Source organism: Pseudomonas sp. R28(2017) (assembly GCF_002112505.1).
In the GTDB taxonomy this organism is placed as follows: Bacteria; Pseudomonadota; Gammaproteobacteria; order Pseudomonadales; family Pseudomonadaceae; genus Aquipseudomonas.
Genome location: NZ_NEHW01000011.1, coordinates 56,930 through 112,059, shown reverse-complemented (window position 1 = coordinate 112,059; position 55,130 = coordinate 56,930). Strand labels below are relative to the sequence as shown.

Here is a 55,130-nt window from a genome sequence, read left to right as displayed (position 1 = left end):
CACCCTCGGCCACAATCATCGCCTCCTCGGGCGGGTGCAGTTCGGCGGCAGTGCCACCAACGGCTACAAGAACAACATCCCGCCGTCGCTGCGCTTCTTCGCCGGCGGCGACCAGAGCGTGCGCGGCTACGACTACCAGACCCTGTCGCCGAAGAACAGTGACGGCGACCGCATCGGTGGCCGCTACCTGGTCGCCGGCAGTGTCGAGTACCAGTACTCGCTGGCCGAGAAATGGCGGGTGGCAACCTTCGTCGACCAGGGCAACGCGTTCAACACCCTGGAGCTGCCCAGCCTCAAGACCGGGGTCGGTATCGGGGTGCGCTGGGTATCGCCGGTAGGGCCGCTGCGCCTGGACCTGGCCAAGGCCCTCGATGACGATGGCGGTATCCGCCTGCACTTTTCCATGGGGCCCGAGCTGTGATGCGTGTGTTGAAATTCATTTTGCTGGGGGTGCTTGGCAGTGTGCTGCTGGTGGCCCTGGCGCTGGGCGTGTTGCTGGGTACCGAAGGCGGCAGCCGCTGGGCACTCGGCCGGGTGCCTGGGTTGGTCATCGATGATTTCCAGGGCCGCCTGGCGGGCACCTGGCAGGCCAGCCGGTTGAGCTGGGTGGACGGTGGCAACCGTGTGCAAGTCGAGGCGCCATTGCTGAGCTGGTCGCCGGCCTGCCTCCTGCGCGCCACGCTGTGCATCGACCAGTTGCATGCCCGGCAGGTCGACATGGCCTTTGCGCCAAGCGAGCAGCCGGCCGACAGCAGCCCGCTGCAACTGCCGGCGTTGCACTTGCCGGTGGCGATCGAAGTCGGCGAGGTCAAGGTGGGGCAATTGCGCCTGGATGGCAGCGATCTGCTTGGCGACCTGCACCTGGCGGCGCACTGGACGGCCGGCGGCCTGCGCATCGACAGCCTGCAGCTGCAGCGTGACGAGTTGCGCGTGGATGTACAGGGCGACCTGCAGCCGGAGGGTGATTGGCCGCTGCAGCTGCAAGGGCAGGTGCAGTTGCCTGCCGTGGAAGGCAAGGCCTGGCAACTGGCGCTCACCGCCAAGGGCGAATTGCAGAAGTCGCTCATCCTCGACGCCACCAGCAGCGGCTACCTCGACGCCCACCTGAGCGGGCAGGTGCAGGCCCTTGCCGAGCATTTGCCGGCAACAGTGCAGATCCGAGCCGATGCCTTCAAGCCAACGGCCTCGTTGCCCGACACGTTGCAGTTCAACCAGCTCGTGCTCAATGCCCAGGGTGACCTGCTCAACGGCTATCAACTGTCGGGCAGTGCCAGCCTGCCGGCGGAGCAGGCACCGATCGCACTGGCGCTGGCCGGCAAGGTGGACGCCAAGGGCGCCAAGCTGGATGCCCTGGACCTGACGGCCAGCGACACCCAGCGCGTCAAGCTGCAGGCCAGTGCGGACTGGCAGCAGGCGCTGAAGGCCGACGCCCAGCTGGACTGGCAGGACTTTCCGTGGCTGCGCCTGTACCCGCTGGAAACGCCGCCGCAGGTTACCCTCAAGCGCTTCAATGCCCAGGTTCAGTACCACGATGGCACTTACCAAGGCACTTTCAACGGTGACCTCGACGGCCCGGCCGGGGCGTTCACCCTGGCCAGCCCGTTCGAGGGTGACCTGGGTCAGGTGCGCTTGCCACAGCTGGCGCTGACCGCCGGGCAGGGCAAGGCGGCGGGCAGCGTCGCGCTGCGCTTCGCCGATACCCTGGCCTGGGACGTCGACCTGCAGTTGTCGGCCCTGGACCCGGCGTACTGGCTCGCCGAGCTGCCCGGTACCCTGGCCGGGCCACTGCGCAGCAAAGGTGAATTGAAAGGCGAGCAGCTCAGCCTGGATGCCCGGCTCGACCTCAAGGGGCGCCTGCGCGGGCAGCCGGCGGTGCTCAAGGTTGAGGCACAGGGGGCCGGGCAGAACTGGACGCTCGGCGCGCTGGCCGTGCAACTGGGCGATAACCGTATCAACGGCAGCGGCAGCCTGCAGCAACGCCTGGCCGGGCGTGTCGACCTCGACCTGCCACGGCTCGGTCAGCTGTGGCCGAGGCTGCAAGGGCAGGCCAAGGGGCGCCTGGACGTCAGCGGCACGCTGAGCGCGCCGCAGGGCAGCCTCACCTTGCAGGGGCTGCAACTGGCGCAGGAGGAAAACCGCATCCAGCGGCTTGATCTGGACGCGCGCCTGGACAGCGCCCAGCGTGGGCTGCTCGAGCTCAAGGCCAATGGCATCCGCCTGGGTGATACGGTACTGGGGACCTTGCAGGCCAATGGCAAGGGCGATATCCGTCAGCAGGCACTGACCCTGGCTCTGGACGGTCCACAACTCAAGCTCGACCTGGGTCTGGATGGTCAGCTGAACAAAGGTGACTGGCGTGGTCGTCTGGCCAGTGGCAGGATCCAGGCCGGGGGCCAGGACTGGCAATTGCAGGCCCCGGCCCGTTTGCAGCGACTGGCCAGTGGCCAAATGGATTTCGGTGCCCACTGCTGGCGCTCCGGCCAGGCCAGCCTGTGCGGCGAGGACCAGCGCCTGGCGCCGGAGCCGCGTCTGCGCTATCACCTCAAGCAGTTCCCGCTGGACAGCCTGGCCCAATGGCTGCCGAAGGACTTTGCCTGGCAGGGCATGCTCAATGCCGACGTTAACCTGGATATCCCGGCCAGCGGGCCGAAAGGCAGCGTTCGTGTCGATGCCAGTGGCGGTACCTTGCGCATTCGCGACAAGGGCCGCTGGATCGACTTCCCTTACCAGGCCCTGCGCCTGGACAGTACCCTGGCGCCACGCCGGGTCGATACGCGCCTGGATTTTCGCGGCGAACGCCTGGGTGAACTGAGCCTGAACACGCGCCTCGATCCACTGGGCAAGAACAAACCGCTGTCGGGCGACTTCCGCCTGGTCGGGCTGGACCTGTCGATCGCCCGTCCTTTCCTGCCGATGGTCGAGCGCCTGGCCGGTCAGTTGAGTGGCAGCGGGCGCTTGTCCGGCACCTTGCTGGCGCCACAGGTCAACGGCAGCCTGATGCTCAGCGGTGGCGAGGTCAGTGGTGCCGAGTTGCCAGTCAGCCTGCAGGACCTGTCGCTGCAGGCCTTGATCGCCGGTGAGCAGGTCCAGCTCAACGGTGGCTGGCGCAGCGGGCAAGCCGGGCGCGGCCAACTCAACGGTCACCTGACCTGGGGCCAGGCCCTGGGCATGGACCTGCGGCTACAGGGCCAGCAGCTGCCCGTGACCGTCGAGCCCTACGCCACACTGGAAGTTGCGCCAGACCTGAACCTGCGCCTGATCGACGACAAACTGGCGGTGACCGGCAAGGTGCTGGTGCCCAAAGGCAAGATCGTCGTGCGCGAGTTGCCACCCTCGACCGTCAAGGTCTCGGACGACACGGTCATCGTCGGCCACCAGACCGAAGCGGGCAAGCCGCCCATGGCGATGGCCATGGACATCGATGTGGTCGTGGGGCAGGACAAGCTGTCGTTCAGCGGCTTCGGCCTGACCGCCAACCTGCTTGGCCATGTGCACATCGGCGACAACATGGACACCCGTGGCGAATTGAGCCTGGCTGATGGTCGCTACCGTGCCTACGGTCAGCGCCTGACCATTCGCCGCGCTCGGCTATTGTTCGCCGGCCCGATCGACCAGCCCTATCTGGATATCGAGGCCATCCGCAAGGTCGACGATGTGATTGCCGGTATCCGCCTGAGTGGCAGTGCCGAGCAGCCGACCACCAACGTGTTCTCGGAGCCGGCCATGAGCCAGGAGCAGGCGTTGTCCTACCTGGTGCTCGGGCGCCCGTTGGGCACTTCCGGTGAGGATAACAACATGCTTGCCGAAGCGGCATTGGGCCTGGGCCTGGCGGGCAGCGCCGGGATCACCGGCAGCCTGGCATCGGGCCTGGGGATCGATGACTTCCAACTCGACACCGAAGGTTCCGGTAACAGCACCAGCGTGGTGGCCAGTGGCAACCTGACCGAGAAGCTCAGCTTGCGTTACGGGGTCGGTGTGTTCGAGCCGGCCAACACCATTGCACTGCGTTACAAACTGAGCAAAAAGGTGTATCTGGAGGCCGCCAGTGGCCTGGCGAGTTCCCTGGACATCTTCTACAAACGTGATTTCTGAGGCTGTCAGCGGACGGTGGCGGCCTCGATGAATTCATTGCTGTCGCTGGGTGGGGGCGCGGGATTGGAACGCACGGGAATGATCATGTTGGTGTACTGCTCGATCAGCCGGTTCAGTGCTTCAGGAGGCTCGCATGCCTGGAACTGCATGCGAATCTGCACTTCGTCAGGGTCCCGCGCTTCACCCTGGCGCCCCTGCGCGCCAATGCAGACCTTGAAGTTCGTAGCGGTGTTCTTCTGCGCATCTGTATTCAAGTCGTGCAACGCATCGGTGCCTTTGACGCGAACCGACAAGTCGACTTGCATGCGTTCAAGTGCCAGCCCCTTGGGGGATACCAGTGCAAAGAGGGGCACCCGCATGACGTGAACGTCGTCCATGGCGACTTCTACCATCTTTGCCTTCATGGGGGCACCCAGCGCCTGATTATCGCAATCGAAAAACTGGTCGAAGAGGTTTATGTACTGTTGTGCGATCAGGCTGTTCGTGGCGGCCGCTGCTTCTTGCAAGCCGCGAGTGATATCGCGCAGGTCAAGCGAGGTCATGGGGGAGGGTGATTTGTTCACTCAAGGGTTCCTCTGTTCCGTAAGGCCCCCCGTCGCTCGCGGCGGGGGTCGTGACGCAGCCCTCAAGGTGCGGGTGAGTTCGGTTGGTTCGAATTGGTGTTACTGCCGTCTTTCAGAACGTCAGCGTCGGAGATCTTGTCGGGGCTCCGCGGTTGTTCACCTTTCAGCATGACCGGTTTGGTATTCGCGCTCACCAGATGATCAATGACTTTCATCAATGCCTCAGGCGGCTCCTGGCGCGCAATCTTGGTGCTGAATTTGTAGCGGGCACGCGTGTCGGTCTTGCGTGTTTGTTCAGAATGGGTGCTGATACTGCCGCTGACACTGACGCTGAAAGGTCCCCAACCCACACTCCCTCCCAGGGTGCCTGACTTGGCGCTGTTACTCTTGTCTTCGGCAAACTGGCTGATGGTCAGTTCGAAATCTACATTACCCTCCATGATCGAGATGTTCGGATGGGTGATGGCGGCCAGCAGCGGCACCTTCATGGTCTTGCTGACAATACCTTGATATTCGCCTTGCTCATCGACGAGTGTTTCGTCGTAATCGAACTGAATGGCGACTGCCTTGCCATCCTGGATACACACTTGCATCAGGAAGTCGGCGTAAGATTTACTGGCGCCTATTTGTGCCTTGATCATGGCCTGCAAGGGGGCTGCAATCATTTTATCCATGGGCAGCGAATTGATGACGGAACCGATAAGGCTGTTATCTATCATGTCTGTATCCTAGCGTTGATAGTGGAGTGTCGATGCAGTTGTTGTTCGCGCTGTACTCAATGACTAGCGAGCGTCATGTTCCTGGCGACGAATGTTGCCAATCTGTCGCAGGCTCAGCCCATACTTGTTGGCGAGCAAACTACGAGACAAACCTTCTGCGCTTTCTTTCTGGATTTGCAGATTGCGTAATTGCCGCAGGAAATGATCCGCCTTGGGAATTTCCAGCGCCACGCCGGCAAAACGCTTGATCAGGGCGTCGAGGGCGTCTGCCGGGAGTACGTCGGCGAGCTTGGTGCGCTCACGGTATTTTGGGATGTACTTGGGCCTGCCGCCGTAGGCGCAGGTCAGCTGGTAGGCGTTTTCAAGGCCGATGCATTCGATCAGGGCTTGCAACGAATGGGGTAACTGGCCGATGTCGATGGATGTGAGGTCTGGCAGTTCCATGTGAGACTTCCTCGCGGTGGATGGGGCGCGATGCCTGTCGTTGGCATGGAGGGATTCTCGGTGAGCGTCGAATGCTGTCGCTAGGCGCCAAGTGGGCTGACAGTTGTAGTTTTGGTGAGCAGGGCTCGCAGGCAAGGGTGTCATGCAATGTAGGACGTTGCCTCAATACTGCCCTGCAGGCCCGATTTCACAGTGGGTCGCTTTTCCACCACGCCGTTGAGTGCCGTACCCCTTATTTGCATGGGTAACTCTTCAACAGGCTTGCACCACCGAGGTAGGCAAGCGCTTGGGTTGCCTGTTCCTGTGGCAAGGTGCGCCAGTCGATGATCAGGCAAAGGCTGTTCAAGGGCTGGTCATCGAGCATGCCGATGACGCTGTCGGGAAAGGTGCGCTTATAGCGGGCAAGGGTGCTGTCGACGGCCTCGACCTGATCCGCTTGCGCCAACGTCTGCCGAGCCAGTTCTGACAGTAGCGTATGGGGGGGCGTGAAGTAGGCGTGCCCGGGCGTGGCGCTCAGGTGCCCGGCAGCGCGGGTTCTTTGCCACAGTTGTTGCCACTGGCTGCTGCCTGCATGGTCGGCCAGCTGGCTACCTAGCTCGAGCAGCTGTTCGGGCGGCGCCTGGCGGGTGTCCAGGGCATGGGTGGCAAGTGACGGGGTGAGCAGCATGATGAACAGCGCTACATTGCGCATGGTGCCTCCAGCAAGGGTTGGGGAAACCCGATGCTTTCAGCTCTTAGGTGCCACGCTAAGCAGGAAATACAGCGCTGCATGTCATGAGCGATGTATGATTGTCGCCGCTCGTTGTGAGCAAATACCCCCGATGTTGAAGGATTTTTCGATGACACACGTGCAGCGCCTCAAATACTCGCTTCTGATCATCCTGGTGGTGCTGGGCCTCATGCTGGGCCTGTCGCATCTGCAGAAGCAAGGCACGATCAGCGAGCAGACCTTTCAGATGCTGGCCATCGCCATTGCCGTGGTCGTGGTCGTGATCAACGGGATTCTGCGGCGCAAGGTCAAACCCTGACGCCTGCCGGCCGGCCATGCCAAGCCGGCCTTCAGTCAGCGCGGCAAGGGCTGCTCGAGCACGGCGCGCGCTTGCGGCTTGAGGCTGTAGCACTTGTCGCTGCCAAGGCTGATCACGCCCTCCGCGCACAGCCGCTTGAGCACTTCGCGCACGCTCAGGAACGACAGCGGGATGTCCAGCTGCTCCAGTTGCGCATGCACACCGCGTACGCCAATGCTGCGCCCGCTGCGGTCGGCGTTGTACAGCGCATCGATCACCTTCAGGCGAATGAGGCTGGTGCGCAGGCCGTAACTGCGCAGCAGCTCGCGAATCTGCTCGTTGCCGGTACGCTCGTCCACGCAGGCGGCCGCTCCGTTGGCCGCCTTGCCTGGGGCGCACCCGGTCTGCAATGAGGGTTGCGGGTTGTACATGTGAATGCTCCTTTTCGTGGACTGTCCCGAAATATGGGTGCCTCACTGATTAGGACGAATGAGCGCGGCAAATCTGCAGCTTCTGCGTGAAAAAAGTTTTCTGCCGGTTTCTCTTAATGACGGTTCACGGCGCCAGTGCGTGTAAAATTTTCATCCAGCCATTCGTCTGATCGGGAATGACCCCCTGAATCCGAGGAGTGCCCGTGTTGCCAATATCGCGTCCCTTGACCTGTGCCAGCCTGGCGGCTGCCCTGGTCGCCTCCAGCGTCGCCGTGCAGGCGCGGGAAACCAGCACTGATGCCAGTGCGCAGATCCGCCGCACCAGTTATGGCGTGCCGCATATCGTTGCAAAGGACGAGCGCGGCCTGGGCTATGGCATTGGTTATGCCTATGCCCAGGACAACCTGTGCCTGCTGGCCAACGAAGTGTTGACGGTCAATGGCGAGCGCTCGCGCTATTTCGGCGCCCAGGGCAAGACGCTCGAGCAACGCGACAACCTGGCCAGCGACCTGTTCTTCACCTGGCTCAACACGCCGGCGGCAGTCGGTGGCTTCATGCAGGCCCAGCCAGCGCAGGTGCGTGCACTGCTGGAGGGTTATGCCAGCGGTTTCAACCGCGCCCTGGCCGAGCGGCGCAGCCAAGGCCTGCCAGCGGAATGTGGCGATGGCCAGTGGCTGCGACCGATCACCAGCCAGGACCTGGTCAAACTGACCCGCCGGCTGTTGGCTGAAGGCGGCGTGGGCCAGTTCGCCGAAGCGCTGGCGGGCGCGCAGCCCCCCAAGCTGGCGGCCCGGCAGGCAGCCCCGGCCTTTGACGTGGCATTGGCCCAGCAGCAACGCTTCGCCTCCGAGCGCGGCAGCAACGCCGTGGCCGTGGGGGCGCAGCGCTCGTCCAATGGCCGTGGCCTGCTGCTGGCCAACCCGCACTTCCCGTGGATGGGCGGGATGCGTTTCTACCAGATGCAGCTGACCATTCCAGGCAAGCTGGACGTGATGGGGGCCGCCTTGCCCGGCCTGCCGGTGGTGAACATCGGCTTCAACCGCCACCTGGCCTGGACCCACACGGTGGATACCTCCAAGCACTTCACCCTGTACCGCCTGCAACTGGACCCCAAGGACCCGACCCGCTACCTGCAGGATGGCAAGTCCGTGCCCATGGCACGGCAGACCGTGAGCGTCACGGTCAAGGCTGCGGATGGCACGCTCAGCCAGGTCGAGCGCCAGGTCTACAGCTCCAGCTTCGGGCCGGTGGTGCAGTGGCCAGGTCGACTGGACTGGGATACCCAGGCGGCCTACAGCCTGCGCGATGCCAACCTGGACAACACGCGCGTGCTGCAGCAGTGGTACCGCATCAACCGTGCCGACAGCCTGGATGCCCTGAAGGGCTCTATCGAGCAACTGCAAGGCATCCCATGGGTCAACACCCTGGCGGTCGATGCCCAAGGCAAGGCGCTGTACCTGAACCAGTCCGTGGTGCCTTATGTCGATCAGCAACTGCTGAGTGACTGCAGCAACCCGGCGGCGCAAGGCCCTCTGGTGGTGCTGGATGGTTCGCGCAGCAGCTGCCAGTGGAAGGTCGATGCGCAAGCCGCACAGCCGGGTATCTTCCCGGCGCGGATGCTGCCGAGCCTGGAACGCAACGACTTTGTGCAGAATTCCAACGACCCGGCCTGGATGGCCAACCCGGCCCAGCCACTGACAGGGTTCTCGCCGTTGATCAGCCGCAGCGACCAGCCGCTGGGCATGCGCGGGCGTTTTGCCCTGGAGCGCTTGCAAGGCAGCGCCAAGCTGGGTGTGGACGACCTGCAGCGCATGGTGCTGGATGACGATGTGTACCTGGCCAGCCTGGTGCTGCCCGACCTGCTGCAGTGGTGCAAAGGCGCCGAGGCGGACCTGCAGGCCGTGTGCGCCAGCCTCGCCGCCTGGAATGGCAAGGCCGACTTGAACAGCGGTATCGGCCTGGTGCATTTCCAGAACATGGTCGAGGCCATGGCCAAGCACCCACAAAGTTGGCGCGTGGCCTTCGACCCGGCCGACCCCCAGCACACCCCGCGGGGTTTGGCGGTAGAACAGGCGGCAGTGCGCAAACTGTTGCGCGAAGCAGCCCTGGCCTCGTTGCAGCAAGTGGCCAAGGCCGGGGTGGAGGAGGGCAGCCGTTGGGGGCAGATCCAGCAGGCCGCCGATGGCACGCCGGTGCCGGGCGGGCCGCAGCAGCTGGGGGTGTACAACGCGATGTTCAGCGTGCCGCACGGGCCGGGCAAGCGCCTGGTGGTCAGCGGTACCAGTTACCTGCAGTTGGTGAGTTTCACCGAGAACGGGCCGCAGGCGCGTGGGCTGCTGGCGTTCTCGCAGTCCAGCGAAGCCGGCTCGGCGCATTTCAGCGACCAGACCAAGGCGTTTTCGGCCAAGCAGCTGGCAGTGATGCCGTTTACCGAGGCGCAGATCAAGGCGGACCCGGAGTATCGACAGTATGTGATCAGTGAGCGGGACAAAGGGGCTGTGGCCAGCAGGCCTTGAAGCGATAGCCTGTTCCGGCCTCTTCGCGGGCACGCCCGCTCCCACAGAAATCGCACCGCTTGTAGCTAGGGTGCAGGCCCTGTGGGAGCGGGCGTGCCCGCGAAGAGCCTGGCTTGGACGTTCAGGAGAACTCGAACGGCTCCAGGGCAAAGCCTTGCCCATCGACCTGCAGGGTCCAGCCGCGCCGGTCCCAATCCCCCAGCACGATGCGCCGTGCCGGTTCGCCCTCCACCACCAGCTTGTGAATCGCCGGCCGGTGGGTATGGCCATGCACCAGCGTGCGCACGCCGTGCGCCGCCATCACCTTCGGTACTTCCTCTGGCGTGACGTCGACGATTTCGGTGGCCTTCATGCGGACCTGAGCACGGCTTTCGCTGCGCAGCTTGCGCGCCAGTTTCTGCCGGGTGGCCAGCGGCAGATGCCGGAGGACCCACAGGCTCACCGGGTTGCGCAAGTAGCGGCGCATCTTCATGTAGCCAACGTCGCGGGTGCACAGGGTGTCGCCATGCATCAGCAAGACCTGCTCACCGCCCAGTTCGATCACGCTCGGGTCGGCCAGCAGCGTGCAGCCGGCGGCCGCGCAGAAGTCCTGGCCGATCAGGAAGTCGCGGTTGCCATGCATCAGGTAGATCGCCGTGCCGCTGTCGCTGAGCTGGCGCAAGGCCTGGCAGATCGACCGCTGGAACGGGGTCATGGCATCGTCGCCGATCCACGCTTCGAAAAAGTCACCGAGGATGTACAACGCCTTGGCGTGACGGGCGCGGCCGTCGAGCAGATCAAGAAACGCCCGGGTGATGTCCGGGCGTTCTTCTTGCAGATGCAGATCGGAGATCAGCAGTATCACTCAATGATCTCGGCTTTCTCGATGATCACGTCGTCTTTCGGCACGTCCTGGTGGCCGGCCTTGGAACCGGTGGCAACCTTTTCGATGGCGTCGACGACCTCACGGCCTTCGATCACTTCGCCGAAAACGGCGTAGCCCCAGCCCTGGGTGTTCTTGCCGCTGTGGTTGAGGAAGTCATTGTTGGAGGCATTGATGAAGAACTGCGCGGAAGCGGAGTGCGGATCCATGGTACGGGCCATGGCGATGGTGTACTTGTCGTTCTTCAGGCCATTGTCGGCTTCGTTCTGGATGCTGGCACGCTTGTCACGCTTTTCGTTCATGCCAGGCTCGAAACCGCCGCCCTGGATCATGAAGCCCTTGATCACGCGGTGGAAGACGACGTTGCTGTAATGGCCGGCCTTGACGTACTCAATGAAGTTGGCCACGGTCAGCGGGGCTTTCTCAGCGTTCAGTTGCAGAACGATGTCGCCGTGGTTGGTGCTCAGTTTGACTTTGGACATGCTGAAATTCGCTCTTTCAAGGCATACAGGAAATAGGCTGCGCAGGGCGCGTGTAGTCACCTGACGCAGGATCGGGCTACCGCGACACATGGCGCACAGCGAACATTTTGCACGGTTCGCGATAAATCGCGCCAGTTTGTCGGTGCCCGGCTGTCAGCAGCTTGACTGCTTCGGCTATGATAGGCCCTTTGATTCAATCGGCCTACCCAGGCCGGACACGTGCATTCAAGGATCCTATGAGCAAGCCCACTGCCGACAACGCGCCCAACGCCGCTGCCAAAGGCGCCCCCGCTGTCCCTGCGAACTTCCTGCGGCCGATCATCCAGGCCGACCTGGACTCGGGCAAGCACAGCAGCATCGTCACCCGTTTCCCGCCGGAGCCCAACGGCTACCTGCACATCGGCCACGCCAAGTCGATCTGTGTCAACTTCGGCCTGGCCAAGGAGTTCGGCGGCGTCTGCCACCTGCGCTTCGACGACACCAACCCGGCCAAGGAAGACCAGGAATACATCGACGCAATCCAGAGCGACGTCAAATGGCTGGGTTTCGACTGGGCCGGTGAGGTGCGTTATGCCTCCAACTACTTCGACCAGCTGCACGACTGGGCCGTTGAACTGATCAAGCGTGGCAAGGCCTATGTCTGCGACCTGACCCCTGATCAGGCCAAGGAATACCGCGGCAGCCTGACCGAGCCTGGCAAGAACAGCCCGTTCCGCGAGCGCGGCGTCGAAGAAAACCTCGACCTGTTCGCGCGCATGAAGGCCGGCGAGTTCAAGGACGGCGAGCGCGTGCTGCGTGCCAAGATCGACATGGCCTCGCCGAACATGAACCTGCGCGACCCGATCCTGTACCGCATCCGCCATGCCCACCACCACCAGACCGGTGACAAGTGGTGCATCTACCCGAACTACGACTTCACCCACGGGCAGTCGGATGCCATCGAAGGCATCACCCACTCGATCTGCACCCTCGAGTTCGAAGGCCACCGCCCGCTGTACGACTGGTTCCTCGACAACCTGCCGGTACCGGCGCACCCGCGCCAGTACGAGTTCAGCCGCCTGAACCTGAACTACACCATCACCTCCAAGCGCAAGCTCAAGCAGCTGGTCGACGAACAGCACGTCAGCGCCTGGGATGACCCGCGCATGTCGACCCTGTCGGGCTTCCGCCGCCGCGGCTACACCCCGGCGTCGATTCGCAACTTCTGCGAAATGATCGGCACCAACCGTTCCGACGGCGTGGTCGACATGTCGATGCTCGAATTCAGCATCCGTGACGACCTCGACCGCACCGCACCACGCGCCATGTGCGTGCTGCGCCCGCTGAAAGTGGTCATCACCAACTACCCGGAAGGCCAGGTCGAGCAGCTCGAACTGCCGCGCCACCCGAAGGAAGACATGGGCGTGCGCGTGCTGCCGTTCGCCCGCGAGCTGTACATCGACCGCGACGACTTCATGGAAGAGCCGCCGAAGGGCTACAAGCGCCTGGAACCCGCCGGTGAAGTGCGCCTGCGCGGCAGCTACGTGATCCGCGCCGACGAGGCGGTCAAGGATGCCGACGGCAACATCGTCGAGCTGCGCTGCTCCTACGACCCGGACACCCTGGGCAAGAACCCGGAAGGCCGCAAGGTCAAGGGTGTGATCCACTGGGTGCCGGCCGAAGGCAGCGTCGAGTGCGAAGTGCGCCTGTACGACCGCCTGTTCCGCTCCGCCAACCCGGAGAAGACCGAAGATGGCGGCAGCTTCCTCGACAACATCAACCCGGATTCGCTGCAAGTGCTGACCGGCTGCCGCGCCGAGCCGTCGCTGGGCCAGGCACAGCCTGAGGACCGCTTCCAGTTCGAGCGCGAAGGCTACTTCTGCGCCGACCTCAAGGACAGCCAGCCGGGTCGCCCGGTGTTCAACCGCACCGTCACCCTGCGTGACTCCTGGGGCAGCTAAGGAATCGCCGTGCTTACCATCTACAACACGCTGAGCAAGACCAAGGAAGCCTTCAAGCCGCTGGATGGCAACAAGGTGCGCATGTACGTGTGCGGCATGACCGTGTACGACTACTGCCACCTTGGCCACGGCCGCAGCATGGTGGCGTTCGACCTGGTGACCCGCTGGCTGCGTAAAAGCGGCTACGACCTGACCTACGTGCGCAACATCACCGACATCGACGACAAGATCATCAACCGCGCCAACGAAAACGGCGAGGCGTTCGACGCCCTGACCGCGCGCATGATCGACGCGATGCACGAAGACGAGCGCCGCCTGAACATCCTCAAGCCGGACCTGGAGCCGCGTGCCACCGACCATATCGCCGGCATGCACGCGATGATCCAGACCCTGATCGACAAGGGCTACGCCTACGCACCAGGCAACGGTGACGTGTACTACCGGGTCGGCAAGTTCGTCGGCTACGGCAAGCTGTCGCGCAAGAAGATCGAAGACCTGCGCATCGGTGCGCGCATCGAGGTCGACGAAGCCAAGCAGGACCCCCTGGACTTCGTGCTGTGGAAAGGCGTCAAGCCGGGCGAGCCGTACTGGGATTCGCCGTGGGGCCCGGGCCGTCCGGGCTGGCACATCGAGTGCTCGGTGATGTCCACCTGCTGCCTGGGCGAGAGCTTCGACATCCACGGTGGCGGCAGCGACCTGGAGTTCCCGCACCACGAGAACGAGATCGCGCAGAGCGAGGCAGCCACCGGCAAGCAGTACGCCAACAGCTGGATGCACTGCGGCATGATCCGTATCAATGGCGAGAAGATGTCCAAGTCGTTGAACAACTTCTTCACCATCCGTGACGTGCTCGACAAGTACCACCCGGAGGTGGTGCGCTACCTGCTGGTGGCCAGCCACTACCGCAGCGCCATCAACTACTCCGAAGACAGCCTGCGCGATGCCAAGGGTGCCCTGGAGCGCTTCTACCACGCCCTGCGGGGCCTGCCGCGGGTGGCTGCCAAAGGTGGCGAAGCGTTCGTCGAGCGCTTCAGCGTGGCGATGAACGACGACTTCGGTACCCCGGAAGCCTGCGCCGTGCTGTTCGACCTGGTGCGCGAGATCAACCGCCTGCGTGACAGCGATGTCGAGGCGGCGGCGGGCCTGGCCGGTCGCCTGCGTGAGCTGGGTGATGTGCTGGGTGTGCTGCAGCTGGAGGCCGATGACTTCCTGCGTGCCGGGGCCGAAGGCAAGGTCGATGCGGCTGAAGTGGAAGCCTTGATCCAGGCGCGCCTGCAGGCGCGTGCGGACAAGAACTGGGCCGAGTCCGACCGCATCCGTGACCAGATCACGGCCATGGGCGTGGTGCTGGAAGACAGCAAGGGCGCGACTACCTGGCGTCTGGCTGACTGATCAAGCAATCGGGGCTGCCTTGCAGCCTTTCGCGGGCAAGCCCGCCCCCACAGCGCATGCATTCACTGTGGGAGCGGGCTTGCCCGCGAAGGGCCGCAAAGCGGCCCCAGTCGTTATCTGGGCAACCCGGCCAACGGGCAGTGCAACACCAGCTTCGCCCCGCCCAGCTCGCTTTCGCCAATCTCCAGCCCGAACCCGTGCAGGTCGACGATCGCCGCAACGATCGACAACCCCAGCCCGAACCCGGAGTGGCGGTGGCCTTCCTCGCTGCGATAGAAGCGCTTCAACACCGCAGCCCGTTCCTCTTCGGGAATGCCCGGCCCGCTGTCTTCTATGGCGATGTGCACGCCCAGCTCATCCTGTGTCGCCCTGATGGCAACGCGGCCGCCTTCGGGCGTGAACTTGATGCCATTGCCCACCAGGTTGGCCAGTGCTTCGAACAGCAGCTCGCGGTCACCGTGCAAGGCTGGCAACTGCGCCGGCTGCTCCAGGTTCAGGCGAATACCGCCATCCTCGGCCAATGGCAGATAGAAGTCGTGCAGTTCCACCAGCAGCTCGTGCGGGTCGAGCTGAACGAAACCAGCCCGACGCTGGCGATCTTCAAGCTCGCTGATGCGCAACAGGCCACGGAAGCGGGCCATCAGTGTGTCGGTCTCGCCAATGGCCTGGTCCAGTGCCTCGGCCTGGGGCGAATCGACGTCGCTTTGCTGGCGGATGCGGTACAGCTGCGCCCGCAGGCGGGTCAGCGGCGTGCGCAGGTCGTGGGCGATGTTGTCGCATACGCCCTTGACCTCGTGCATCAGCCGTTCTATGCGGTCGAGCATGGCATTGACGATATCGGCCAGCATGTCCAGCTCGTCACGGCGTGCCGACAGCGGCAAACGGTGAGTGAGGTCGCCGGCGACGATCAGCTCGGCCTGGGCCTGAATCGCACGAATGCGCTTTAGCGGGCGGCGGCGCAGCAGGTACCAACCGGCAAACCCCGGAATCAGGGTGAGCGAGATACCCCACAGCAACGCATGCAGGATGATGCGGGTGACCACGAACAGCGAGCCGTTGTCGCGGAACAGCACCAGCCAGCGGCCATCCTGCACCTTGATCGCCACGGCATCGCAGCTGTCGCGGGGCATGTGCGGGTCGTCGGCGTCCAGGCAGCGCTTGAGTTCGTGCACCTTGCCGTCCAGGCCAAGGTCCGGCGGGATCGCCCGGATGCGCCCGCCCACCGGGTTGAGCTGGGCGTCGAACAGGCCATAGGCATCGAAGCTGCGCTCTTCGAAGGCCTGGCTGGCGACCAGGGCGTCGTCCAGCTGCTTGCCGCTCATGTGCGCGAACAGGTGCTGGCGCTGCAGCATGGAGTGGCGGGTGAGCTTGTTCAGGTAACTGGAGACCTCGAAGTACAGCACCCCCATGAGGATGCTGCTCCAGGCCACGAACAGAAAGCTGTACAGCGCCAGCAGGCGGCTGGTGGACGAACTCCAGCCCTTAGACGGGTTCAGCAATGGCATAGCCCGAGCCCCGTACCGTACGGATCAGCGGCGACTGGCCGGGGGAGTCGATCTTCTTGCGCAGGCGGCCGATGTGCACGTCGATCAGGTTGGTGCCCGGGTCGAAGTGGTAACCCCAGACTTCCTCGAAGATCATCATCCGCGTGATCACCTGGCCGCTGTGGCGCATCAGGTATTCCAGCAGCTTGTACTCGGTGGGCAGCAGGTTGAGGGTATGTTCGCCGCGGCGGGCCTCGTGGCTGATCAGGTCGAGCTGCAGGTCGGCGACCTGCAGGCGGGTCTGGGTCATGGGCACGCTGTTGCGCCGCAGCAGTACTTCGACCCGTGCCGCCATCTCGTCGGAGGCGAACGGCTTGGTCAGGTAGTCGTCGCCACCGGCACGCAGGCCGCGCACGCGCTCGTCCACGTCGGACAGGGCGCTGATCATCAGGATCGGCGTGGCGATTTTGAGGTTGCGCAGGGTAGTGACGATCGTCAGGCCATCGACCTCGGGCAGCATGCGGTCTACGGTGATCAGGTCGTAACCGCCGGCGATGGCCTTGGCCAGGCCTTCGCGGCCGTTGTCGGCCCAATCCACTTCCAGGCCGTGGCTGGAGAGTTCGGCGACGATTTCCTGGCCGGTGACGGCGTCGTCTTCGATGGTCAGTACGCGTGGCATGCTCGTTCCTGGGCGTCTAATGGAGACTTGATTGTGCCAAAGAATAGCCAAACGGCGATTTAAGAAAAATTCATCTACGCCGGGTAAAACAAAACGGGGCATGCCAGTGTCTGGCATGCCCCGTCGATCAGCATGGCGCGGCGGCTCAGGCGACCTTGACGATCCAGCCGGCAGGCGCTTCGACGTCGCCGCTCTGGATACCGGTCAGCTCGTTGTAGAGCTTCTGGGTGACCGGGCCGACTTTTTCCAGGTCGTGGAACACGTGCAGCTTGCCGTTGTACTCGATGCCACCGATCGGGGTGATCACGGCGGCGGTGCCGCAGGCGCCGGCTTCGATGAAGCGGTCGAGCTTGTTGATCTCGACGTCGCCTTCGATCACGGTCAGGCCCAGGCGCGATTGCGCCAGTTCCATCAGCGACAGGCGGGTGATGCCTGGCAGTACCGAGGCCGATTTCGGGGTGACGAATTCGTTGTTGGCGGTGATGCCGAAGAAGTTGGCCGAACCGACTTCCTCGATCTTGGTGTGGGTCAGCGGATCGAGGTAGATGGCGTCGGCGAAGTTGGCCTTCTTGGCTTCAGCGCCCGGTTGCAGGCTGGCCGCGTAGTTGCCACCGACCTTGGCTGCGCCAGTGCCCTGAGGGGCGGCACGGTCGAAGCTGGAGATCTGGAAGTTGTGCGGCTTCATGCCGCCCTTGAAGTACGAGCCGACCGGGATGGCGAACACCGAGAAGATGAACTCGGGGGCGGTGCGCACGCCGATGTTGTCGCCGGTGCCGATCACGAATGGGCGCAGGTACAGGGCACCCTTGCCGTGCGGTGGGACGAACTTCTCGTTGGCCTTGACCACTTGCTTGCACGCTTCGATGAACACATCGGTCGGCACCTGCGGCATCAGCAGGCGCGCGCAGCTGCGCTGCATGCGGGCGGCGTTCTGGTCGGGGCGGAACAGGTTGATCGAGCCGTCCTTGCAACGGTAGGCCTTGAGGCCTTCGAAGCACTGCTGGCCATAGTGCAGGGCGGTGGAGCCTTCACTGATGTGCAGCACGTTGTCTTCGGTCAGGGTGCCTTTGTCCCACTCACCATTGCGCCATACGGACAGGTAGCGCTTGTCGGTCTTGATGTAGTCGAAACCCAGCTTGTCCCAGTTAATGCTTTCGTTACTCATGACACCCTCGATTGTCTTGCAAACGCCCGATCGCTCGGGTTGCTGTTATATGCGCACCTCGCCACGATAATACAAACCTCGTGGATCGGGAACGGCCAGTCACGAATTGGCCATTATCTGGGACTTCTCGGTTGCCCGGGCCGGCCTCTTCGCGGGCGCGCCCGCTCCCACAGGTACCGCGCAAGTGTTGAGAGCCGCGCCAATCCTGTGGGAGCGGGCGTGCCCGCGAAGAAGCCGGCCCAGGCAGCACAAGGCCCGTCCGGCCTTAGCGTTGCTGCAGGCGCCTGTTCCATTCTCCGGCATGACTGCGACTACAGGCCTCTTCACTGTCGAATCGCACATGCCAGGCGACGTGGTCCAGCTTCACACCGGCTTCATCGAGCGCCTGGGCCGTCAGCGCCAGCATGCGCGCCTTGCCCGTACCAGCCAGCGCCGCTGCTTTTTCGGCCTCGCGCTCGAACACCCAGGTAATGCGCAAACTGGCCGGAAAGTCCTCCGGGTCCAGCCGATGGGTCAACCAGCTGAACCCGACGATCTCCGCCTTGGCGGTTTCGCAGGCATCGGTCAGGCAAGCGACCAGTTCACGCTCCAGGCGGGCCAGTTCGCGTTTGCTCAGGGCTTTCATTGGGCGCTCTCGTCATCGATCTGCTGGCAGAAGCGCAACAGGTTGCCGAACGGGTCGCGAATCTGCATTTGCAAGCCCCAGTCGACCCGTTCGGCCTCGGGACGGGCATAGCCGTACTGCTTGTCCAGCAGTTCGCGCTGCAGTGCCAGCAGGTCTTCGGTACGGGCAAACACGGTCGAGCCTGGGCAGGCATCGCCGTGGTGCTCGCTCAGGTGCAGGATCAGCCCGTCACGGTGGACCTGCGCGTACAGGGGCAGGTCGGGGCTGAAGCGGTGTTCCCAGTCGAGCTGGAAGCCCAGGAAGTCCAGGTAGAACTCCTTGGCCTTGTCTACCGAGAAGATACGCAGGACCGGAATGGCAGGGGCGAGGGGCATGGCGGTTCCTTGGCCTGAGGCAAAACAGAGACTTTAGCGCAGCACCGAAACAGGGCCAAGTGCCGCCCACGCACTGTGCGTGGCCAGCCCATATGCCCCATGCCAGAGCCTTCGCCAGGAAGATTTCATCTGCATTCACCTGCGTAGTTGGCCCGCAACCTGCTATATCCAGCCAGCGAAATTTGATCGAGTGGTCAGCCTGCCAGCATCGCGCTGCATGGCGCCAGTGCCCTTGATCGATCGGCAAGCCACGGAATTCAAGGGCTATAGGATGTTACTGGCAAAGCAGGTGGAACAATCTGAACAAGATGCAGGATGGAGCGCCCACCTGCAGTTGCGCTTCGTCGAGCGCAATGGCGTGACCCGCCTTGGTGCGCGGCGGCATTTCGGCCCGCTTTTGGTGCAGCGCCCCTTTTATCCGGAGGGTGCGCCGTGCCACGTCTATGTACTTCACCCGCCCGGCGGCATCGTCGCCGGCGACCGCCTGGAGCTGGACATCCACCTCGAGCCGGGTAGCCACGCGCTGCTGACCATGCCGGGCGCCAGCAAGTTCTACCGCAGCATCGGCCCCACCGCGCGGCTGGCCCAGCGCTTCCACCTGCAGGCCGGCAGCACCCTGGAATGGCTGCCACAGGACAGCATCTTCTTCAACGGCGCGCGCGCCAGCCTCGACAGCCGCTTCACCCTCGAACCCGGCGCCAGGCTGCTGGCCTGGGAAACCCTGTGCCTGGGCCGGCCAGTGATGCACGAGCGCTTCGAGCAAGGCGCACTGGACAGCCGGTTGTGCATCGAGATGCCCGGCGACCCCGGCCTGCACGAGCGCCTGCGCATCGCAGGCGGGCAACTGGCCAAGGTCGGCGGCCACCCGCTGGTCGCCACCTTCTGCGCAGCGCCTGCGACCCCGGCCGTGCTGGAGCAGGTGCGCGCACTGCTCGATGAACTCGACACCCCCGCAGGCGCGACCTTGCTCGGCTCGCTGCTGGTGATCCGCCTGCTCGATCACGACAACCAACACCTGCAACACACCCTGCAGCGCCTCTGGCATGCCCTGCGCCCGGCCGTTATCGGCCTGGCCGCGTGCCCGCCGCGCATCTGGGCCACTTGAGAGAGCGCCATGGAGCTGACCCCGAGAGAGAAAGACAAACTGCTGCTGTTCACCGCCGCGCTGCTGGCCGAACGGCGCCTGGCCCGTGGCCTGAAGCTCAACTACCCGGAGGCGGTGGCGCTGATCAGCGCTGCGGTGCTCGAAGGCGCCCGCGATGGCCGCACGGTGGCCGAGCTGATGAGCCTGGGCCGCGAAGTGATCGGCCGCGAGCAGGTCATGGAGGGCGTCGCCGAGATGCTGCATGACGTGCAGGTCGAGGCGACCTTCCCCGACGGCACCAAGCTGGTGACCGTACACGACCCTATCGTCTGACCTGGCGCAGGAGCCCAGCATGATCCCAGGTGAAATTCAGGTCGCCGCTGGCGACATCGAACTCAACGTCGGCCGTGACACGGTCAGCGTCAGCGTGGCCAACCATGGCGACCGGCCGGTGCAGGTCGGTTCGCACTACCACTTCTACGAGGTCAACGAGGCGCTGGTGTTCGAGCGTGAACCGGCCCGGGGTTTTCGCCTCGATATCCCCGCCGGTACCGCCGTGCGCTTCGAGCCGGGGCAGTCGCGCACCGTGCAGCTGGTGGCCTATGCCGGCAAGCGTGAAGTGCATGGCTTCCAGGGCAAGGTGATGGGTGCGCTGGAGGGCAGGGCATGAGCCGTATTTCCCGTCGGGCCTACGCCGACATGTTCGGCCCCACCGTCGGCGACCGCGTGCGCCTGGCCGATACCGCGCTGTGGGTGGAGGTCGAGAAGGACTTCACGATCTACGGCGAAGAGGTCAAGTTCGGTGGCGGCAAGGTCATCCGCGACGGCATGGGCCAGGGTCAGATGCTCGCCGCCGAGGCCATGGACCTGGTGCTGACCAATGCCCTGATCATCGACCACTGGGGCATCGTCAAGGCCGATATCGGCGTCAAGCACGGGCGCATCGCGGTCATCGGCAAGGCCGGCAACCCCGATGTGCAACCGGGCGTGAACGTGCCGGTCGGCCCCGGCACCGAAGTGATCGCTGCCGAGGGCAAGATCGTCACCGCCGGTGGCATCGATTCGCACATCCACTTCATCTGCCCGCAGCAGGTAGAAGAGGCGCTGACCAGCGGCGTCACCACCTTCATTGGTGGCGGCACCGGGCCAGCCACCGGCACCAATGCCACCACCTGCACCCCAGGGCCCTGGTACCTGGCGCGGATGCTCCAGGCCGCCGATTGCCTGCCGATCAACATCGGCCTGCTGGGCAAGGGAAACGCCTCGCGTCCCGAAGCGCTGCGCGAGCAGATTGCCGCCGGCGCCGTGGGCCTCAAGCTGCACGAGGATTGGGGCTCGACCCCGGCCGCCATCGATTGCTGCCTGGGCGTGGCCGAAGAGATGGACATCCAGGTGGCGATCCATACCGACACCTTGAACGAGTCGGGCTGCATCGAAGACACCCTGGCGGCCATCGGTGACCGCACCATCCACACCTTCCATACCGAAGGGGCTGGCGGTGGCCACGCACCGGACATCATCCGTGCGGCAGGGCAGGCCAACGTGTTGCCGTCCTCGACCAACCCGACCCTGCCTTACACGGTCAACACCGTCGACGAGCACCTGGACATGCTCATGGTCTGCCACCATCTGGACCCGAGCATTGCCGAGGACGTGGCCTTCGCCGAGTCACGCATCCGCCGCGAGACCATCGCCGCCGAGGACATCCTCCACGACATGGGCGCCTTCGCCATGACCTCGTCCGACTCCCAGGCCATGGGCCGGGTCGGCGAAGTGGTGCTGCGCACCTGGCAGGTGGCGCACCAGATGAAGCTGCGCCGTGGCCCGCTGGCGCCGGACACCGGCTACAGCGACAACTTCCGGGTCAAGCGCTACATCGCCAAGTACACCATCAACCCGGCGCTGACCCACGGCATCGCCCATGAAGTCGGTTCGGTGGAGGTGGGCAAGCTGGCCGACCTGGTGCTGTGGTCGCCGGCCTTCTTCGCGGTGAAACCGGCCCTGGTGATCAAGGGCGGGATGATCGCCACCGCGCCAATGGGCGACATCAATGGCTCGATCCCGACCCCGCAGCCAGTGCACTACCGGCCCATGTTCGGCGCCATGGGCGCGGCCCGTCACGCCACGCGCATGACCTTCCTGCCCCAGGCCGCCATGGACCGTGGCCTGCACCAGGAACTGGGGCTGCAGAGCCTGATCGGCGTCGCCCATGGCTGCCGCCGGGTGCGCAAGGCCGACATGGTCCACAACACCTTGCAGCCGGTGATCGAAGTCGATTCGCAGACCTACCAGGTGCGCGCCGACGGCGAGTTGCTGGTGTGCGAGCCGGCCAGCGAACTGCCGCTGGCCCAGCGTTATTTCCTGTTCTGAAGGAGTGAAGATGATTGTCCTGACCCGCCGGATCGAAGCATCCGACACCGTCACCGGGAGTGTGACCCTGGACGTCGACAGCCGCATCAAGAGCCGCCTGCGCGTGACCCTCGACGACGGCCGCGAAGCCGGCCTGATGCTCGAACGTGGCCACCTGCTGCGCGGCGGCGAGTTGCTCGCCGACGCCTCGGGAGACCAGGTGATCCGCGTACTGGCTGCACCTGAAGCCGTATCGACCGTGCGCTGTGCCGACCCGCACCTGCTGGCCCGCGCCGCCTACCACCTGGGCAACCGCCACGTCCCGCTGCAGATCGACCCGGGCTTGCTGCGTTACCAGCATGACCATGTGCTCGACGACATGCTGCGCGGCCTGGGCCTGACGGTGGAGGCCGAGCAGGCGCCGTTCGAACCGGAAGCCGGCGCCTACCAGAGCGCACCGCACAGCCACAGCCACGGCAACGACCATCCGTTCGTACGCCTGCCAGCCCATTCCTGAATCGCTCATCCAAGGAGCCCACAATGAAGAAGATTTTCGCCCTTGCCCTGCTGATGGTCGCACTGCCGGCCTTCGCCCACCCAGGCCATGACGGCAGCCCGCTGCACGACGGCCTGCTGCACCCGCTGACCGGCCTCGACCACCTGCTGATGCTGCTGGGCACCGGTGTGCTGGCCGCACTGACCCGGCGCAACCTGACCCTGCCGCTGGCTACCCTGGCCTCGATGTTCGCCGGTGCCGTGTGCGGCCACCTGTTTGGCGATGTGCTGGGCATGGAGACCCTGATCGCGGTGTCGGTGCTGGTCGCCGCCGCTGCCGTGCTGCTGCCCAGCCGCCAGCTGCTGCTGGCCCTGGCCATGCCGGTGTTCGCCCTGTTCCACGGCTGGGCCCATGGCGTCGAAGCCACGCCAAGCGCCTTCTGGATGTTCAGCGCTGGCTTCGTCACCGTCAGCGGCCTGCTGCTGGCCGTCGGCTTCGGCGTCGGTTGCCTGCTGCGTCGCCACAGCGGCCTGCAGAAGGCCTTCGGTGGCGGCATGCTCGCCGGTGCCGCCCTGGTGCTGGCCGGTTGATGAACAGCGACCTGGCACTGCTGCGCCTGCTGCAGCTGGCCAGCCCCGGCTTGCCGGTGGGTGGCTTCACCTACTCGCAAGGGTTGGAGTGGGCCGTTGAAGCGGGCTGGGTGCGTGACACCGCCAGCTTCAGCGCCTGGCAACGCGAGCAGCTGCACGACACCCTGGCGTGTCTGGACTGGCCCGTGCTGGCGCGTCTGTACCGCGCCTGCGAGCTGGGCGATGCGGCCGCCTTCGCGCACTGGAGCGGCTTTCTGCTGGCCAACCGCGAAACGGCCGAACTGCGCCTGGAAGAACAGCAACGCGGCTCGGCCCTGGCACGCCTGCTCGATGGCTGGCAGTTGGGCCAGGACCCGGCCTGGCGCGCCAGCCTCGAACTCAGCCAGCTCGGTGGCATGGCCTGGCTCGCCGCACACTGGCAGATCCCGCTGCGCCAACTCGCCCTTGGACATGCCTTCGCCTGGCTCGAGGGTGCGGTGATGGCCGGGGTCAAGCTGGTGCCGTTCGGCCAGCAGGCGGCGCAGACCCTGCTGCGCGACCTGGGCGCCGAACTGCCCGGCGCGCTGGACCAGGCCCTGGCCTTGGCCGATGACCAGCTCGGCGGTGGCCTGCCGCTGCTGGCAATCGCTTCTTCGCGTCACGAAACCCAATACACCCGTTTGTTCCGTTCCTGAGGACTGCCTACATGCAAAGCTATCAGCAACCCCTGCGCGTCGGTGTCGGCGGCCCGGTCGGCTCTGGCAAGACCGCGCTGCTCGAATGCCTGTGCAAGGCCATGCGCGATCACTACCAGATCGCCGTGGTCACCAACGACATCTACACCAAGGAAGACCAGCGCATCCTCACCGAGGCCGGCGCCCTGGAGCCTGAGCGTATCGTCGGTGTCGAGACCGGTGGCTGCCCGCACACCGCCATCCGCGAGGATGCCTCGATGAACCTGGCGGCGGTCGAGGCGCTGGCGCGCAAGTTCGGCAACCTTGAGGTGATCTTCGTCGAGAGCGGTGGCGACAACCTCAGCGCCACCTTCAGCCCGGAGCTGGCCGACCTGACCATCTATGTCATCGACGTGGCCGAGGGCGAGAAGATCCCGCGCAAGGGTGGCCCCGGCATCACCAAGTCGGACTTCCTGGTGATCAACAAGACCGACCTGGCGCCCTACGTGGGTGCCTCGCTGGAAGTGATGGAGCGTGATACCCAGCGCATGCGCCCGCAGCGCCCCTGGACCTTCAGCAACCTGAAGAAGGGCGAAGGCCTGCAGGCGGTGATCGATTTCATCGTCGAGCGCGGCATGCTGGGCGTCAGGGGCTGACTCCATCAGTCGTGGCAGCAGTGCGGTTTGCCGGTTTGCTCCGTGTAGCGATCATGGTGCCGCACCCAGTCCATGGTCCCGGCTTCGTTGCGCCCCAGCGGGGCGATGTCGAGGAAGTTGTAGGTGTTGACCAGGATGTCCAGGCCGCGGGCGTAGGTGGAGTAGGTGTGGTAAAGCGTGCCGTCGGCGTCTTTGTAGAAGGCGCTCAGGCCTGGCAGTTCGGCCTCGTTGCCAGTGTAAGGCTCATAGTTGTACTGGCGTGGGCCCTCGGTGCCGACGCTGACGCCGAAGTCCTCGTTGAAACCGCTGCCGTGCGATGAATACCAGGGGAAACGCCAGCCCATGCGCTGGCGGAAGGCCTGGAATTCGGGGTAGGGCGCGTGCGACACGGCGACCAGCGAGACGTCGTGATGGGCCAGGTGCAGGTTGGCGCCATCGAAATGATCGGCCAGGAACGAACAGCCTGGGCAGCCTTCGCTCCAGCCGTCGGCAAACATGAAGTGATAGACCAGCAGTTGACTGCGCCCGGCAAACAGGTCGGCCAGGCTCAGCTCGCCATCCGGGCCCTGGAAGCGGTAGGGCTGCTCGACCTTGACCCAGGGCAGGGCACGGCGGGCAGCGGCGAGTTCGTCGCGCTGGTGGGTGAAGGCCTTTTCGTGCAGCCAGAGTTGGCGGCGGGCGGCCAGCCATTGGGCGCGAGAGGCGACCGGGTGGTTTTGATCGGGGGTGCTCATGGTGCTGACTCCGCTGTGGGGTTCAGCTAGTGGTCGATTTGGCGGGTAGGGAATCGACAGCCCTGATGGATGGGCGATGAGTGGTCCAGGGTGCCTGGCTGGAGATGTGTGGCGCCTGTGAGATCGAGCGCCGCCCGCGCGGCGCTCGATTTGTGCCCCTATCAATAACTCAAGGCGAGCACAGGGTCTCGATCAACGCCCACAGCGCTGGATCATTGAAATCCTTCACCACCAGCTTCGCGCCGGCAGCTAGCAACCGTTCCGGCGTCTGGGTGGTAGCCACCCCCACGGTAAAGATCCCGGCCCCACTCGCAGCAGCCACTCCCGGCAACGAATCCTCGAACGCCAGCGCCTCACCCGCCATCGCCTCCAGTCGCTGCAGCCCGGTCAGGTAGGGCAGCGGATCAGGCTTGGGCCGCTCCAGCTCCTCGGCCACCAGCACATGCTCGAAGTGTGCCCCAAGCCCCATGGCGGTGAGCATGTGCTCGGCATTGAGCCGCGGTGCATTGGTCACTACGCACATGCCGATGTCCCAGGCCCGCGCATGGTCCATCAGGCGCAGCAGGCCGGGCATGGGCTGCAGCACCGGTGACAGTTCACGGAACAGCGCTTCCTTGCGGTCGGCCAGCGCCTGGCGCTCGGCCGTATCGGCCAGTGGAAACAAATCGGCAAACAGTTCGCCATTGGCCCGGCCGCTGACCTGGGCATCGAATTGTTCCTGGGTCAGCTCGCGGCCGTCATGGTCGTGAAGGAGTTGGCGAAAGGCCTGCAAATGCAGGGTATCGGTGTCGGTCAAGGTTCCATCGAGATCGAACAGCAGGGCAGTCAGCATCAGGTATCCAGGTATTCAAAAAAACAAACGCCAGGGGATGATAACCAAACCTGGTGACAAAGGGGGCTGTTCAGCGTGCGCCGAAAAGAGTACAAATGTACTCCATGGACAATCTCACCCCAAAACGCCGTGCAATACTCGACTTCATTCGCGAGCGCATTGCCGATCACGGCCAGCCACCGAGCCTGGCCGACATCGCCAGCCGCTTCGGCTTCGCTTCGCGTAGCGTGGCGCGCAAGCACATCACCGCGTTGTGCCAGGCCGGCTACATCGACGTCACGCCAAACCAGGCGCGGGGCATTCGCCTGGCCGAACCCCTGCGCCGTCCGGAAATCCTCGAAATTCCCGTTCTGGGGCAGGTGGCAGCCGGTGCGCCAATCGGCCCGGACCTGGGCACTCACGAGCAATTGCTGCTCGACCCCAGCCTGTTCCGCCGCACCCCGGACTACCTGCTCAAGGTGCGCGGTGATTCGATGATCGACGACGGCATCTTCGACGGTGACCTGGTCGGCATCCGCCAGCAGGGCGAGGCACGTGACGGCCAGATCGTGGTCGCGCGCCTGGACGGCGAAGTCACCATCAAGCGCCTGCAGCGCCAGCCCGGTGGCTACCGGCTGTTGCCGCGCAACCCGGCTTATGCGCCGATCGACGTAGGCCCTGAGCGCGAGTTCTTCATAGAAGGCGTGTTCTGCGGCCTGCTGAGGCGCGACTGATGGGCGCGGTGGTCGATCTCGATCGGCTGCTCGACCAACGCCAGGTCTGGCGCGGGCGGCAGGGCCAGGCGCGCCCGGCCGGCTTGCAGCCCACGGGGCATGCGATGCTCGACCAGCGCTTGCCGGATGGCGGCTGGCCGGCCGCAGCCCTCAGCGAGTTGCTGTTGGCCAGCCCGGGTTGTGGCGAGTTGCAACTGCTCTGGCCAACGCTGTCTCGTCTGACCACTGAGGGCGGGCGGGTGGTGCTGGTGGCACCGCCCTTCATTCCCTATGCGCCGGCCTGGCAGGCCGCCGGTGTGGACCTGCGCTGGCTGGTGCAGGTCGATGCCGGGCAGACCGATGCCCTGTGGGCGGCCGAACAGTGCTTGCGTTCCGGCAGCTGCGCGGCGGTGCTGTGCTGGCCGGAGCGTGCCGATGACCGCGCCCTGCGCCGCCTGCAGGTGGCCGCCGAGACCGGGCAGGCACTGGCCTTCGCCTGTCGGCCGCAACAGGCTGCGCACAACCCGTCGCCCGCCGCGCTGCGCATTGCCGTGGATACGCGCCCGGCACAATGGCGCGTACTCAAGTGCCGTGGCGGCATGCCACCGGCCATGCCCATCGCCTGCCCAGGGCGGGGCTGATGCATCATGCTCTGGGCCTGCATTCTCCTGCCTCAGCTGGCGCTGGACGCGATCCTGCGCGAGCGTGACGACGCCGATACACCACTGGTGCTGATCGGCGGCCCCGTTCAGCGTCGCCTGTTGCAAGCCGTCAACCCTGCGGCAGCGGCGCTTGGCCTGCGGGCGGGGCAGACGCTGACCGCCGCGCGGGCCCTGGCCGATGGTTTCCACTGTGTCGAGGCCGACCCGGCCCGCATCGAGCAACTGCAGCAGTTGCTGGCGGCCTGGGCCTACCGCTTCAGTGCCCAGGTAAGCCTTCACTACCCACGTGCACTGTTGCTCGAAGTTGGCTCCAGCTTGCAGCTGTTCGGCCCCTGGCCATTGTTCGAGGCCCGCCTGCGTGAGGAACTGGCAGCACTGGGCTTGCGCCAGCGCATCGTGCTTGCCACCAACCCGGTTGCGGCCCGCATGCTTGCCAACGGCCACGACGGCCTGGCACTGACCTGCGCCGAACAGACCCGGGCGGCGTTGGCACGCATGCCGATCGAGCGGGTCGGGTTGCCAGCCGACGCTGCCGAAGCCTTTGCCCGCATGGGCCTGCGTCAGTTGGGGCAGGTGCTGGCCTTGCCGCGCGATGCGCTGGCCAGGCGGTTTTCCGCCCAGGTGCAGTTGCACCTGGACCAACTGCTCGGTTTGCGTTCCATGGGCCTGGACTTCTATCAGCCGCCGGACCGCTTCGAAACGCGCCTGGAACTCAACTTCGACGTCGAATCGCACCAGGCCTTGCTGTTCCCGCTGCGGCGCATGCTCAATGACCTGGCCGCCTTCCTCGCCGGGCGTGATTGCGGCGTGCAGCGCTTCTGCCTGTACCTGGAGCACGTCGAAGGGCCGGACACCTGCTTGCAAGTCGGCCTGCTGGCCGCCGAGCGCGACGCCGCCATGCTCTTCGAACTGGCCCGCGGGCGCTTGGAGCCACTGCGTATACCGGCACCGGTGCGCAACCTGCGGCTGGTCGCCGACGACCTGCCAGCCTTCGTGCCCCAGCACCAGGCCCTGTTCGACCCCCGCGCCAAGCAGGCCCAGCCCTGGGAGCAATTGCGCGAACGCCTGCGTGCACGCCTGGGTGATGAAGCCGTCAAAGGGCTGCGCGCCGAAGCCGACCATCGCCCCGAATGCGCCTGGCAGCCAGCGCAGCAGGGCGCCCAGGGCAGCCTGCCGGCCTTGCCCGGTAGCCGCCCTGGCTGGCTGCTGCCCACGCCACAGGCCTTGGACGCGGCTGGCCACACGCTGCTGGGCCAGGCCGAGCGCATCGAGTCGGGCTGGTGGGACGGTGGCGACGTGCGCCGTGACTACTACCGCATCGAAACCCGCGATGGCCTGCGTGGCTGGGCCTATCAAGACCTGGCTCAACCTGGCCCGCTGTGGCTGCAGGGCTGGTTCGCATGAGCACGCCGGGCTACGCCGAACTGCATTGCCTGTCCAATTTCAGCTTTCAGCGCGGTGCATCGAGCGCCGAAGAGCTGTTCCGCCGCGCCCGCGAGCAGGGCTACCAGGCCCTGGCGATTACCGACGAGTGCACCCTGGCCGGTATCGTGCGCGCCTGGCAGGCAGCCAAAGAACAGCAGTTGCGCCTGATCGTCGGCAGCGAAGTGCGCCTGCAGGATGGCCCCAAACTGGTATTGCTGGTGCAGGACCTCACGGGTTACCAGAACCTCTGCGCCCTGATCACCCGTGCCCGGCGGCGGGCCGAAAAGGGTGACTACCAGTTGTTCGCCGACGATCTGCAGCAGCACCATGAGGGGTTGCTGGCGTTGTGGATTGCCGATGATCCCGATGACCTGGCGACTGGCCGCTGGTTGCGCGGCGTGTTCGCCGAACGCTTGTGGCTGGGCGTACACCTGCACCGCGGCAGCGAGGATGACCGGCGCCTGGCCCGCCTGCGCGAACTGGCAGCTCAGCTGGGCCTGCGCGCGGTGGCCTGCGGTGACGTGCACATGCACGTGCGCGGACGGCGGGCGCTTCAGGACTGCATGACCGCGATCCGCCAGCACTGCAACGTGGCCGAGGCAGGGCGCCACCTGTTCGCCAATGGCGAGCGCCACCTGCGAACGCTGGAGCAACTGGCCGATCTGTACCCGGCAGACCTGCTGGCCGAGAGCCTGGTCATCGCCGAGCGTTGCCGCTTCGACCTGGGCGAACTGCGCTACGAGTACCCGCGCGAACTGGTGCCCGAGGGTTACACGCCCGCCAGCTGGCTGCGCGAATTGTGCCAGCGTGGCTTGCCCCTGCGTTGGCCGGCAGGGCCGAGCCACAAGGTGCGCGCAGTGCTGGACAAGGAGCTGGCGCTGATCGAGGAGCTGGGTTACGAGCGCTATTTCCTGACCGTGCATGACATCGTCGCGTTTGCCCGCAGCCAGCACATTCTCTGCCAGGGGCGTGGCTCGGCCGCCAATTCGGTGGTGTGTTTCGTGCTGGGCATCACCGAGCTCGACCCGATGGAGCATCGCCTGCTGTTCGAGCGCTTCCTGTCCCGCGAGCGTAACGAGCCGCCTGATATCGACGTGGACTTCGAGCATGACCGGCGCGAAGAGGTGATCCAGTACGTGTTCCGCCGTTATGGCCGGCACCGCGCCGCGCTGACCGCCGTGGTCAACACCTATCACGCGGCCGGCGCTGTTCGCGATGTGGCCAGGGTGCTGGGCCTGCCGGCCGACCAGGTGGATGCCCTGGCCAAGTGCTGCGGCCGCTGGAGCGACCGTATCCCGGACGATCAACGGCTGGCAGAGGCCGGCTTCGAACCGGGCAGCCCATCGCTGCGGCGCATCCTGGTGCTGGCCGGCGAACTGATCGGCTTCCCCCGTCACCTGTCCCAGCACCCGGGTGGCTTCGTCATTTCCGAACAACCGCTGGACCAGCTGGTGCCCGTGGAAAACGCCGCCATGGCCGAGCGCACGGTGATCCAATGGGACAAGGACGACCTGGACATGGTCGGCCTGCTCAAGGTCGATGTGCTGGCCCTGGGCATGCTCAGCGCCTTGCGCCGCTGTTTCGACCTGCTGCAGCGGCATCGCGGTCGGCAGCTGACCCTGGCGACCATCCCCGGCGAAGACCCTGCCACCTACGCGATGATCAGCCGCGCCGAGACCATGGGCGTGTTCCAGATCGAATCGCGGGCACAGATGGCCATGCTGCCGCGGCTCAAGCCCAATACCTTCTATGACCTGGTGATCGAGGTCGCCATCGTGCGCCCCGGGCCGATCCAGGGCGACATGGTTCACCCCTACCTGCGCCGGCGCCTCAAGCAGGAACCGGTCACTTACCCTTCGGAAAAACTCAAGGAAGTCTTTGAACGCACGCTGGGCGTGCCGCTGTTCCAGGAGCAGGTGATGGAACTGGCCATGGTCGCCGCCGACTACAGCCCCGGCGAAGCCGACCAGCTGCGCCGCAGCATGGCGGCCTGGAAGCGCCACGGCGGGCTGGAGCCGCATCGCCAGCGACTGGTCGAGGGCATGCTGCGCAACGGTTACGACCTGGCGTTCGCCGAGCGCATCTTCGAGCAGATCAAAGGCTTTGGCAGTTACGGCTTCCCCGAGTCCCACGCAGCCAGTTTCGCCTTGCTGTGTTACGCCAGCAGCTGGCTCAAGTGCCATGAGCCGGCGATCTTCACCTGTGCGCTGATCAACAGTTGGCCGATGGGTTTCTATAGCCCGGACCAGTTGTTGCAGGAGGCGCGCCGGCAAGGGATCGAGGTCCGCCCTGTGGATGTGTTCCATAGCGAATGGGACTGCACCTTGGAGCCGGACCCTCAAGGCAACCTGGCCCTGCGCCTTGGCTTGCGCCAGGTCCGTGGCTTCAGCGAGGCGGATGCCCGCCGGCTGGAGCAGGCGAGGGCACAGCGCCCCTGGCGGGATGTTGAAGACCTGTGCTTGCGTGCCGGCCTCGACAGCCGAGCCCGCGCCCGGCTGGCCGATGCGGGCGCGCTGCGAGCGCTGGCGCGTGACCGGCACCAGGCGCGCTGGCAGGTGGCAGCGGTGCAGCCGCAGTTGCCGCTGTTCGCCGAGGTGCAGGCATTGCCGGAGGCGAAAGTCGCGTTGCCCGCGCCAACGGTTGGCGAGGACCTGGTTGCCGATTACCACACCTTGGGCACTACCCTGGGCCCGCATCCGCTGAGGCTCTTGCGCTCACGGTTGCGGGCACTGGGCTGTCGCAGTTCCGCTGAGCTGGCGGGGGTCGAGCATGGCGATGCGATTGCCGTGGCCGGGCTGGTGGTGGGGCGGCAGCGGCCGCAGACCGCCAGCGGGGTAACCTTCGTCACCCTTGAGGATGAGCATGGCATGGTCAATGTGGTGGTCTGGCGTGACCTGGCCGAGCGCCAGCGGCGGGCGCTGGTGGGCTCGCAGCTGCTCAAGGTGAGCGGGCGGCTGGAGCAGGAGAACGGGGTTCGGCACCTGATTGCGCGGCGGCTGGAAGACATCAGCCCCTTGCTGCAGGGGCTGGATGTGAAAAGCCGGGATTTTCACTGACATTGATGACCCCTTCGCGGGCAAGCCCGCTCCCACAAGAGATCACTGAACCTGAAGGTTATTGAATTCCTGTGGGAGCGGGCTTGCCCGCGAAGGGGTCAACTCGGTCTGTCAGACCATCGCCAGATGCTGCTTGCGCGTCGGCGCAGGAAACGCCCGGTCGATCGCGCGCAGGTCTTCACTGGTCAAGGTCAATGCCCCGGCAGCCGCATTCAACCGCACATGCTCCGCTGACACCGCCTTGGGGATGGCAATCACATCACTCTCCCGGGTCACCCACGCCAGGCTGACCTGCGCCGGCGTCGCCCCATGGCGTTCGCCGATCTCGCTCAGCACCGGGTGCTGCAACAGCTTCCCGGCCTGGGCCAGCGGGCAGTAGGCCATGGTCGGCAAACCGCGCTGGCGGCTCCACGGCAACAGGTCGAACTCGATGCCGCGCTGCGCCGGGTTGTACAGCACCTGATTGGTGGCGCATTCCGGGTTGTGCAGCTCGCGCAGGTCATCCACATCGAAATTGGACACGCCCCAATGGCGGATCTTGCCCTGCTCGCGCAAGCGCTCGAATGCCTCGACCGTTTCCTCAAGCGGATACTGGCCCCGCCAGTGCAGCAGGTACAGGTCGATCATATCGGTACCCAGGCGCTTCAGGCTGCGTTCGCAGGCGTCAGGCACGCCACGTCGGCTGGCGTTGTGCGGGTAGACCTTGCTGACCAGGAACACCTGGTCGCGGCGCCCGGCAATAGCCTGGCCGACCACTTGCTCGGCGCCGCCCTCGGCATACATTTCGGCGCTGTCGATCAGGGTCAGGCCTTGTTCGATGCCTTGTTGCAGGGCGCTCACTTCGGCGGCCTTGCGGGCCGGGTCTTCGCCCATGTACCAGGTGCCCTGGCCAATGGCCGGCACCCTGCAACCTGCCAGTTTCACGTAACGCATGTCACCTCCGGAGTCTGGGTATGGGAAAGCAGTACCTCGAGCAGCGCCTGGGCTGCGGTGGAAAGCTTGTGATCGGCCAGCGCGATCACGCCGATGCGCCGTTCCACGGCGGGCTCGACCAGTGTCACGCACCGCGCGCCGAGCTCTTGCATCTGGTTGATACACAGCGCCGGTACCGCGCTGACGCCCAGGCCGCTGGCGACCATGCGGCCGATGGTCGACAGCTGGTGGCTTTCGAACGCCACCGCCAGCTTGCCGTGGCGTGCCGCGACGTACTGCTCGAGCAGCAGGCGCACCGCCGACGGGCGTTGCAAGGCGATGAAGTCCTCCGCCAGCAGTTGCGCCCAGGTCGCCTGGGTTTGCGTGGCCAGCGGTGAGTCGGCCGGCACCACGGCGACGAAACGGTCCATGTACAGCGGGTGGAAGTTCAGGCCTTCGGTGTTTTCCGGCTCGAAGCCGATGCCCAGTTCGACGCGGCGATGGCGCACCAGTTCCAGTACTTGTTCGTTGATCACGTCATGCACCGTGACGTTGACCTTGGGGTACCGCTGGCGGAACACCTTGAGCGAATGCGGCAACAGGTTGCCGGCAAAGGCCGGCATGGCCGCCACCGAGACACGGCCAAGCTGCAGGGTGAAGCGCTGGCGCAGCATCTCTTCGGTGTCATCCCAGTCGGCCAGCAGGCGCCGGGCCAGCGGCAGCAGCACCTCGCCCTCGGCGGTCAGGCTGACGCTGCGGGTGGTGCGGGTGAGCAGGGCGCCGCCGAGGTTGTCCTCCAGGGCCTTGATGGTCAGGCTCAGGGCCGGTTGTGACACATGCAGGTGTTCGCCGGCCTGGGCGAAGCTCTGGTACTTGGCGACAGTGACGAAGGCGCGCAGTTGCTTGACGTTCATGACAGCCTCGGTCGCTGTTTTGGAAAAGTTATCAATCGATGATGAAAACAAAATTAACAAATCAGTCGCCAGCGGTGAAGATGGCTGCACACGCTCACCGACAGCCTCGTCGGTTCAACAACTACAAAAGGCGGATCAGCATGGCCGGACTGGACAAGCGCGTAGCAACCTATGAAGAGGCCCTGGCAGGCCTGACCGACAACATGACGGTACTGGCCGGCGGCTTCGGCCTGTGCGGCATCCCCGAAAACCTCATCGCCGAAATCAAGCGCCGTGGTGTCAAGGGCCTGACCGTGGTCTCCAACAACTGCGGTGTCGACGGCTTTGGCCTGGGCGTGCTGCTGGAAGACCGGCAGATCCGCAAGATGATCGCCTCCTACGTCGGCGAAAACGCCGAATTCGAGCGCCAGCTGCTCAGCGGCGAGCTGGAGGTCGAGCTGACCCCGCAAGGCACCCTGGCCGAGAAGATGCGTGCCGGCGGCGCCGGCATCCCGGCCTTCTACACCGCCACCGGCTACGGCACCCCGGTTGCCGACGGCAAGGAAGTGCGCGAGTTCAAGGGCCGCAAGTACATCCTCGAAGAGTCCATCACCGGCGACTTCGCCATCGTCAAGGGCTGGAAGGCCGACCACTACGGCAACGTGGTGTACCGCAACACCGCACAGAACTTCAACCCGCTGGCGGCCACTGCCGGCAAGATCACCGTGGTCGAAGTGGAAGAGATCGTCGAGCCTGGCGTGCTGCTGCCCAGCGAAATCCACACCCCGGGCATCTTCGTCGATCGGGTGATCGTCGGCACCTTCGAAAAACGCATCGAAAAGCGCACCGTCAAGGCCTGAGCGCCGTCCATCAGAACAACAAAGAGATCCTGACCATGGCACTGACCCGCGAACAGATGGCGCAACGCGTCGCCCGTGAACTGAAGGACGGCTACTACGTCAACCTCGGCATCGGCATCCCCACCCTGGTGGCCAACTATGTGCCGGCCGACATGGACGTGATGCTGCAGTCCGAGAACGGCCTGCTCGGCATGGGCGAATTCCCTACCGAAAGCACCCTCGATGCCGACATGATCAACGCCGGCAAACAGACCGTCACCGCCCGCCGTGGCGCGTCGATCTTCGACTCGGCGCAATCGTTCGCCATGATCCGTGGCGGTCACGTCGACCTCACCGTGCTGGGCGCTTTCGAAGTGGACGTGGAAGGCAACATCGCCTCGTGGATGATCCCCGGCAAGCTGGTCAAGGGCATGGGCGGCGCCATGGACCTGGTGGCCGGTGCCGAGAACATCATCGTCACCATGACCCACGCCTCCAAGGATGGCGAGTCCAAGCTGCTGCCGCGCTGCAGCCTGCCGCTGACCGGTGCCGGCTGCATCCGCAAGGTGCTGACCGACCTGGCCTACCTGGAGATCGAAGACGGCGCCTTCATCCTGCGCGAGACTGCGCCGGGGGTGAGCGTTGAAGAAATCATCGAGAAAACCGCCGGCAAGCTGATCGTGCCGGACGATGTGAAGGAAATGACCTTCTGACATAGAAGGTACACGTTATACCTGTGGGAGCGGGCTTGCCCGCGAATGCGTCGGTACATTCACCGCCGCATTCGCGGGCAAGCCCGCTCCCACAGGGTTTTTGCGCTTCTGCAGAAAAATCCGATAAAACCAATAAAAGGAAGTAACCGTGGCCGCTGAAATCCAAGACAGCCGCTCCGCCCGCTTTGCCCTGCGCTGTTCCAACTGGGCCGAGCGCTGGTTCCCCGACTCCTGGGTATTCGCTGCCCTGGCCGTGCTGCTGGTGTGCATCGGCGCCCTGGCCATGGGTGCCAAGCCGACCGACACGGCCAAGGCCTTTGGCGATGGCTTCTGGAGCCTGATCCCGTTCACCATGCAGATGGCCTTCGTGGTCATCGGCGGCTATGTGGTGGCCAGCTCGCCACCCGCCGCCCGCCTGATCGACCGCCTGGCGCGCATCCCCAGCAATGGCCGCTCGGCGGTGTGCTGGGTCGCGCTGATCTCGATGCTGGCCTCGCTGCTCAACTGGGGCCTGTCGCTGGTGTTTGGCGGCCTGCTGGTCCGTGCCCTGGCCCGCCGCACTGAACTGAAGATGGATTACCGCGCCGCCGGTGCCGCTGCGTACCTGGGCCTGGGGGCCGTCTGGGCGCTGGGCCTGTCGTCCTCGGCCGCGCAGTTGCAGGCCAACCCGGCCAGCCTGCCGCCTTCTATCCTGTCGATCACCGGCGTGATCCCGTTTACCGATACCATTTTCCTCTGGCAGTCCGGGGTGATGCTGGCGGCCCTGGTGATCGTCTCGCTGGTGATCGCCTATGCCACGGCACCTGGCCCGACCAGTGCGCGCAGCGCCGAAGATTGCGGCGTCGACCCCAGCTTCACCGCGCCGCCAGCCCCCAAGCGCACCCGCCCAGGCGAGTGGCTGGAGCACAGCCCGATCCTGATCCTGATGCTGGTGGCCCTGGCCGGCGGCTGGCTGTACCAGGAGTTCGCCACCAAGCCGGCGATCACCGCCATTTCAGGGCTGAACACCTACAACCTGCTGTTCATCATGCTCGGTGCCTTGCTGCACTGGCGCCCGCGCAGCTTCCTCGATGCCGTGGCGCGTGCCGTGCCGACCACCACCGGGGTGCTGATCCAGTTCCCGCTGTATGGCTCGATCGCCGCGATCCTCACCCAGGTCAAAGGGGTGGATGAACAGACCCTGGCCCACCACATTTCGCTGTTCTTCACCCAGATCGCCACCCATGACACCTATGCGCTGCTGATGGGCGTGTACTCCGCCGTGCTGGGCTTCTTCATCCCGTCCGGCGGTGGTAAGTGGATCATCGAAGCACCGTACGTGATGCTGGTGGCGAACGACCTGCAGTACCACCTGGGCTGGGCGGTGCAGATCTACAACGCCGCCGAGGCGCTGCCGAACCTGATCAACCCGTTCTACATGCTGCCGCTGCTGGGCGTGCTGGGATTGAAGGCGCGTGACCTGATCGGCTTCTCGTTCGTGCAGTTGCTGGTGCATGTGCCGCTGGTGCTGGTGTTGCTGTGGGCGCTGGGTACCACGTTGCAGTATGTGCCGCCGGTGATGCCATGAGGTAAAGGCTGAGACGACTGACTTTTGTGGGAGCGGGCTTGACCCGCGAAGCAGGCGCTGCAGTGCCTGGCACCGGCTTCGCCGGTGTTCGCGGGCTAGCCCGCTCCCACAGGAGAAACACGTCAGTCTTTGATGCCGAGTCCTTGCAACAATGCCGCCAAGGTCGCGCGCCCTGGCTCATCCAGCCCGAACACCGGTCGCCGTGGCTCACCCACCGGCAAGCCGGTCAGCCCCAAGCCCGCTTTGATGGTCGCGGGCAGCCCGCCTTTCAGAATGAAGTCGAGCAACGGCAGTTGCCGGTAGAACAGCGCCCTGGCCTGCGTCAGGTCTCCCTCGAGTACCGCCTGGTACAGCGCCTGGTTCAACGCCGGAATCAGGTTCGGTGCCGCCGTGCACCAGCCCTTGGCCCCGGCCACGAACGCTTCCAGCGCCAGCGGGTTGCAACCGTTGTAGAACGGTACCTGGCCCTCGCCAAGCAGTTGCAGCTTGTGCATGCGCTGGATGTCGCCCGTGCTTTCCTTGACCATGGTCACATTGGCCACTTCGCGGACGATGCGCAGGATCAGCTCCACCGGCATGTCGGTGCCGCTGGTGGCAGGGTTGTTGTAGAGCATGATCGGGATATCGATGGCGTCGCCGATGGCGCGGTAGTGCTGGAGGATCTCGGCTTCGCTGAGCTTCCAGTAGGCGGTTGGCAATACCATCACCGCGTCGGCGCCATGGGCCTGGGCAAAGCGGGCGCGGCGCACGGCGCCGGCCGTGGTCAGGTCGGAGACGCTGACGATGCTGGGCACACGTTTTCCAATCTGGGCGAGGCTGTACTCGGCCACCTGCTGCCATTCGCTGTCGCTGAGGTAGGCCCCTTCGCCGGTGCTGCCCAACGGGGCGATGGCCTGCACGCCGCCGTCGATCAGGCGTTCGATGGACTGCCCCAGTGCGGGCAGGTCGAGTTGTTCGCCACCGGCGCTGAAGGGGGTGATGGTGTAGCCGATGATGCCGTGGAATTCGCTGGTCATGTTTTGGGCTCCGCAAGCAAGGCGTTCTGGGATCAGTTCAGGCAGTCGGCGTGCGCACGCAGGCTCTGCCGGGCAAAGTAGTTGAAGGCGGCGGCATGGCGCTTGGGCCGGTCGATCCAGTCGTGGGCTTCGCGGCCCAGTGCCGGGTCGATGGGCTTGATGGTGCCGGCCGCCATCGCCAGCAACTGCAGGCGCGCGGCGCGCTCGATCAGCTGGGCGTACACGCAGGCCTGCTCGATGCTGGTGCCGGTGGACAGCTGGCCATGGTGCGAAAGCAGGATGGCGCGCTTGTCAGCCAGCGCGGCGCTGATGATCTCGCCTTCCTCATTGCCCACCGGCACGCCCGGCCAGGCTTCGAGGAATGCGCAATCGTCGTAGAGCGGGCACAGGTCCATGTGCGAAACCTGCAGTGGGACTTCCAGCATCGACAGGGCGGCTACGTGGGTCGGGTGGGTGTGGATGATGCAGTTCACATCTGCACGGGCGCGGTATACCCAGCTGTGGAAGCGATTGGCCGGGTTGGGCATGCCCTGGCCTTCGAGCACTTCAAGGTCCTCATTCACCAGCAGCAGGTTGCTGGCGCTGATTTCGTCGAAACCCAGCCCCAGCTGCTGGGTGTAGAAGGTGCCGGGTTGCGGGCCGCGGGCGCTGATCTGCCCGGCCAGACCGGAGTCGTGGCCGTGATCGAACAGAATTCGGCAGGTCAGGGCCAGCTTTTCCCGTACAGTCCACGTATTATCGGCAAGCGAGCCTTGCATCTGCGTCAGCGCCTGCTGGACCAGTTGGTCCTTGCTGTGTGTCAGGGTCTTGGCCATTGGGGATTCCTCTGTGGCGTGATGAGCGATGTCGGCGCTGGCCCGCTGCGAAGCTTTGGTCGGTTGAGCAACGGGTTAGCGCATGACACAAATAATCCTATATGACACAAAGTGTCATAAGCAAGCCTGTGGAACCGGGAAAAAGCGCGTCGCATGTCTAACCGATTGAAACTGTTGAGAAAGAAACTGGGTGTCACGCTGGAGGCGCTGGCCGATAAATCCGGCATGACCAAGAGCTACCTGTCCAAGGTGGAGCGCGGCCTGAACACGCCGTCGATCGCTGCTGCGCTGAAGCTGGCGCGGGCGCTGAACGTCAACGTCGAGGAGCTGTTCGCCGAGGAGCAGGCCGGGCAGGGCCGCTACAGCCTGGTGCGCCAGGGCGAGCGCCAGGCGCTGGTGGGCGATGGCCACGGGCCGGGCTATGCGGCGTTGACCAACCAGGTCGGGCAGCGCAGCCTGATGCCGTTCCTGATCCAGCCGCCGACCGAATTCAGCGACCCGACCTTCAAGGAGCATGAAGGTGAGGAGTTTCTGTTCGTCCACGCCGGCCAGGTGGAGGTCGACTTCATGAACGAGCGGGTGTTGCTGGCGCAGGGTGATGCGCTGCACTTCAACGCCCAGACACCACACCGCCTGCGCTCGGTCGGCGAGCAGCCGGCGCAGCTGCTGGTGGTGGTGCACCACGACGGCGAATGAGGGCAGGGCGATGATCGAGGTGTCGCGGTTCTGGCGGGATCCGGCATTGCCCTTCGTCGAAGCCCGGCGCGTGGGGGACGGGCGCAAGGTCTGCTACGCCGCCCATTCCCATGAGAGCTTTTCCATCGGGGTGATCACCGGGGGGCGCAGTACCTACCTGAGCGGTGCCAGCCAGCGCGAGGTGATGGCCGGTACCACGGTGCTGATGAACCCAGGTGTGGTGCACACGTGCAACCCGATCGCCGGGCAGCCGTGGTCGTACCTGATGCTGTTCGTCGACATGCCGTGGTTGCAGGCTCGGGGCTTCGCCCTGCCAGCGCAGACCTTCAGCACCTGTGCCGGGTTGTACAGCCGGCTGCTGCAACTGTTTGCCGACCTGTTCGATGCTGAACTGAGCGATCGAGAAGCACGGCTGCTGGCTTTTTTCACAGACCTCCCGGGCTATCTGCGCACCCGTGTGCACGAGGTGCGAAGTGAGCATCCACCCCTGGATGCGGCGGCGGCGTTCATTCGTGCGCACCGCAGCGACCCGTTGAGCCTTGCAGATATCTGTGCGGCGTGCGGCCTGTCCCGGTCCTACCTGATTCGTGCGTTCCGCCAGCGCTTCGGCCTGACGCCCCATGGCTACCTGCTCGACCAGCGGGTGCAACAGGCGCGTGCACAACTGCGCCGTGGCCGGGCGATCGCCGAGGTGGCACTGGAGGCAGGGTTTTGCGACCAGGCGCATCTGCAGCGCGCCTTCAAGCAGCACCTGGCGGCGACACCCGGGCATTACCGCGCGGGCGGCATCAGATGAGCAGATAGGCCGCACTGCCCACCAGCAGCACTGCCAGCCCCCGATTCAGCCACTGGAGATACCGTGGCTCGTGCAGATACTGCCGGACCACACTCCCGGCCCAGGCCCAGCAGGCCACCGAAACGAAACAGATCGGCCCGTAGATCCAGGTGAACAACCACAACAGTTGCTGTTCGCCCCCGGTATAGGCACCCACGCCCGCTACCGCCGCCAGCCAGGCCTTGGGGTTCAGCCATTGCATGGCCGCGCCATGCCAGGCCGAAGGTGCCTGCTGCTGGCCGGTCCCGCCCAGCTGGCCATCATCGCTGGCCAGTTTCCACGCCAGGTACAGCAGAAACGCCACGCCACCCCAGTGCAGTGCCACGCCCAGCAGCGGCCATTGCAACAGCAGTTCGTGCACACCCAGGCCAACCAGCACCAGCAGCAGGCAGAAGCCCAGCGTCGCACCCGTGACATGCCACAGGCTCGCCCGCAAGCCATGACGGGCACCGCTGCCAAGGGCGACGACATTGACTGGCCCGGGAGAGATCGATGCGGCAAGGGCGAAAGCGGCCATGGAAAGGGACAGGCTCATTTTCCGAAACTCCGTGTGTTGGACGAGGCCGCCATCCTGCGGCCTCAAACGGCGCGGGTATTGAAGAATAATCCCCTGCGATGCTGTTACAGCTTTTGTAATAGTTTCGCACTATCAGAAAAACCTGCTGTGCTTGTAGGATCTTCTTCCCTATTTTCGATCAAGGTCTATATGAGCACCTTCGCGGAGCCCCCCAGTCCCCGGCCCTCCCGGCCATCCTCCCGCCGTCCTCGTGACGCTTCCTTCGTGAGTACCCGCTAATGGAATGGCTAGCCGACCCTACGGCCTGGCTGGGCCTGTTGACGCTTATCGTCCTCGAGCTGGTGCTGGGTATCGACAACCTGGTGTTCATCGCCATCCTGGCCGACAAGCTGCCGCCGCATCAGCGCGACCGTGCGCGGGTCATCGGCCTGAGCCTGGCGCTGATCATGCGCCTGGGCCTGCTGGCCAGTATCTCGTGGATGGTCACCCTTACCGCGCCGCTGTTCGAGGTGTTCGGCAAGAGCTTCTCTGGCCGTGACCTGATCATGCTGTTCGGTGGTGTGTTCCTGCTGTTCAAGGCCACCATGGAATTGCACGAACGCCTGGAAGGGCACGTCACGCAAGCCAGTGGTGCAGTACGCCATGCCGCGTTCTGGCCGATCGTGGCGCAGATCGTCGTGCTCGATGCGGTGTTCTCGCTGGACGCGGTGATCACGGCCGTCGGCATGGTCGAAGAATTGTCGGTGATGATGATCGCGGTGATCTTCTCGATCGGCATCATGATTGTCGCCAGCAAGCCGCTGACCCGCTTCGTCAACGCCCACCCGACGGTAATCATGCTGTGCCTGGGCTTCCTGATGATGATCGGTTTCAGCCTGACCGCCGAAGGCCTGGGCTTCCATATTCCGAAAGGCTACCTGTACGCGGCCATCGGCTTCTCGATCCTCATCGAGCTGTTCAACCAGCTGGCCCGTGCCCGCCGCAAGCGCAGCCTGCAGCAGCACCGGCCACTGCGTGAGCGTACCGCGCATGCCGTGCTGCGCCTGCTGGGTGGCCGCCGGGTCGAGGCTGATGAAGTGGGCGATGAAATTGCCGACCTGGTCGAAGGGGGCGAAGAGCAGGTGCTGTTCGACCGCCGTGAGCGGGTGATGATCAGCGGCGTGCTGAACCTGGCCGAGCGGCCGATCCGCACGGTGATGACCGCGCGGGCCGAGGTCGACGTGATCGACCTGGCGCAGCCGGCGCAGGCCATCACCGAGGCACTGGCCAACTCGCCGTACTCGCGCCTGCCACTGATTCGCGATGGCCATATCGAGGAACCGCTGGGCTTCGTGCACAAGAAGGAGCTGCTCAAGGAGTGGCTGTCCGGCAGCCAGCCGGACCTCGAGCGCATGGCTCGGGCGCCGTTGAACCTGCTGGAGAGCTTCAGCATCCTCAACGCCCTGGAACAGATGCGTAGCCAGTCGACGCACATTGCGTTCGTGATCAACGAGTTCGGTGATTTCACCGGCCTGCTGACCATGACCGATATCCTTGAGTCGATCGCTGGCGAGTTGCCGGATGCCAGTGAGGTAGAGGGGCCGGCGATCGTCGAGGAGGGGGGCGGCTTTGTCGTCAGTGGCGCCCTGAACCTGAGCCAGGTCCAGGCACGTACCGGTTTCAGCGCCCGCGCCACCGAGGACTACCAGACCCTGGCGGGCCTGGTGATGAGCTTGCTGGACCGCCTGCCGGTGGTGGGTGATCAGCTGGCCTGGAACGGCTGGAGCATGACCGTGGTGGCGGTGGAGGAGCGCCGGGTGCGCCAGGTGCGCCTTACACCGAACGCCGACGCTGACGCAGCAGGTGCTTGAAGCCTTCGAGCACCAGCACCAGCACGGCGGCCCAGATCGGCAGGTAGGTCAGCCACTGATCCGGGCCGATGGTTTCGCCCAGCAGCAGGGCAACACCCACCAGCAGCACCGGCTCGACGTAGCTGAGCAGCCCGAACAGGCTGAACGGCAACAGGCGGCTGGCCAGCACGTAGGCGATCAGTGCACAGGCGCTGATCGCTCCGAGCAGCGGGATCAGCCCGTAGAGGCCTGGGTGCTGGTGCAGGTCGGCCGTCGACAACGGCCCCTGGGTGACGAAGTACACAGCCCATGGCAGCAACAGGCACATGTCGCACCACAGGCCACCCAGGTGGTCGGTGCGGCAGCGTCGGCGCAAGACGAAGTAGATCGGGTAGCCGATCATCACCAGCAAGGTCTCCCAGGCGAAGCTGCCATGCTGGTACAGCTCGTGCCCGACGCCCAGTGCGGCGCAGCTGACCGCCACTTTCTGCAGGCGTGACAGGCGCTCGCCGTAGACCAGCCGCCCGGTCAGTACCATCGCCAGCGGCAGCAGGAAGTAGCCCATCGACACTTCCAGGCTGCGCCCATGCAGCGGCGCCCAGAGGAACAGCCACAGCTGCACACCCATCAGCCACGAAGTACCGACCATGCCCAGCAGCAAAATCGGCGTCTGGCGCACGCGGGCGAGCAATTCGCCGACGCGCTTCCAGTCTTTGCTGACCAGCATGAACAGCGTGAGGCAGGGCAGCGTCAGCAGCGTGCGCCAGCCAAAGATCTCTTCGCCATCGAGCGGCGAAAGCAGGGAAGTATAGAAATACATCACGGCGAACAGACAGGACGCCATGACCGACGAAATAATGCCTTTTGACACGAATGCCTCGGATAGGGGAGTGAGCGGGTGGATCAGCCGCGCATGATCTCAGGGGGCGCGCCCTGCGGCAACCGCGCAGCACCCGGGCGTGCGGCGAGTGCACTGAGGAACTCGTCCGCTGGCATTGGCCGGGCGAACAGGTAGCCCTGCTGGAAGTCCACCCCGAAGCGCGCCAGGTAGTCTCGCTGGACGTCGGTTTCCACCCCTTCGGCAACAATGCCCAGGCCCAGTTTGCCGGACAGCTCGATGATGCTGTCGAGAATGTGCTGCGACAACGCGTCGCCACCGATCATGGCCACGAAGCTCTGGTCGATCTTCAGGTAGTCGACCTTGAACTGGCGCAGGTAGTTGAGGCTCGACTGACCGGTGCCGAAGTCATCCAGGGCAATCATCACCCCCATGTCATGCAGCTTGGCGAATAGCTCCAGGGCTACCGGTGTGGCTTCGATCAGCTTGCGTTCGGTCAGCTCCAGGGTCAGCCTTACCCGCCCAGGGGGGAAATGCTGGAGGAAGGTATGGCAGTCGTCGAGCAGGCTCAGGTCGCGGCAATGGTCGGCGGTAATGTTGATGCCGATGTGGAAGCCGTCTTCCAGCAGCGCGGCATAGGGCGCAAGGCTCTGCGCGGTGTGCAGCATCAGGGCCCGGGTCATGGCGACGATCTGGCCGCTGTGTTCGGCGTAGGGGATGAACAGGTCCGGGCGTACCAGGCCTTCACGGGGGTGGTTCCAGCGCATCAGCACTTCGGCCCCGGCCCAGCGGTAGTCACCCTTGCGCACCACCGGCTGGAAATACGGCAGAAACTCGTCCGCCTCCAGGGCCCGATGCAGTTCGGCGCGGGGTGAACTGGCCCGGCGAATCTGCCAGCGGCAGGCACTGCCAGCCACCACGCCGAGCACCAGCAGCAGGCTGAGCAGGGCCGGGTAGTGGCTGCGCAGCAGCTCGCCTTGCTTGCTTGCTTCGTAGCCACCGTGCACGCTGAACGGGTAACGGGTTGAGCCTAACGTCACATCGGCGACGGCGGCAACCGGTGGAGTACCGTCATGCACCACGCCGTCCTTGCCCATCCAGGCCTTGCCAACGCGGATCTGCAAGGCTTCCTCCGGGCCTATCAGGCGCAACGCGGTGAGCAGGTGATCGCCATCCACGGTCGTGATCGCACCGTGATCGCCAGCGCTGGCCCGGTACACCAGCAAGGCATGGCCGGGCGTTACCGAGTTGCCATTCATCAGCCATAGCCGGCCATCGGTGTAGTCATTGGCCTCGACGGGCTCGTCGAAGTCGCCGAACAGCGAGCTGCAGTACAGGTTATGGTGCTGGAACAGGTTGGTCGAACGCACGAAGGCATTGCGCGTGACCTGGCTACGCAAGGCCAGCTCAGCGTCCGCGCAGGGGCGGCCCGCCAGCGGCAACAGCGCCTGCGCGGCATTGGCGAGGTTGTCTAGAATATGATCGACATGCTCGACCACCTGGCGCGCTGTCGCCTGGCTGGTGGCGCGCAGTTCACGCTCGATCTGCCAGTTCATGACCGCCAGCCCGCAGGCGAGCGGCACCACGCCGACGATCCAGGGCAGCAGCGTGCGCCAGCTCCAGCGAGCGGGACGTTTGACCGTGAGAGGCATGCCGGGGTGATCTTCCTGATGACTGACGTGCTGAGGATAGCCGTATGTCGGCAGCGGTGGCGAACTAATGCGCGACAAAGCAATTTACGCAATGTAGAATCGATTTACGAATACAACAATAAAGTCCTTCGCTTTTGAAGGAATCACCCCCGCCGAGAATGGGTCCATATGACATACCATGGGTTCAAGCTGATCATAGGTGACTTCCTCGCCCGCAGCGTGCGCGGTATCCCGTGCTCTCCGCCATTGCCGTTCCACATCCTACGCATTCACTAATTTTCGCTGCAGATGAGGGTACGAACATGGCTGATATCTTTGATAATCCGATGGGTCTGATGGGCTTTGAATTCATCGAACTGGCTTCGCCGACGCCGGGCGTCCTGGAACCGGTATTCCAGATCCTTGGTTTCACCAAGGTAGCCACGCACCGCTCCAAGGACGTGCACCTGTATCGCCAGGGTGGCATCAACCTGATCCTCAACAACGAACCCAAGAGCATCGCCTCGTACTTTGCTGCCGAGCATGGGCCGTCGGTGTGCGGCATGGCGTTCCGCGTGCGCAACGCCCATGAAGCCTACGCCCGCGCCCTGGAACTGGGGGCTCAGCCGGTCGAGATCGAAACCGGCCCGATGGAGTTGCGCCTGCCGGCCATCAAAGGCATCGGTGGGGCACCGCTCTACCTGATCGACCGTTTCGATGAAGGCAGTTCGATCTATGATATCGACTTCAATTTCATCGAAGGCGTCGACCGCAATCCGCAAGGGGCAGGGCTGAAGATCATCGATCACCTGACCCACAACGTCTATCGCGGGCGCATGGCTTACTGGGCCGGTTTCTACGAGAAGCTGTTCAACTTCCGCGAGATTCGCTATTTCGACATCAAGGGCGAGTACACCGGCCTGACCTCCAAGGCCATGACCGCGCCTGACGGCATGATCCGCATTCCGCTCAATGAAGAGTCGTCCAAGGGCGCCGGGCAGATCGAAGAGTTCCTGATGCAGTTCAACGGCGAAGGCATTCAGCATGTGGCCTTCCTCACCGATGACCTGCTCAAGACCTGGGATGCACTGAAAGGCCTGGGCATGCGCTTCATGACCGCGCCGCCGCAAACCTATTACGAAATGCTCGAAGAACGCCTGCCAGGGCATGGCGAGCCGGTCGACCAGCTGCAGGCTCGCGGTATCCTGCTGGACGGCGCTTCCGAGCCGGGCGACAAGCGTCTGCTGCTGCAGATTTTCTCGGAAACGCTGCTCGGCCCGGTATTCTTCGAGTTCATCCAGCGCAAAGGTGATGACGGCTTCGGTGAAGGCAACTTCAAGGCGCTGTTCGAGTCCATCGAGCGTGATCAGGTGCGTCGTGGCGTGCTCAATGCCGAATGAGTGAGTGAAACGTGGCGCTGTCAGTCTTGGCTGGCGGCGCTACGCGTACGCTGGCTACGTTGCCTGAACATGCCCCAGTAGGTGATCGCGCCGGTGATGATCCCGACCAGCCCCAGGGAAGGGAACAGTTGTTTCATCATCAGGCGCGTCTCGCGTGCCGAATAGCCCTGGGCATAGCCTGCCTTGACGGTATAACCGTATTTCTTCGAAACACCTTCCTGGAAGAATTCGGCTTGTGAGGGGCGCACCGGATCGCGACTGTCGCCGTCGGTCCAGATGTATAAGTCTCCGAATTCGAGCAACAACGTCAGCCCGGTCTGAAACGCACGCAGCTCTTTGCGCAGCAGCATCCCGTAGGTCGTGGCTATAACCCCCAGATTATCTTCGCGAAGTTGGTAGGCGAGCAGCACTGAATTGGGTGTTGCAGGCGGGTCCAGCGCCAGGCGGAATTGCGACGTTGCATCCGGGAATATGCTGTCCGCTGGGTACGGCGTTTTCAAGGTGTTGCAATAGGTGCGGCCGTCAACGGTCAACGCCAGCGAGCGCAGGTGCGGCGCATTTGCAATCTGATCATGCAATTGCGCCTGGGCGCTCTCGCAGGCAGCCCCTGCCAACTTCATTGCGGCCGCCGCCGACGCGTGTATTCGATCCAGTGCGAGGTCCACCGAATAGATGGCCTCGCTGACAGAGATTCGCGCGGTTTCTTCTAGTTTCTTGTCATGCTGATAGAACATGATCATCAGCCCGGATCCGACTGGCAGCAAACTGATTGCCAATGTCAGCAACAGTTCTACCAGGCTTTGCCCTGCAGTCTTGATTCTTGACATGAGTGTCCAGCCCCCATTTCCCGAACTGCCCGAGATGGACAGCCCAGTGGAGAGCCTATGAGCCAATCACAGCGCCAGCTGTAATCCAAAAAGCTTGCGTGTTTTGCGATCTACGCCGCCAAGCTGTAGGACTCATTACTGCTTCAATGCAGCAACGACCGTTTCGGCCAGCAGGGCCGTGGAGGCGGGGTTCTGCCCGGTGATCAGCCGGCCGTCCTGCACCACGAACGGTTTCCATGGGTCCTCGTCCTTGCTGTAGATGCCACCCCGCGCACCCAGTTCGTTTTCGGTGAGAAAGGGCACCACCTTGTCCAGCTCTGCCAGTTTTTCTTCGGTGTTGGAAAAACCGGTGACTTTCCGGTCCTTGAGCAACAGGCTGTTGTCGCTGAGCTTGATATTCAACAGGCCGACCACGCCATGACAGACGGCGGCAACGATGCCATTGCTTTCGTAGATCCTGCGTGCCAGTTCCTGTAACGGCTGGTTGTCCGGGAAGTCGTACATCACCCCGTGGCCACCCGCGTAGTAGATGGCGCAGTAGTCATCTGCCCTGACCTTGCCCGGGCTGAACGATGCGCCCAGACGGTTCATGAATGATTTGTCGTCGTACCATTGCCAGTCCAGCTCCGGGGCCAATTGCAGGCTGTGCGGGTCGATTGGCACATAGCCGCCCTCAGGGCTCACGTAGTCGACGGGGTACCCGGCTTGCTGCACGACGTCGACAAAATGCACCGCTTCACCCAGCCACAGACCTGTGGCCCGCTTCAGGGTCGGGTACTTGGCCGTGTTGGTCAGTACAACCAGAATCTTCTTGCTCATCACCACGCTCCCTGGTCTGTCGTTGAAGGGCGATGCGTTCCTTGGCGCGGGGAAAACCTATTGAGCATAGCTTGCGGAGGCGCTCGAAGGTGCCTCGAACTTTGTCGAAGATCAGCCGCTGTGGCTACCGTGCAAGCGAACGGGCAGGCAAGCCTGCTACGCGTTCAGTTACACACCGTTGCGCGATGAGCAACATGAGGTGGCGGGGTTTCTGCATACGGTGATCGATACCAGCGCCAGCATCGATTCGCATGACACATGGCGCGAGCAGGCGTTGGCGTTCGAGCGCCAGATCGAGCGTGTGATGGCCGACCGCGATCACATCTGGCAGCTGTCCCGCGATGCCATGATCGTCATTACCCGCGACATGCGGCTGCAAGCGGCCAACCCAAGCTGGCAGCGCGCGCTGGGCTGGGCTGAAGTCGAGGTGTGCGGTAAACCGCTCCCGGAGCTGGTCCATCCTGCCGACAGGGCCGAGGTGGAGGTGGCAGTGATGGAGTTCCTTCACGGTCGGGGGGGCGAGCAGTTCGAGACGCGCTTGCGCCACAAGGACGGGCACTACCGCTTGTTCCGCTGGACGGCCAGTTTCGACGGCACGCTGTTGACTGCCGTCGGGCGTGATATTTCCCAAGACCATGAAGATGCCTTGCGCCATTCCGACACCCTGTTACAGGCAACCCAGCGCCTGGACGCCGTCAGCCACCTTGCAGGTGGCATGGCCCACGAGATGAACAACCTGCTGTCGGGCATCGGCGGCAGCCTGGAGCTCTTGCAGCGGCGCATGGACCAAGGGCGCCTGGAGCACCTCGACCGTTATGTGACGCTGGCCAGTGACTCGGTGCGACGCGCCATGACGCTCACGCACCGTCTGCTGGCATTCTCCCGCCATCAGCCGCTGTCACCCCGGCCACTGGACATCAATCGCCAGCTGAGCGCCATGGAGCCTTTGTTGCGCCAGGTGCTGGGGGCTGAAATGCGGGTGGACTGGGGGCTGGATGTAGAACCCTGGACCCTCTGCCTGGACAGTGCGCAACTCGAGAATGCCCTGGTGAACCTGTTCGCCAACGCACGTGAGGCTTGCCTTGGGCGCGGCGTGGTGACACTGCGCACGATCAACAAGCGCCTTGAGGCCCCGTTCCCCGATGAGCACGGCTTGCCCCCGGGTGACTACGTCGCCGTGTATGTCACGGACGACGGTCACGGCATGCCGGAAACGGACCTGGCTCGTGCGTTCGAACCCTTCTTCACCACCAAGCCCATGGGCCATGGCGCCGGGTTGGGGCTGCCGATGGTCTATGGCTTCGTCGGCCAGTCGGGTGGCCACGTCTGGCTCGAATCAGCGCCTGATCACGGCCTCAAGGTCTGTATGTTGTTCCCGCGTTGCTTCGAACACATCGCGCAGGAGCCCCCGCAACCGGTACCCGCCGTAACACGGGCCAGTGGCCAACGCGTGTTGCTGGTGGATGACGAGGACAACCTGCGTTCGGTGATGAAGGAATACCTTCAGGAGCGTGGTTTCGACGTGTGCGATGTGAGGGATGCGAACTCGGCGCTCGATCGCTTCCGCCACCACGGCCCCTTCGACCTGGTGATCACCGACATCGGCCTGCCCGGTGGATTCAGTGGGCGACAGGTCGCCAGGGCGATGCGCATGGTCGAGCCGGACCAGAAGATTCTGCTCATTACCGGCTTCAACGATCAACCGCTGGAGCCGCAACTGTCCGAGGCGCCAGGTACGGCGCTGATGCTCAAGCCTTTCGCCTTGGCCAGCCTGATGAACCAGGCCCTGCTGATGTTGAGCGACTGAACGGGCTCAGGGCTCACCCAGCATGCTGGCTACCTGTGCCTGCAGCTGCTTGAGCTCGAACGGCTTGCAGATCAGTTGCATGCCTGGCGCGAGAAACCCTTCGCGCGTCATGGCCGTCTCGGCGTATCCGGTGATGAACAGCACCGGAAGCTGCGGGCGAAGCGTGCGGGCGATCTCGGCCAGCTGCCGGCCATTCATGCCCGGCAGGCCGACATCGCTGAGCAGCAGGTCGATCGCCTGCGCTGAACGCAGCAGTTGCAAGGCTTCGTTGGCGTTGCTGGCACTGCGGCAGGGATAACCCTCGTCCCGCAACGACTGGCAAAGCAGTTCGCGGACATGGGGATCATCCTCGACCACCAGCACATGACGGCTTTTACCGGCAGGTGCAGGGCGCGGTTCGGGGGCCTGGGATGGCTGCGGATCAAGGTGGCGAGGCAGGTAAAGGTCGACCCGTGTGCCGTGGCCGATCTCGCTGAACAAGGCCACATGGCCATGGGACTGCTTGCTGAAGCCGTAGACCATCGAAAGGCCCAGGCCAATCCCCTGGCCCACCGGTTTGGTACTGAAGAAGGGCTCGAATGCGTGCTCCAGGGTGCTCTGTGACATGCCCTGGCCGTCATCGATGATGCTCAGGCGGGCGTAGGCACCTGTATCCAGCCCGCCGCTGGTGAGCCGCTGCGCGTCCACCTGCTGGTTACTGGCTTCGATGCGCAACACCCCCCCGTTGGGCATGGCTTCGCAGGCATTGACCAGCAGGTTGTTCACCGCCTCTCGCAATTGCTCGTCGTCCGCCTGCACGGCCCAGAGGTTTGCGGGCAGGTCCAGTTGCAGGCTTACGCCTTGGTCAAGGATGGCTTCGAGGCGCTGCGGTTGCAGCAGCTCAAGCAGGTCGATGCGCTGGCTGTGCAGCGATTGCCTGGACGAAAACGCCAGCAGACGGTGGGTAAGCACCGCGGCACGTGACACGGCTTGCTGGCCCATGCGCAGGATCCCTTCGACGCCATCGGTGCGGCCATGCTTCAGGCGCCGGTCGATCAGCTCGAAACTGCCACCGATGCTGGTCAGCAGGTTGTTGAAGTCATGCGCCACCCCGCCGGCCAGTTGGCCAATCGCCTCCATTTTACGGGTCTGCTGCACGGCCTGGTCGATGACACGCTGTTCCTCGCTACGCGCATCCAGGCGCTGTTGCAGGTCGAGCATCTGATCGCGTGCCAGGTACTGGCGGCGCCGGTTGCGCAACGCGGCCTGGGCCAGGTGCAGCAAGCGCCCATCGTCAAAAGGCACGCCGAGCAGGGTCAGGTTGCCCAGGCCAAGGTTGGCGGCAGAGGGGGTGGCCGCTGGTGTAGGCGTCAACAGCACGATGGGCAGGTCCGACCACGGGGGTTGTTGGTCGATGTAGTCCTGCAAGAGGATGGCCGCCTCGCCGTTGAGGGCCTGTTCGGCGATGATCGCCAGCCCTGCGCCTTCGATCAGGCAGGCTTCCAGCTTGGCAACATCCTGCGCGCGCAGGCAGTCGACACCGGCAGCCGCCAACAACTTCGACGTATTGTTGGCAAGCTGATCCGGAGCCAGGATCACAGCACGTTCGTCCATCGACAACGAACTGGCCAATGTGATTCTCCTGAAACGGTCGGCAAGGTCGGACTGCGTCCTTGCCACCTGAGAGGGTCCGATAACCACTGGACCACGGGCACTGGCCCGGGGTTCAACGCAATCTACAGCCCCTGTTGCAGGAAGGGGTCGTCCGGGTTCTGCCGCTCCAGCTCAGCCAGCAGGACCTGCACATTCTGCAGTTGGCCGGTTTCTTTCCAGTACTGGATCAGCAGCACCCGCGCCCGACGGTTGGCTGGCTGGCGGCTGAGCAGTGTTTCCAGTTGCTTTTGCGCGGCATCGGACTGATCCAGCTCGTGCAAGGTCACCGCCAGGGTGTAGCGGTAATCGGCATTTTCCGGCTCCAGCTCCACCGCGCGCGACAAGGCGAGCAGGGCATATTCGCGCTGGTCATGGCGGATCAGCCACAGCCCCAGCTCGTACTGCAGGAACGCCGAGTCCGGGCGCAGTGCCAGGGCCTTGGCCAGCACCTGGCGGGATTGATCGTGATGGCCCTGGCGCTCCAGCAGGCGCACCTGGGTGGCCAGGGCGTCGAGGCCATCCGGGGCCACCGCGAGGCTGCGTTGCAGGGCTGCGGCGGCCTGGTCGTAATCGTTTTCGTGCAGGTACAGGCGCGCCAGGTGCACCTGGGCCTCGGCGTCGTCAGGTTGTTTTTCCAGTGCCTGCTGGTATTGCTCCAGCGCGGTCTGCAACGGGCCGAAATACAGGCCGATGGCATCCGGGTCGAGGCCGAGCAAGGCATCCACGGCGGCGAAGCGCACGCTTTGTTCGTCATCATCCAGCAGGGGCCCCAACACCAGGCTGCGCTGAGAAGGCGGCAGCAGCTTGCGGATGCTGGCAATGGCTGCGCGGCGCACCAGCGGGTCGTCGTTTTCCAGGTCCAGGCGGGCCAGTTTCAGCGCCTGCGGCGAGGGGTAGTTGGGCAGCTCGGCATAGAGTGCGGCGCGGCGGATCGGCGTCAGGTCATCGCGCTGCAGTTGTTGGTACAGCACCCGGGCGGCACCGGGCAGGCCGTCATGTGCCTGGCGCAGTGCCTTGCCGTAGCTGTGTGGCGGCAGCACCGGTGGTGCGGGCTTGTCGTCGCGGCGCAGGAAAACGATGGCGATCGACACCAGAATCAGCAGCAGTACGGCGATCAGGTAGCTGTGGCGTCTGGGCATCGGGTGCAGCGATCCAAGGCGGTGGGAAGGCAGAGCTTGGGGCAGAATGCCCTGGGCTGCAAGCTGCAGGGGCGCCAAGGGGCAATAAAAAAGCCCCGCAGGCCAGGGCCAGCGGGGCAAACGGTTGGGGGAGGAACCAACCAAAGGAGTCGTTGAAACGGGGCGGGTCAGCGTGCGCTGGCGACGGTCTCCGGTTGCCAGCCGCCGCCGAGGGCCTTGTAGATCGAGACGATGCCGCGATACAGCTCGACCTCACCTTGGGCCTGGGCGTCTTCGGCGCTCAGGCGCTCGCGTTCGGCATCGAGCAGCACCAGGTAGTCCACCGTGCCCTCGCGGTAACGCACCGAGGCCAGGTCAGCCGCCTTGCGGCTGGCATCGCTTTGGCGCATCAGTGACAACAGCCGCTGCTGGGTCTTGTCGTAGTCGCTGAAGGCGTTGGCCGACTCTTCCAGGGCCAGCAGCACCTGCTGCTCATAGTTGGCCAGGGCGCCTTCGGCGTCAGCCTTGGCACCGCGCAGGCGGGCCCGCACGCTGCCCAGGTCGAAGGCGGCCCAGGTGATGCTTGGGCCCAGCGCCCAGGCATTGGCCGCAGAGGAGCCGATCTGCGAGCCACGGGCGGCGGTAAAGCCGAGGAAGCCGCTGAGGCTCACCCGCGGGAACAGGTCGGCGGTGGCCACCCCGACGTTGGCGGTGGCCGCCGCCAGCTGGCGTTCGGCGCTGCGGATATCCGGGCGGCGGCGCAGCAGCTCGCCCGGGTCACCCACCGGCAAAGCCTTGGCGATGGCCGGCAGGGCCTTGGGCGACAGGTCGACACTCAGCGCGTCCGGGCGCTGGCCGAGCAGGGTGGCGATGCGGTGCCGGGCCCGGGCCTGTTCGGCCTGCAGTTGCGGTACGGTGGCTTCGACACCCGCCAGGCGGGCATCGGCGCGTACCACGTCGAGTTCGTTGCCAACCCCGGCGTCGCGCAGGGTCACGGTGATCGTGCGTGACTCCTGCTGGGTCTTGAGGTTGGCCACGGCGATGTTCTCGCGCAGTTGCGCCCCGCGCAGCTGGCCATAAGCGTCGACCAGTTCGGCGATCAGGCTGACCTGCAGCTGTTGCAGGTCGGCTTGGGCGGCTGCTTCCTGGGCCTCGCTGGCCTCGATCTGGCGCTGGATGCGGCCGAACAGGTCAAGCTCCCAGGCCATGTCCAGGCCCAGGTCGTAACGTTCCTGGTTGACCCGCTGCGTGGTCTGGCCGGGAATCTGCCCCTTGCCGATCTCGCTGCTGGCGCGGCTGGTGACCACCGGGAACTGGTCGTTGGCAGCGTCATCACGGATCGCCCGTGCCGACTTGAGCCGGGCGAAGGCCACGCGCAGGTCGCGGTTGCCGTCCAGCGATGCCTGCACCAGCTGGTTCAGCACCGGGTCGTCGAACTGCTTCCACCACACGCTTTCGAAGCGGCTACGGTCAAAGGCCTTGGCCTTTACATCAGCGCTGTCGAAATGCGCGGGTTCGGTGGCCGGGGTCTTGTAGTCCGGGCCGACCGCGCAGGCCGCCAGGGCCAGCGCCAACAGGCTCGGGGTCAGCGGTTTGAGCAGGTTCATGCGTGGTTCTCCAGCACGTGCGCGTGCTCGGCCTTGCGGGCCTGGCGGCGCTCGACGAAACGGCGGATCAGGAAGAAGAACACCGGGGTCAGGAACAGGCCGAACACGGTCACGCCGATCATCCCCGAGAACACCGCCACACCCATGGCATGGCGCATTTCCGAGCCGGCACCGGAGCTGAACACCAGCGGTACCACGCCCATGATGAAGGCGATCGAGGTCATCAGGATCGGCCGCAGGCGCAGGCGGCAGGCTTCCAGCACCGCAGCCAGCGGGTCGAGGCCCTTGGCCTGTTCATCCTTGGCGAACTCGACGATCAGGATCGCGTTCTTGCATGCCAGGCCCACCAGTACGATCAGGCCGATCTGGGTGAAGATGTTGTTGTCACCGCCGGAGACGATCACCCCGGTGATGGCCGACAGCAGGGTCATCGGCACGATCAGGATCACCGCCAGCGGCAGGCTCCAGCTCTCGTACTGGGCGGCCAGCACCAGGAAGGCCAGCAGCACGCACAGCGGGAAGACCAGAAGCGCGGTGTTGCCCGAGAGGATCTGCTGGTACGTAAGGTCGGTCCACTCGAAGGTCATGCCGTTGGGCAATTCCTCCTTCAGCAGCTTCTCGATCGCAGCTTCAGCCTGGCCGGAGCTGTAGCCGGGGGCTGCTGCGCCGTTGATTTCTGCGGTGATGAAGCCGTTGTAGTGCATGACGCGGTCTGGCCCGGAGGTGTCGCTGACCTTGAGGAAGGTCGCCAGCGGGATCATCTCGCCGAGGTTGTTGCGCACCTTCAACTGGCCGATCTGCTCGGCATCGAGGCG

Annotated in this window: 53 protein-coding genes (2 of these 53 running past the window's edge); 26 read left to right on the top strand and 27 right to left on the bottom strand. The window is 64.6% G+C overall.

The features are described from left to right. Window positions 1-421, top strand: the final stretch of a protein-coding gene (locus CAF78_RS19590) for an autotransporter assembly complex family protein (RefSeq protein ID WP_085677063.1). 1,322 nt of this gene lie to the left of the window's left edge; 421 of the gene's 1,743 nt are visible here — the last part of the coding sequence; its start codon lies off the left edge, out of view; its stop codon occupies window positions 419-421. Then, complete coding sequence (locus tag CAF78_RS19585) at window positions 418-4,092, top strand: translocation/assembly module TamB domain-containing protein (protein ID WP_085676957.1); 3,675 nt, start codon at window positions 418-420, stop codon at window positions 4,090-4,092. Before CAF78_RS19590 ends, CAF78_RS19585 begins: the two co-directional genes overlap by 4 nt. Window positions 4,093-4,097: 5 nt before the next feature. Here CAF78_RS19585 and CAF78_RS19580 read toward each other — a convergent pair whose 3' ends face one another. The 4 genes from CAF78_RS19580 to CAF78_RS19565 all read right to left on the bottom strand — a co-directional run bounded on the left by CAF78_RS19580 (window position 4,098) and on the right by CAF78_RS19565 (window position 6,509). Then, window positions 4,098-4,634 (bottom strand): DUF2589 domain-containing protein, encoded by a 537-nt coding sequence (locus CAF78_RS19580; protein WP_085676956.1) that lies wholly within the window; start codon window positions 4,632-4,634, stop codon window positions 4,098-4,100. 83 nt (window positions 4,635-4,717) lie between these two features. Then, window positions 4,718-5,374, bottom strand: coding sequence for a DUF2589 domain-containing protein (locus CAF78_RS19575; RefSeq protein WP_085676955.1), 657 nt, complete (start codon window positions 5,372-5,374; stop codon window positions 4,718-4,720). A gap of 63 nt (window positions 5,375-5,437) precedes the next feature. Beyond that, window positions 5,438-5,818, bottom strand: coding sequence for a Mor transcription activator family protein (locus CAF78_RS19570; RefSeq protein WP_085676954.1), 381 nt, complete (start codon window positions 5,816-5,818; stop codon window positions 5,438-5,440). Window positions 5,819-6,050: 232 nt separating this feature from the next. After that, window positions 6,051-6,509, bottom strand: a complete 459-nt coding sequence (locus CAF78_RS19565) for a hypothetical protein (protein ID WP_085676953.1) — start codon at window positions 6,507-6,509, stop codon at window positions 6,051-6,053. A gap of 148 nt (window positions 6,510-6,657) precedes the next feature. Here CAF78_RS19565 and CAF78_RS19560 point away from each other — a divergent pair, with 148 nt between their 5' ends. Then, entirely contained in the window at window positions 6,658-6,846 is a 189-nt protein-coding gene (locus CAF78_RS19560; RefSeq protein ID WP_003248064.1) for a hypothetical protein, read from the top strand. A 35-nt stretch (window positions 6,847-6,881) separates the two neighbouring features. Here the strand turns inward: CAF78_RS19560 and CAF78_RS19555 are convergent, their stop codons facing one another. Continuing rightward, window positions 6,882-7,256, bottom strand: coding sequence for a fe2+ zn2+ uptake regulation protein (locus tag CAF78_RS19555; protein WP_085676952.1), 375 nt, complete (start codon window positions 7,254-7,256; stop codon window positions 6,882-6,884). Window positions 7,257-7,459: 203 nt separating this feature from the next. Here CAF78_RS19555 and CAF78_RS19550 point away from each other — a divergent pair, with 203 nt between their 5' ends. Next, window positions 7,460-9,772 carry an acylase gene (locus CAF78_RS19550; protein WP_085676951.1) on the top strand — a complete coding sequence of 771 codons (2,313 nt, stop codon included), beginning with the start codon at window positions 7,460-7,462 and terminating at the stop codon, window positions 9,770-9,772. A gap of 121 nt (window positions 9,773-9,893) precedes the next feature. On the opposite strand, the gene CAF78_RS19545 is transcribed toward CAF78_RS19550, so the two are convergent. Together CAF78_RS19545 and CAF78_RS19540 are read right to left on the bottom strand one after the other, a co-directional pair. Then, a complete protein-coding gene (locus CAF78_RS19545) occupies window positions 9,894-10,616 on the bottom strand; it encodes a UDP-2,3-diacylglucosamine diphosphatase (RefSeq protein WP_085676950.1) in 723 nt (240 codons plus the stop codon). Next, window positions 10,613-11,116 (bottom strand): peptidylprolyl isomerase, encoded by a 504-nt coding sequence (locus CAF78_RS19540; RefSeq protein WP_085676949.1) that lies wholly within the window; start codon window positions 11,114-11,116, stop codon window positions 10,613-10,615. Before CAF78_RS19540 ends, CAF78_RS19545 begins: the two co-directional genes overlap by 4 nt. 236 nt (window positions 11,117-11,352) lie before the next feature. On the opposite strand from CAF78_RS19540, the gene CAF78_RS19535 reads away from it, so the two are divergent. Both CAF78_RS19535 and cysS read left to right on the top strand, forming a co-directional pair. After that, window positions 11,353-13,056 carry a glutamine--tRNA ligase/YqeY domain fusion protein gene (locus CAF78_RS19535; protein ID WP_085676948.1) on the top strand — a complete coding sequence of 568 codons (1,704 nt, stop codon included), beginning with the start codon at window positions 11,353-11,355 and terminating at the stop codon, window positions 13,054-13,056. A gap of 9 nt (window positions 13,057-13,065) precedes the next feature. Further along, on the top strand, window positions 13,066-14,448 hold the full coding sequence (gene cysS / locus CAF78_RS19530; RefSeq protein WP_085676947.1) for a cysteine--tRNA ligase: 1,383 nt from the start codon (window positions 13,066-13,068) through the stop codon (window positions 14,446-14,448). 113 nt (window positions 14,449-14,561) lie between these two features. Here the strand turns inward: cysS and CAF78_RS19525 are convergent, their stop codons facing one another. The 5 genes from CAF78_RS19525 to CAF78_RS19505 all read right to left on the bottom strand — a co-directional run bounded on the left by CAF78_RS19525 (window position 14,562) and on the right by CAF78_RS19505 (window position 18,775). After that, window positions 14,562-15,953 carry a HAMP domain-containing sensor histidine kinase gene (locus CAF78_RS19525; protein ID WP_085676946.1) on the bottom strand — a complete coding sequence of 464 codons (1,392 nt, stop codon included), beginning with the start codon at window positions 15,951-15,953 and terminating at the stop codon, window positions 14,562-14,564. Further along, a complete protein-coding gene (locus CAF78_RS19520) occupies window positions 15,931-16,611 on the bottom strand; it encodes a response regulator transcription factor (RefSeq protein WP_085677062.1) in 681 nt (226 codons plus the stop codon). Before CAF78_RS19520 ends, CAF78_RS19525 begins: the two co-directional genes overlap by 23 nt. Window positions 16,612-16,756: 145 nt before the next feature. Beyond that, the gene (locus CAF78_RS19515; protein ID WP_060514178.1) at window positions 16,757-17,776 is read right to left on the bottom strand and encodes a branched-chain amino acid aminotransferase; all 1,020 of its coding nucleotides are present in this window, start codon (window positions 17,774-17,776) and stop codon (window positions 16,757-16,759) included. Between the two features lie 265 nt (window positions 17,777-18,041). Next, window positions 18,042-18,401, bottom strand: coding sequence for a hypothetical protein (locus CAF78_RS19510; protein ID WP_085676945.1), 360 nt, complete (start codon window positions 18,399-18,401; stop codon window positions 18,042-18,044). Then, on the bottom strand, window positions 18,398-18,775 hold the full coding sequence (locus CAF78_RS19505; RefSeq protein WP_085676944.1) for a glyoxalase superfamily protein: 378 nt from the start codon (window positions 18,773-18,775) through the stop codon (window positions 18,398-18,400). The genes CAF78_RS19510 and CAF78_RS19505 overlap by 4 nt, the downstream gene beginning before the upstream one ends. Window positions 18,776-19,046: 271 nt before the next feature. Here CAF78_RS19505 and CAF78_RS19500 point away from each other — a divergent pair, with 271 nt between their 5' ends. Genes CAF78_RS19500 through ureG form a run of 8 tightly spaced genes read left to right on the top strand, consistent with a single transcriptional unit; the run spans window position 19,047 to window position 24,603 of the window. After that, window positions 19,047-19,880 (top strand): urease accessory protein UreD, encoded by an 834-nt coding sequence (locus tag CAF78_RS19500; RefSeq protein ID WP_085676943.1) that lies wholly within the window; start codon window positions 19,047-19,049, stop codon window positions 19,878-19,880. Window positions 19,881-19,889: 9 nt separating this feature from the next. Then, the gene (locus CAF78_RS19495) at window positions 19,890-20,192 is read left to right on the top strand and encodes an urease subunit gamma (RefSeq protein WP_027916767.1); all 303 of its coding nucleotides are present in this window, start codon (window positions 19,890-19,892) and stop codon (window positions 20,190-20,192) included. A gap of 19 nt (window positions 20,193-20,211) precedes the next feature. After that, window positions 20,212-20,529, top strand: a complete 318-nt coding sequence (locus CAF78_RS19490) for an urease subunit beta (protein ID WP_085676942.1) — start codon at window positions 20,212-20,214, stop codon at window positions 20,527-20,529. Beyond that, complete coding sequence (ureC, locus tag CAF78_RS19485) at window positions 20,526-22,229, top strand: urease subunit alpha (protein ID WP_085676941.1); 1,704 nt, start codon at window positions 20,526-20,528, stop codon at window positions 22,227-22,229. Before CAF78_RS19490 ends, ureC begins: the two co-directional genes overlap by 4 nt. A 10-nt stretch (window positions 22,230-22,239) precedes the next feature. Continuing rightward, window positions 22,240-22,725: an urease accessory protein UreE gene (ureE, locus tag CAF78_RS19480; RefSeq protein WP_085676940.1), complete on the top strand. Its 486-nt coding sequence runs from the start codon at window positions 22,240-22,242 to the stop codon at window positions 22,723-22,725. 23 nt (window positions 22,726-22,748) lie between these two features. Next, a complete protein-coding gene (locus CAF78_RS19475; RefSeq protein ID WP_085676939.1) occupies window positions 22,749-23,294 on the top strand; it encodes a HupE/UreJ family protein in 546 nt (181 codons plus the stop codon). After that, the gene (locus tag CAF78_RS19470) at window positions 23,294-23,968 is read left to right on the top strand and encodes an urease accessory protein UreF (protein ID WP_085676938.1); all 675 of its coding nucleotides are present in this window, start codon (window positions 23,294-23,296) and stop codon (window positions 23,966-23,968) included. The genes CAF78_RS19475 and CAF78_RS19470 overlap by 1 nt, the downstream gene beginning before the upstream one ends. A gap of 11 nt (window positions 23,969-23,979) precedes the next feature. Further along, the gene (gene ureG / locus CAF78_RS19465) at window positions 23,980-24,603 is read left to right on the top strand and encodes an urease accessory protein UreG (protein WP_027916761.1); all 624 of its coding nucleotides are present in this window, start codon (window positions 23,980-23,982) and stop codon (window positions 24,601-24,603) included. Between the two features lie 5 nt (window positions 24,604-24,608). Here ureG and CAF78_RS19460 read toward each other — a convergent pair whose 3' ends face one another. Continuing rightward, the gene (locus CAF78_RS19460) at window positions 24,609-25,337 is read right to left on the bottom strand and encodes a thioredoxin family protein (RefSeq protein WP_085676937.1); all 729 of its coding nucleotides are present in this window, start codon (window positions 25,335-25,337) and stop codon (window positions 24,609-24,611) included. Between the two features lie 169 nt (window positions 25,338-25,506). After that, window positions 25,507-26,169 (bottom strand): HAD family phosphatase, encoded by a 663-nt coding sequence (locus tag CAF78_RS19455; protein WP_085676936.1) that lies wholly within the window; start codon window positions 26,167-26,169, stop codon window positions 25,507-25,509. Between the two features lie 95 nt (window positions 26,170-26,264). Between CAF78_RS19455 and lexA the strand changes: the two genes are divergently transcribed. Genes lexA through CAF78_RS19435 form a run of 4 tightly spaced genes read left to right on the top strand, consistent with a single transcriptional unit; the run spans window position 26,265 to window position 32,004 of the window. Then, window positions 26,265-26,882, top strand: coding sequence for a transcriptional repressor LexA (gene lexA, locus CAF78_RS19450; protein ID WP_177408552.1), 618 nt, complete (start codon window positions 26,265-26,267; stop codon window positions 26,880-26,882). Next, window positions 26,882-27,502, top strand: a complete 621-nt coding sequence (gene imuA / locus CAF78_RS19445; protein ID WP_085676935.1) for a translesion DNA synthesis-associated protein ImuA — start codon at window positions 26,882-26,884, stop codon at window positions 27,500-27,502. The genes lexA and imuA overlap by 1 nt, the downstream gene beginning before the upstream one ends. Window positions 27,503-27,508: 6 nt before the next feature. After that, window positions 27,509-28,927, top strand: a complete 1,419-nt coding sequence (locus tag CAF78_RS19440) for a DNA polymerase Y family protein (protein WP_085676934.1) — start codon at window positions 27,509-27,511, stop codon at window positions 28,925-28,927. Beyond that, window positions 28,924-32,004, top strand: a complete 3,081-nt coding sequence (locus CAF78_RS19435; RefSeq protein ID WP_085676933.1) for an error-prone DNA polymerase — start codon at window positions 28,924-28,926, stop codon at window positions 32,002-32,004. Before CAF78_RS19440 ends, CAF78_RS19435 begins: the two co-directional genes overlap by 4 nt. Window positions 32,005-32,115: 111 nt before the next feature. Here CAF78_RS19435 and CAF78_RS19430 read toward each other — a convergent pair whose 3' ends face one another. Further along, window positions 32,116-32,937 (bottom strand): aldo/keto reductase, encoded by an 822-nt coding sequence (locus CAF78_RS19430; protein ID WP_085676932.1) that lies wholly within the window; start codon window positions 32,935-32,937, stop codon window positions 32,116-32,118. Further along, entirely contained in the window at window positions 32,925-33,830 is a 906-nt protein-coding gene (locus CAF78_RS19425; RefSeq protein ID WP_085676931.1) for a LysR family transcriptional regulator, read from the bottom strand. Before CAF78_RS19425 ends, CAF78_RS19430 begins: the two co-directional genes overlap by 13 nt. Before the next feature lie 140 nt (window positions 33,831-33,970). Between CAF78_RS19425 and CAF78_RS19420 the strand changes: the two genes are divergently transcribed. From CAF78_RS19420 to CAF78_RS19410, 3 genes are all read left to right on the top strand, one after another. After that, entirely contained in the window at window positions 33,971-34,669 is a 699-nt protein-coding gene (locus tag CAF78_RS19420; RefSeq protein WP_085676930.1) for a CoA transferase subunit A, read from the top strand. Between the two features lie 35 nt (window positions 34,670-34,704). Then, entirely contained in the window at window positions 34,705-35,361 is a 657-nt protein-coding gene (locus CAF78_RS19415; protein WP_027916751.1) for a CoA transferase subunit B, read from the top strand. Window positions 35,362-35,509: 148 nt separating this feature from the next. Continuing rightward, on the top strand, window positions 35,510-36,928 hold the full coding sequence (locus CAF78_RS19410; RefSeq protein WP_085676929.1) for a short-chain fatty acid transporter: 1,419 nt from the start codon (window positions 35,510-35,512) through the stop codon (window positions 36,926-36,928). A gap of 122 nt (window positions 36,929-37,050) precedes the next feature. Here the strand turns inward: CAF78_RS19410 and CAF78_RS19405 are convergent, their stop codons facing one another. Together CAF78_RS19405 and CAF78_RS19400 are read right to left on the bottom strand one after the other, a co-directional pair. Then, complete coding sequence (locus tag CAF78_RS19405) at window positions 37,051-37,944, bottom strand: dihydrodipicolinate synthase family protein (RefSeq protein WP_085676928.1); 894 nt, start codon at window positions 37,942-37,944, stop codon at window positions 37,051-37,053. 32 nt (window positions 37,945-37,976) lie between these two features. After that, entirely contained in the window at window positions 37,977-38,759 is a 783-nt protein-coding gene (locus CAF78_RS19400; RefSeq protein WP_085676927.1) for an aldolase, read from the bottom strand. 153 nt (window positions 38,760-38,912) lie between these two features. Between CAF78_RS19400 and CAF78_RS19395 the strand changes: the two genes are divergently transcribed. Further along, window positions 38,913-39,455 (top strand): helix-turn-helix domain-containing protein, encoded by a 543-nt coding sequence (locus CAF78_RS19395; protein WP_085676926.1) that lies wholly within the window; start codon window positions 38,913-38,915, stop codon window positions 39,453-39,455. Between the two features lie 10 nt (window positions 39,456-39,465). Beyond that, a complete protein-coding gene (locus tag CAF78_RS19390; protein WP_085676925.1) occupies window positions 39,466-40,251 on the top strand; it encodes an AraC family transcriptional regulator in 786 nt (261 codons plus the stop codon). On the opposite strand, the gene CAF78_RS19385 is transcribed toward CAF78_RS19390, so the two are convergent. Next, window positions 40,244-40,825 (bottom strand): LysE family translocator, encoded by a 582-nt coding sequence (locus CAF78_RS19385; protein WP_085676924.1) that lies wholly within the window; start codon window positions 40,823-40,825, stop codon window positions 40,244-40,246. The genes CAF78_RS19390 and CAF78_RS19385 overlap by 8 nt on opposite strands. A 260-nt stretch (window positions 40,826-41,085) precedes the next feature. On the opposite strand from CAF78_RS19385, the gene CAF78_RS19380 reads away from it, so the two are divergent. Further along, the gene (locus CAF78_RS19380) at window positions 41,086-42,657 is read left to right on the top strand and encodes a TerC family protein (RefSeq protein ID WP_085676923.1); all 1,572 of its coding nucleotides are present in this window, start codon (window positions 41,086-41,088) and stop codon (window positions 42,655-42,657) included. Here CAF78_RS19380 and rarD read toward each other — a convergent pair. After that, window positions 42,620-43,507 carry an EamA family transporter RarD gene (rarD, locus tag CAF78_RS19375; RefSeq protein ID WP_085676922.1) on the bottom strand — a complete coding sequence of 296 codons (888 nt, stop codon included), beginning with the start codon at window positions 43,505-43,507 and terminating at the stop codon, window positions 42,620-42,622. The two genes, CAF78_RS19380 and rarD, sit on opposite strands and share 38 nt — an antisense overlap. Before the next feature lie 32 nt (window positions 43,508-43,539). After that, window positions 43,540-45,126, bottom strand: a complete 1,587-nt coding sequence (locus tag CAF78_RS19370; protein WP_085676921.1) for a cyclic diguanylate phosphodiesterase — start codon at window positions 45,124-45,126, stop codon at window positions 43,540-43,542. A gap of 302 nt (window positions 45,127-45,428) precedes the next feature. Between CAF78_RS19370 and hppD the strand changes: the two genes are divergently transcribed. Beyond that, the gene (hppD, locus tag CAF78_RS19365) at window positions 45,429-46,505 is read left to right on the top strand and encodes a 4-hydroxyphenylpyruvate dioxygenase (protein WP_085676920.1); all 1,077 of its coding nucleotides are present in this window, start codon (window positions 45,429-45,431) and stop codon (window positions 46,503-46,505) included. 20 nt (window positions 46,506-46,525) lie between these two features. Here the strand turns inward: hppD and CAF78_RS19360 are convergent, their stop codons facing one another. Together CAF78_RS19360 and CAF78_RS19355 are read right to left on the bottom strand one after the other, a co-directional pair. Continuing rightward, on the bottom strand, window positions 46,526-47,332 hold the full coding sequence (locus CAF78_RS19360; protein WP_085676919.1) for a CSS-motif domain-containing protein: 807 nt from the start codon (window positions 47,330-47,332) through the stop codon (window positions 46,526-46,528). 135 nt (window positions 47,333-47,467) lie between these two features. Next, window positions 47,468-48,151, bottom strand: a complete 684-nt coding sequence (locus CAF78_RS19355) for a type 1 glutamine amidotransferase domain-containing protein (protein WP_085676918.1) — start codon at window positions 48,149-48,151, stop codon at window positions 47,468-47,470. A gap of 118 nt (window positions 48,152-48,269) precedes the next feature. On the opposite strand from CAF78_RS19355, the gene CAF78_RS19350 reads away from it, so the two are divergent. Next, complete coding sequence (locus CAF78_RS19350) at window positions 48,270-49,958, top strand: PAS domain-containing sensor histidine kinase (protein WP_085676917.1); 1,689 nt, start codon at window positions 48,270-48,272, stop codon at window positions 49,956-49,958. 6 nt (window positions 49,959-49,964) lie between these two features. On the opposite strand, the gene CAF78_RS19345 is transcribed toward CAF78_RS19350, so the two are convergent. The 4 genes from CAF78_RS19345 to CAF78_RS19330 all read right to left on the bottom strand — a co-directional run. Next, on the bottom strand, window positions 49,965-51,569 hold the full coding sequence (locus CAF78_RS19345) for a response regulator (protein ID WP_085676916.1): 1,605 nt from the start codon (window positions 51,567-51,569) through the stop codon (window positions 49,965-49,967). 104 nt (window positions 51,570-51,673) lie between these two features. Then, window positions 51,674-52,729, bottom strand: a complete 1,056-nt coding sequence (locus CAF78_RS19340) for a HEAT repeat domain-containing protein (RefSeq protein ID WP_085676915.1) — start codon at window positions 52,727-52,729, stop codon at window positions 51,674-51,676. A 167-nt stretch (window positions 52,730-52,896) separates the two neighbouring features. Further along, window positions 52,897-54,315, bottom strand: coding sequence for an efflux transporter outer membrane subunit (locus CAF78_RS19335; RefSeq protein WP_085676914.1), 1,419 nt, complete (start codon window positions 54,313-54,315; stop codon window positions 52,897-52,899). Beyond that, window positions 54,312-55,130, bottom strand: the end of a protein-coding gene (locus CAF78_RS19330) for an efflux RND transporter permease subunit (RefSeq protein WP_085676913.1). Its footprint extends 2,361 nt past the window's final position; only the last 819 of its 3,180 coding nucleotides appear in the window; its start codon lies beyond the right edge, outside the window — the gene reads right to left on this strand; the stop codon is at window positions 54,312-54,314. Before CAF78_RS19330 ends, CAF78_RS19335 begins: the two co-directional genes overlap by 4 nt.

What these genes read in the sequence shown, in the direction of transcription:
- CAF78_RS19535 (WP_085676948.1), top strand. Translation starts at nt 11,353, where the DNA reads ATGAGCAAGCCCACTGCCGACAACGCGCCCAACGCCGCTGCCAAAGGC.
- ureE (WP_085676940.1), top strand. Translation starts at nt 22,240, where the DNA reads ATGATTGTCCTGACCCGCCGGATCGAAGCATCCGACACCGTCACCGGG.
- CAF78_RS19440 (WP_085676934.1), top strand. Translation starts at nt 27,509, where the DNA reads ATGCTCTGGGCCTGCATTCTCCTGCCTCAGCTGGCGCTGGACGCGATC.
- CAF78_RS19540 (WP_085676949.1), bottom strand. Translation starts at nt 11,116, where the DNA reads ATGTCCAAAGTCAAACTGAGCACCAACCACGGCGACATCGTTCTGCAA.
- CAF78_RS19565 (WP_085676953.1), bottom strand. Translation starts at nt 6,509, where the DNA reads ATGCGCAATGTAGCGCTGTTCATCATGCTGCTCACCCCGTCACTTGCC.
- CAF78_RS19570 (WP_085676954.1), bottom strand. Translation starts at nt 5,818, where the DNA reads ATGGAACTGCCAGACCTCACATCCATCGACATCGGCCAGTTACCCCAT.
- CAF78_RS19370 (WP_085676921.1), bottom strand. Translation starts at nt 45,126, where the DNA reads ATGCCTCTCACGGTCAAACGTCCCGCTCGCTGGAGCTGGCGCACGCTG.
- ureG (WP_027916761.1), top strand. Translation starts at nt 23,980, where the DNA reads ATGCAAAGCTATCAGCAACCCCTGCGCGTCGGTGTCGGCGGCCCGGTC.
- CAF78_RS19415 (WP_027916751.1), top strand. Translation starts at nt 34,705, where the DNA reads ATGGCACTGACCCGCGAACAGATGGCGCAACGCGTCGCCCGTGAACTG.
- CAF78_RS19420 (WP_085676930.1), top strand. Translation starts at nt 33,971, where the DNA reads ATGGCCGGACTGGACAAGCGCGTAGCAACCTATGAAGAGGCCCTGGCA.
- CAF78_RS19455 (WP_085676936.1), bottom strand. Translation starts at nt 26,169, where the DNA reads ATGCTGACTGCCCTGCTGTTCGATCTCGATGGAACCTTGACCGACACC.
- CAF78_RS19395 (WP_085676926.1), top strand. Translation starts at nt 38,913, where the DNA reads ATGTCTAACCGATTGAAACTGTTGAGAAAGAAACTGGGTGTCACGCTG.
- CAF78_RS19460 (WP_085676937.1), bottom strand. Translation starts at nt 25,337, where the DNA reads ATGAGCACCCCCGATCAAAACCACCCGGTCGCCTCTCGCGCCCAATGG.
- imuA (WP_085676935.1), top strand. Translation starts at nt 26,882, where the DNA reads ATGGGCGCGGTGGTCGATCTCGATCGGCTGCTCGACCAACGCCAGGTC.
- CAF78_RS19335 (WP_085676914.1), bottom strand. Translation starts at nt 54,315, where the DNA reads ATGAACCTGCTCAAACCGCTGACCCCGAGCCTGTTGGCGCTGGCCCTG.
- CAF78_RS19470 (WP_085676938.1), top strand. Translation starts at nt 23,294, where the DNA reads ATGAACAGCGACCTGGCACTGCTGCGCCTGCTGCAGCTGGCCAGCCCC.
- lexA (WP_177408552.1), top strand. Translation starts at nt 26,265, where the DNA reads ATGTACTCCATGGACAATCTCACCCCAAAACGCCGTGCAATACTCGAC.
- CAF78_RS19575 (WP_085676955.1), bottom strand. Translation starts at nt 5,374, where the DNA reads ATGATAGATAACAGCCTTATCGGTTCCGTCATCAATTCGCTGCCCATG.
- CAF78_RS19515 (WP_060514178.1), bottom strand. Translation starts at nt 17,776, where the DNA reads ATGAGTAACGAAAGCATTAACTGGGACAAGCTGGGTTTCGACTACATC.
- CAF78_RS19360 (WP_085676919.1), bottom strand. Translation starts at nt 47,332, where the DNA reads ATGTCAAGAATCAAGACTGCAGGGCAAAGCCTGGTAGAACTGTTGCTG.
- CAF78_RS19475 (WP_085676939.1), top strand. Translation starts at nt 22,749, where the DNA reads ATGAAGAAGATTTTCGCCCTTGCCCTGCTGATGGTCGCACTGCCGGCC.
- CAF78_RS19435 (WP_085676933.1), top strand. Translation starts at nt 28,924, where the DNA reads ATGAGCACGCCGGGCTACGCCGAACTGCATTGCCTGTCCAATTTCAGC.
- CAF78_RS19490 (WP_085676942.1), top strand. Translation starts at nt 20,212, where the DNA reads ATGATCCCAGGTGAAATTCAGGTCGCCGCTGGCGACATCGAACTCAAC.
- CAF78_RS19495 (WP_027916767.1), top strand. Translation starts at nt 19,890, where the DNA reads ATGGAGCTGACCCCGAGAGAGAAAGACAAACTGCTGCTGTTCACCGCC.
- CAF78_RS19580 (WP_085676956.1), bottom strand. Translation starts at nt 4,634, where the DNA reads ATGACCTCGCTTGACCTGCGCGATATCACTCGCGGCTTGCAAGAAGCA.
- CAF78_RS19340 (WP_085676915.1), bottom strand. Translation starts at nt 52,729, where the DNA reads ATGCCCAGACGCCACAGCTACCTGATCGCCGTACTGCTGCTGATTCTG.
- CAF78_RS19510 (WP_085676945.1), bottom strand. Translation starts at nt 18,401, where the DNA reads ATGAAAGCCCTGAGCAAACGCGAACTGGCCCGCCTGGAGCGTGAACTG.
- CAF78_RS19400 (WP_085676927.1), bottom strand. Translation starts at nt 38,759, where the DNA reads ATGGCCAAGACCCTGACACACAGCAAGGACCAACTGGTCCAGCAGGCG.
- CAF78_RS19520 (WP_085677062.1), bottom strand. Translation starts at nt 16,611, where the DNA reads ATGCCACGCGTACTGACCATCGAAGACGACGCCGTCACCGGCCAGGAA.
- CAF78_RS19355 (WP_085676918.1), bottom strand. Translation starts at nt 48,151, where the DNA reads ATGAGCAAGAAGATTCTGGTTGTACTGACCAACACGGCCAAGTACCCG.
- CAF78_RS19380 (WP_085676923.1), top strand. Translation starts at nt 41,086, where the DNA reads ATGGAATGGCTAGCCGACCCTACGGCCTGGCTGGGCCTGTTGACGCTT.
- CAF78_RS19500 (WP_085676943.1), top strand. Translation starts at nt 19,047, where the DNA reads ATGTTACTGGCAAAGCAGGTGGAACAATCTGAACAAGATGCAGGATGG.
- CAF78_RS19430 (WP_085676932.1), bottom strand. Translation starts at nt 32,937, where the DNA reads ATGCGTTACGTGAAACTGGCAGGTTGCAGGGTGCCGGCCATTGGCCAG.
- CAF78_RS19425 (WP_085676931.1), bottom strand. Translation starts at nt 33,830, where the DNA reads ATGAACGTCAAGCAACTGCGCGCCTTCGTCACTGTCGCCAAGTACCAG.
- CAF78_RS19385 (WP_085676924.1), bottom strand. Translation starts at nt 40,825, where the DNA reads ATGAGCCTGTCCCTTTCCATGGCCGCTTTCGCCCTTGCCGCATCGATC.
- ureC (WP_085676941.1), top strand. Translation starts at nt 20,526, where the DNA reads ATGAGCCGTATTTCCCGTCGGGCCTACGCCGACATGTTCGGCCCCACC.
- CAF78_RS19560 (WP_003248064.1), top strand. Translation starts at nt 6,658, where the DNA reads ATGACACACGTGCAGCGCCTCAAATACTCGCTTCTGATCATCCTGGTG.
- CAF78_RS19405 (WP_085676928.1), bottom strand. Translation starts at nt 37,944, where the DNA reads ATGACCAGCGAATTCCACGGCATCATCGGCTACACCATCACCCCCTTC.
- CAF78_RS19555 (WP_085676952.1), bottom strand. Translation starts at nt 7,256, where the DNA reads ATGTACAACCCGCAACCCTCATTGCAGACCGGGTGCGCCCCAGGCAAG.
- hppD (WP_085676920.1), top strand. Translation starts at nt 45,429, where the DNA reads ATGGCTGATATCTTTGATAATCCGATGGGTCTGATGGGCTTTGAATTC.
- CAF78_RS19525 (WP_085676946.1), bottom strand. Translation starts at nt 15,953, where the DNA reads ATGCCATTGCTGAACCCGTCTAAGGGCTGGAGTTCGTCCACCAGCCGC.
- CAF78_RS19505 (WP_085676944.1), bottom strand. Translation starts at nt 18,775, where the DNA reads ATGCCCCTCGCCCCTGCCATTCCGGTCCTGCGTATCTTCTCGGTAGAC.
- CAF78_RS19390 (WP_085676925.1), top strand. Translation starts at nt 39,466, where the DNA reads ATGATCGAGGTGTCGCGGTTCTGGCGGGATCCGGCATTGCCCTTCGTC.